This is a genomic window from Stenotrophomonas sp. ZAC14D1_NAIMI4_1 (assembly GCF_003086775.1).
GTDB lineage: Bacteria > Pseudomonadota > Gammaproteobacteria > Xanthomonadales > Xanthomonadaceae > Stenotrophomonas.
This window is the reverse complement of the sequence record NZ_CP026001.1, coordinates 4,579,125-4,636,795: the sequence shown is the minus strand read 5'-3', so window position 1 is coordinate 4,636,795 and position 57,671 is coordinate 4,579,125. Positions and strand designations below refer to the sequence as shown.

General features: G+C 68.3%; 45 protein-coding genes and 1 riboswitch (1 of these 46 only partly in view). Of the genes, 26 read left to right on the top strand and 19 right to left on the bottom strand.

From position 1 onward, the window contains the following. Window positions 1–34 precede the first annotated feature (34 nt). From C1927_RS20990 to hemH, 3 genes are all read right to left on the bottom strand, one after another. Window positions 35–2,137 carry a methyl-accepting chemotaxis protein gene (locus C1927_RS20990; RefSeq protein ID WP_079224374.1) on the bottom strand — a complete coding sequence of 701 codons (2,103 nt, stop codon included), beginning with the start codon at window positions 2,135–2,137 and terminating at the stop codon, window positions 35–37. A gap of 310 nt (window positions 2,138–2,447) precedes the next feature. Beyond that, window positions 2,448–3,293 carry an alpha/beta hydrolase gene (locus C1927_RS20985; protein WP_108747708.1) on the bottom strand — a complete coding sequence of 282 codons (846 nt, stop codon included), beginning with the start codon at window positions 3,291–3,293 and terminating at the stop codon, window positions 2,448–2,450. Continuing rightward, window positions 3,290–4,252 carry a ferrochelatase gene (gene hemH, locus C1927_RS20980; protein ID WP_108747707.1) on the bottom strand — a complete coding sequence of 321 codons (963 nt, stop codon included), beginning with the start codon at window positions 4,250–4,252 and terminating at the stop codon, window positions 3,290–3,292. Before hemH ends, C1927_RS20985 begins: the two co-directional genes overlap by 4 nt. Window positions 4,253–4,417: 165 nt before the next feature. Between hemH and C1927_RS20975 the strand changes: the two genes are divergently transcribed. The 4 genes from C1927_RS20975 (at window position 4,418) to tatC (ending at window position 6,839) form a co-directional block, all read left to right on the top strand. Next, on the top strand, window positions 4,418–5,302 hold the full coding sequence (locus tag C1927_RS20975; RefSeq protein WP_079224369.1) for a YSC84-related protein: 885 nt from the start codon (window positions 4,418–4,420) through the stop codon (window positions 5,300–5,302). Between the two features lie 74 nt (window positions 5,303–5,376). Next, window positions 5,377–5,604 (top strand): Sec-independent protein translocase subunit TatA, encoded by a 228-nt coding sequence (tatA, locus tag C1927_RS20970; RefSeq protein ID WP_079224368.1) that lies wholly within the window; start codon window positions 5,377–5,379, stop codon window positions 5,602–5,604. A gap of 15 nt (window positions 5,605–5,619) precedes the next feature. Beyond that, window positions 5,620–6,093 (top strand): Sec-independent protein translocase protein TatB, encoded by a 474-nt coding sequence (tatB, locus tag C1927_RS20965; protein WP_079224366.1) that lies wholly within the window; start codon window positions 5,620–5,622, stop codon window positions 6,091–6,093. After that, the gene (gene tatC, locus C1927_RS20960) at window positions 6,090–6,839 is read left to right on the top strand and encodes a twin-arginine translocase subunit TatC (protein WP_079224364.1); all 750 of its coding nucleotides are present in this window, start codon (window positions 6,090–6,092) and stop codon (window positions 6,837–6,839) included. Before tatB ends, tatC begins: the two co-directional genes overlap by 4 nt. An 80-nt stretch (window positions 6,840–6,919) precedes the next feature. Here the strand turns inward: tatC and C1927_RS20955 are convergent, their stop codons facing one another. Genes C1927_RS20955 through C1927_RS20945 form a run of 3 tightly spaced genes read right to left on the bottom strand, consistent with a single transcriptional unit; the run spans window position 6,920 to window position 10,413 of the window. Next, window positions 6,920–7,819: a BPSS1780 family membrane protein gene (locus tag C1927_RS20955; RefSeq protein ID WP_079225434.1), complete on the bottom strand. Its 900-nt coding sequence runs from the start codon at window positions 7,817–7,819 to the stop codon at window positions 6,920–6,922. A gap of 49 nt (window positions 7,820–7,868) precedes the next feature. Then, window positions 7,869–8,612 (bottom strand): glutamine amidotransferase, encoded by a 744-nt coding sequence (locus C1927_RS20950; RefSeq protein WP_079224362.1) that lies wholly within the window; start codon window positions 8,610–8,612, stop codon window positions 7,869–7,871. Continuing rightward, the gene (locus C1927_RS20945; protein ID WP_108747706.1) at window positions 8,584–10,413 is read right to left on the bottom strand and encodes a GspE/PulE family protein; all 1,830 of its coding nucleotides are present in this window, start codon (window positions 10,411–10,413) and stop codon (window positions 8,584–8,586) included. Before C1927_RS20945 ends, C1927_RS20950 begins: the two co-directional genes overlap by 29 nt. Window positions 10,414–10,496: 83 nt before the next feature. Between C1927_RS20945 and glyQ the strand changes: the two genes are divergently transcribed. The 4 genes from glyQ (at window position 10,497) to C1927_RS20925 (ending at window position 19,423) form a co-directional block, all read left to right on the top strand. After that, a complete protein-coding gene (glyQ, locus tag C1927_RS20940) occupies window positions 10,497–11,408 on the top strand; it encodes a glycine--tRNA ligase subunit alpha (RefSeq protein ID WP_079224358.1) in 912 nt (303 codons plus the stop codon). Window positions 11,409–11,490: 82 nt separating this feature from the next. Then, window positions 11,491–13,566: a glycine--tRNA ligase subunit beta gene (gene glyS, locus C1927_RS20935; RefSeq protein WP_108747705.1), complete on the top strand. Its 2,076-nt coding sequence runs from the start codon at window positions 11,491–11,493 to the stop codon at window positions 13,564–13,566. Window positions 13,567–13,769: 203 nt separating this feature from the next. Further along, a complete protein-coding gene (locus tag C1927_RS20930) occupies window positions 13,770–15,566 on the top strand; it encodes an autotransporter assembly complex family protein (RefSeq protein ID WP_079224355.1) in 1,797 nt (598 codons plus the stop codon). Next, the gene (locus C1927_RS20925) at window positions 15,563–19,423 is read left to right on the top strand and encodes a translocation/assembly module TamB domain-containing protein (RefSeq protein WP_079224353.1); all 3,861 of its coding nucleotides are present in this window, start codon (window positions 15,563–15,565) and stop codon (window positions 19,421–19,423) included. The genes C1927_RS20930 and C1927_RS20925 overlap by 4 nt, the downstream gene beginning before the upstream one ends. A gap of 18 nt (window positions 19,424–19,441) precedes the next feature. Here C1927_RS20925 and C1927_RS21625 read toward each other — a convergent pair whose 3' ends face one another. From C1927_RS21625 to C1927_RS20910, 3 genes are read right to left on the bottom strand one after another with little or no spacing between them, the layout of a single operon-like run. Beyond that, on the bottom strand, window positions 19,442–20,761 hold the full coding sequence (locus C1927_RS21625; protein ID WP_216821161.1) for a hypothetical protein: 1,320 nt from the start codon (window positions 20,759–20,761) through the stop codon (window positions 19,442–19,444). Further along, on the bottom strand, window positions 20,758–22,158 hold the full coding sequence (locus C1927_RS20915) for a hypothetical protein (protein ID WP_108747704.1): 1,401 nt from the start codon (window positions 22,156–22,158) through the stop codon (window positions 20,758–20,760). The genes C1927_RS21625 and C1927_RS20915 overlap by 4 nt, the downstream gene beginning before the upstream one ends. Next, the gene (locus tag C1927_RS20910; RefSeq protein WP_108747703.1) at window positions 22,155–23,843 is read right to left on the bottom strand and encodes a molecular chaperone HscC; all 1,689 of its coding nucleotides are present in this window, start codon (window positions 23,841–23,843) and stop codon (window positions 22,155–22,157) included. The genes C1927_RS20915 and C1927_RS20910 overlap by 4 nt, the downstream gene beginning before the upstream one ends. A 145-nt stretch (window positions 23,844–23,988) precedes the next feature. On the opposite strand from C1927_RS20910, the gene C1927_RS20905 reads away from it, so the two are divergent. After that, entirely contained in the window at window positions 23,989–26,136 is a 2,148-nt protein-coding gene (locus C1927_RS20905) for a S46 family peptidase (RefSeq protein WP_079224345.1), read from the top strand. A 192-nt stretch (window positions 26,137–26,328) separates the two neighbouring features. Then, a complete protein-coding gene (locus C1927_RS20900) occupies window positions 26,329–29,775 on the top strand; it encodes a PAS domain-containing hybrid sensor histidine kinase/response regulator (RefSeq protein WP_079224344.1) in 3,447 nt (1,148 codons plus the stop codon). A gap of 39 nt (window positions 29,776–29,814) precedes the next feature. On the opposite strand, the gene C1927_RS20895 is transcribed toward C1927_RS20900, so the two are convergent. From C1927_RS20895 to acs, 3 genes are all read right to left on the bottom strand, one after another. Further along, window positions 29,815–30,390: a manganese efflux pump MntP family protein gene (locus tag C1927_RS20895; protein ID WP_079224342.1), complete on the bottom strand. Its 576-nt coding sequence runs from the start codon at window positions 30,388–30,390 to the stop codon at window positions 29,815–29,817. Between the two features lie 10 nt (window positions 30,391–30,400). Beyond that, a riboswitch (yybP-ykoY riboswitch) is annotated at window positions 30,401–30,569 on the bottom strand. Between the two features lie 223 nt (window positions 30,570–30,792). Then, window positions 30,793–31,458, bottom strand: a complete 666-nt coding sequence (locus tag C1927_RS20890; RefSeq protein ID WP_006477308.1) for a response regulator transcription factor — start codon at window positions 31,456–31,458, stop codon at window positions 30,793–30,795. Between the two features lie 81 nt (window positions 31,459–31,539). Beyond that, the gene (gene acs / locus C1927_RS20885) at window positions 31,540–33,483 is read right to left on the bottom strand and encodes an acetate--CoA ligase (protein ID WP_108747702.1); all 1,944 of its coding nucleotides are present in this window, start codon (window positions 33,481–33,483) and stop codon (window positions 31,540–31,542) included. Window positions 33,484–33,727: 244 nt separating this feature from the next. On the opposite strand from acs, the gene C1927_RS20880 reads away from it, so the two are divergent. The 4 genes from C1927_RS20880 to xth all read left to right on the top strand — a co-directional run bounded on the left by C1927_RS20880 (window position 33,728) and on the right by xth (window position 39,452). Then, window positions 33,728–35,155, top strand: coding sequence for a DcaP family trimeric outer membrane transporter (locus tag C1927_RS20880; protein ID WP_108747701.1), 1,428 nt, complete (start codon window positions 33,728–33,730; stop codon window positions 35,153–35,155). A 113-nt stretch (window positions 35,156–35,268) separates the two neighbouring features. Then, window positions 35,269–36,924, top strand: coding sequence for an MFS transporter (locus C1927_RS20875; RefSeq protein ID WP_079224336.1), 1,656 nt, complete (start codon window positions 35,269–35,271; stop codon window positions 36,922–36,924). 247 nt (window positions 36,925–37,171) lie between these two features. Then, complete coding sequence (locus C1927_RS20870; RefSeq protein WP_108747700.1) at window positions 37,172–38,581, top strand: coniferyl aldehyde dehydrogenase; 1,410 nt, start codon at window positions 37,172–37,174, stop codon at window positions 38,579–38,581. A 103-nt stretch (window positions 38,582–38,684) separates the two neighbouring features. Next, window positions 38,685–39,452 carry an exodeoxyribonuclease III gene (gene xth, locus C1927_RS20865; RefSeq protein WP_108747699.1) on the top strand — a complete coding sequence of 256 codons (768 nt, stop codon included), beginning with the start codon at window positions 38,685–38,687 and terminating at the stop codon, window positions 39,450–39,452. A gap of 79 nt (window positions 39,453–39,531) precedes the next feature. On the opposite strand, the gene C1927_RS20860 is transcribed toward xth, so the two are convergent. Next, on the bottom strand, window positions 39,532–39,783 hold the full coding sequence (locus C1927_RS20860; protein ID WP_079224325.1) for a GlsB/YeaQ/YmgE family stress response membrane protein: 252 nt from the start codon (window positions 39,781–39,783) through the stop codon (window positions 39,532–39,534). A 90-nt stretch (window positions 39,784–39,873) separates the two neighbouring features. Here C1927_RS20860 and C1927_RS20855 point away from each other — a divergent pair, with 90 nt between their 5' ends. From C1927_RS20855 to C1927_RS20815, 9 genes are all read left to right on the top strand, one after another. Then, window positions 39,874–40,473 (top strand): 4'-phosphopantetheinyl transferase superfamily protein, encoded by a 600-nt coding sequence (locus C1927_RS20855; RefSeq protein WP_079224323.1) that lies wholly within the window; start codon window positions 39,874–39,876, stop codon window positions 40,471–40,473. Window positions 40,474–40,512: 39 nt separating this feature from the next. Beyond that, window positions 40,513–41,151 (top strand): 16S rRNA (guanine(527)-N(7))-methyltransferase RsmG, encoded by a 639-nt coding sequence (gene rsmG / locus C1927_RS20850; RefSeq protein WP_079224321.1) that lies wholly within the window; start codon window positions 40,513–40,515, stop codon window positions 41,149–41,151. 112 nt (window positions 41,152–41,263) lie between these two features. Next, window positions 41,264–42,061 (top strand): ParA family protein, encoded by a 798-nt coding sequence (locus tag C1927_RS20845; protein WP_079224320.1) that lies wholly within the window; start codon window positions 41,264–41,266, stop codon window positions 42,059–42,061. Beyond that, window positions 42,061–42,981: a ParB/RepB/Spo0J family partition protein gene (locus tag C1927_RS20840; protein ID WP_079224318.1), complete on the top strand. Its 921-nt coding sequence runs from the start codon at window positions 42,061–42,063 to the stop codon at window positions 42,979–42,981. The genes C1927_RS20845 and C1927_RS20840 overlap by 1 nt, the downstream gene beginning before the upstream one ends. 84 nt (window positions 42,982–43,065) lie before the next feature. Next, window positions 43,066–43,791: a suppressor of fused domain protein gene (locus tag C1927_RS20835; RefSeq protein WP_108747698.1), complete on the top strand. Its 726-nt coding sequence runs from the start codon at window positions 43,066–43,068 to the stop codon at window positions 43,789–43,791. Between the two features lie 45 nt (window positions 43,792–43,836). Continuing rightward, entirely contained in the window at window positions 43,837–44,802 is a 966-nt protein-coding gene (locus C1927_RS20830) for an NAD-dependent epimerase/dehydratase family protein (protein ID WP_079224314.1), read from the top strand. Between the two features lie 90 nt (window positions 44,803–44,892). Then, a complete protein-coding gene (locus C1927_RS20825; RefSeq protein WP_079224313.1) occupies window positions 44,893–45,615 on the top strand; it encodes a glycosyltransferase family 2 protein in 723 nt (240 codons plus the stop codon). Next, window positions 45,615–45,962 carry a lipid-A-disaccharide synthase N-terminal domain-containing protein gene (locus C1927_RS20820; protein WP_079224311.1) on the top strand — a complete coding sequence of 116 codons (348 nt, stop codon included), beginning with the start codon at window positions 45,615–45,617 and terminating at the stop codon, window positions 45,960–45,962. Before C1927_RS20825 ends, C1927_RS20820 begins: the two co-directional genes overlap by 1 nt. Before the next feature lie 313 nt (window positions 45,963–46,275). Further along, window positions 46,276–48,045, top strand: coding sequence for a DUF885 family protein (locus C1927_RS20815; protein WP_108747697.1), 1,770 nt, complete (start codon window positions 46,276–46,278; stop codon window positions 48,043–48,045). Window positions 48,046–48,168: 123 nt separating this feature from the next. Here C1927_RS20815 and C1927_RS20810 read toward each other — a convergent pair whose 3' ends face one another. From C1927_RS20810 to C1927_RS20795, 4 genes are read right to left on the bottom strand one after another with little or no spacing between them, the layout of a single operon-like run. After that, window positions 48,169–51,378: a CusA/CzcA family heavy metal efflux RND transporter gene (locus C1927_RS20810; protein WP_108747696.1), complete on the bottom strand. Its 3,210-nt coding sequence runs from the start codon at window positions 51,376–51,378 to the stop codon at window positions 48,169–48,171. A gap of 10 nt (window positions 51,379–51,388) precedes the next feature. Further along, the gene (locus tag C1927_RS20805; protein ID WP_108747695.1) at window positions 51,389–52,561 is read right to left on the bottom strand and encodes an efflux RND transporter periplasmic adaptor subunit; all 1,173 of its coding nucleotides are present in this window, start codon (window positions 52,559–52,561) and stop codon (window positions 51,389–51,391) included. Continuing rightward, window positions 52,558–53,811: a TolC family protein gene (locus C1927_RS20800; RefSeq protein WP_108747694.1), complete on the bottom strand. Its 1,254-nt coding sequence runs from the start codon at window positions 53,809–53,811 to the stop codon at window positions 52,558–52,560. The genes C1927_RS20805 and C1927_RS20800 overlap by 4 nt, the downstream gene beginning before the upstream one ends. Before the next feature lie 56 nt (window positions 53,812–53,867). Next, entirely contained in the window at window positions 53,868–54,206 is a 339-nt protein-coding gene (locus tag C1927_RS20795; protein WP_108747693.1) for a hypothetical protein, read from the bottom strand. A gap of 150 nt (window positions 54,207–54,356) precedes the next feature. Here C1927_RS20795 and C1927_RS21790 point away from each other — a divergent pair, with 150 nt between their 5' ends. Then, window positions 54,357–55,043: a hypothetical protein gene (locus tag C1927_RS21790; RefSeq protein WP_237771988.1), complete on the top strand. Its 687-nt coding sequence runs from the start codon at window positions 54,357–54,359 to the stop codon at window positions 55,041–55,043. Between the two features lie 44 nt (window positions 55,044–55,087). Here C1927_RS21790 and C1927_RS20785 read toward each other — a convergent pair whose 3' ends face one another. After that, complete coding sequence (locus tag C1927_RS20785) at window positions 55,088–55,477, bottom strand: RidA family protein (RefSeq protein WP_108747692.1); 390 nt, start codon at window positions 55,475–55,477, stop codon at window positions 55,088–55,090. A gap of 107 nt (window positions 55,478–55,584) precedes the next feature. Between C1927_RS20785 and C1927_RS20780 the strand changes: the two genes are divergently transcribed. Beyond that, on the top strand, window positions 55,585–56,478 hold the full coding sequence (locus C1927_RS20780; RefSeq protein WP_079224297.1) for a LysR family transcriptional regulator: 894 nt from the start codon (window positions 55,585–55,587) through the stop codon (window positions 56,476–56,478). Window positions 56,479–56,533: 55 nt separating this feature from the next. Beyond that, on the top strand, window positions 56,534–57,043 hold the full coding sequence (dnaQ, locus tag C1927_RS20775; RefSeq protein ID WP_079224295.1) for a DNA polymerase III subunit epsilon: 510 nt from the start codon (window positions 56,534–56,536) through the stop codon (window positions 57,041–57,043). Between the two features lie 20 nt (window positions 57,044–57,063). Here dnaQ and C1927_RS20770 read toward each other — a convergent pair whose 3' ends face one another. After that, window positions 57,064–57,671: the 3' portion of a hypothetical protein gene (locus C1927_RS20770; protein WP_152027148.1), read on the bottom strand. The gene runs 241 nt beyond the window's last position; only the last 608 of its 849 coding nucleotides appear in the window; its start codon lies off the right edge, out of view; the stop codon is at window positions 57,064–57,066.

Genomic DNA, 57,671 nt, shown 5'->3' with positions numbered 1-57,671 from the left:
AGGGTTGGCACCCGCCCATCGCAACTGCCCGGCCTCAGGCCAGCGCCACGTCCCGCGTTTCCTGCTGGCGGAACACCGCCACCGCTTCACTCAACGTGCCCGCCTGTACCTGCAGTTCGCGTGCGGCGGCAGTGGCTTCCTCCACCAGGGCCGCGTTCTGCTGCGTCGCCTGGTCCATCTGCACGACCGTCTGGTTGATCTGCTCGATGCCGCTGGACTGCTCCTGCGAAGCAGCGGAAATCTCCTGCATCAACGCACTCACGCTCTGCACGCCGCCGACGATGCCCTGCATGCGCTGCCCGGCATCGGCCACCAGCTGCGCGCCGGCTCCCACTTCACGGCCGGCTTCGTCGATCAGTTTCTTGATCTCCTGCGCGGCCGCCGCCGAGCGCTGGGCCAGCACGCGGACCTCACTGGCCACCACGGCGAAGCCACGTCCCTGCTCCCCTGCGCGGGCAGCTTCGACGGCGGCGTTGAGGGCCAGGATGTTCGTCTGGAAGGCGATGCCATCAATCACGCCGGTGATGTCACCGATGCGCCGCGACGCCGCCTCGATGGCCTGCATGGTGTCGACCACCCGCTGCATCGCCTGGTTGCCGTCGTTCGCCGCGTCCTGTGTGGTCGCGGCCAGATCACTGGCCTGGCGCGCATGGCTGGCGTTCTGCCGCACGGTGGCAGTCAATTCCTCCATCGACGCCGCGGTTTCCTGCAGGTGCGCGGCCTGGCGCTCGCTGCGCTCGGACAGGGCATCGTTGCCGGCCGCGATCTCGCTGGCGGCGCCGCGGATGGCACCGGCACTGCGCTGGATGCGACCGACCATGCGCGCCAGCTGGGTCGCGGTGGCGTTGGCATCGCGCTGGATGGCGGCGAAGGCGCCGTGGTACTCGCCTTCCATGCGGCGGTCCAGCTCACCGCGGGCCAGTGCGGCCAGCATCTGTCGAACCTCTTCGACCGTGCCACCCACCGTGGCCATCAACTGGTTGATGCCACCGGTCAGGCCATCCAGGAAGCTGGCCCCCTCGCTGGCCTGCAGGCGCTGTTCGAGGTCGCCGGCGGCCGCGGCCGCAACGATGCCGGCCACGGCGTTTTCCAGCGTCAGCTCATGGGTGCGGTCATGCCATTCCACGGCAAAGCCGAGCCGGGTGCCCTGGACATCGAACACCGGGGTGACGACCTGGGCGAAATGCACCGGCCCGATCTGGATCTTGCCGTTGTGGGTGACCTGCAGGCCGTTGAGGATGGCGCGGATGCGCTCGGGGTTGGCGTGGAAACGATGGATGCTGCTGCCGACCAGCTGCTCGGCATCGAAATCGGGGAAGGCCTGGCGCAGCGTCGCCTGCTGGTTGCGCAGCAGGGCCACCACCGAACGGTTCACGTAGCGGATCACGTGGTCGTTGTCGGCGATCATCATCGCCGTGCGCGAGACATCCAGTGCCTGGCGGATCTGCGCGTTGTCCGCATGCGCCTGTGCCTGCCGCTCCCGCTGCGCCTGCACGTGGCGGGCGGTGTCGGCCAGTGCATGGGCGAGCGAACCTGCGGCGTAATCCTGCACGTTGCTGTGCGCGGACAGATCGGCGCCGGTGGCGATGGCGCGCGCCAGCGCAGCCAGTCGCTTCGGGCCATGGCCGAGCGCTTCGCTCTGCTGGCGCAGGCGTGCTGCGGTCTGCCCGAGCACGATGGCCAGCGCGGCCAGCGCTGTGGCGTGCAGCACGGCCGGCAGTATCGCCGCGCCCTGCAGCAGCGGCAGCAGCAGGACGATCACCCCGACCGCGCCGGCGAGCCACAGCGGCGGGCGATCACGATGGGCGAGCAGCGCGGCCAGCAGCAGGCCGATCGGCAAGGCCGGGTTGAGACCACCGAGGTGGCAGAGCAAGGCCAGCTGCGTGGCAACGATGACGGCCAGCCCATTGCGGGCCAGCGCCCTGCCTGCGTGCGGGCCGCCCAGCCACGCGGCGGGCGCCACCACGGTCGCCGCCAGCACGCCGGCCAGGCCGCCGTGGCCACTCAATGCAGCGCCAAGCCCAAGCAGGGCCATGGCAGCGCTGCCCAGCAGCAGGCGGCGGTCACCACGCCGTGCCAGTTGCTGCAGGTAGGGAAGGCGGCCCTGGTCGGGCGGGCGGGGGGATGCAACGGACATCGACGACTCCTGGATCAACGAACGGCAACGGCCCCGCGTACCGGCACGCACGAGGGCGTGGCGATGGCAGGGCCAGGATTGCGCAGGGGGAAAAGGTGCGGATGGCAGGCGCCGGGGCCACGTCCTGTGGGCGGCGGTGCGGACAGACAGGCATGCGGGCTTCCTTGCAGGACCACGAACAGCCGCAGGCCCGACCGGGCCCGCGTACAGCGGGCGCAGGGGCCCGCAACTGTTCTATCGGCCGTGCGCGCGTGGAGTGAAGCGCGCGCGGCCGTCCCCGCTCAGCCGCCGTTGCGTTGGAGCATCGCCATCAACTGGCGAGGAAGCCGTTGATGACCTCGGCGATCTGCGCCGGCTGTTCCATGTGCAGGTGGTGGTTGCCCGGGAACACGGCCAGGCGGCCATCGCGCAGGTGCTGCAGGCGCTGGCTGCGACCCGGCTCGGGATAGTAGGACTGTGCCGGCGTGGCGTAGATGACCTGGGTGGGGCAGGCGATGGCCTGCAGCAGGTTGTCGATCTGCCCTTCGCTGAGGCGGATGGCGGTGGGCAGCATCAGCCGCGGGTCGCTGCACCAGCGATAGCCGCCTTCGACCGGCTCGACGCCGCGCTCGACCAGCAGGCGGGCACAGCCCTCGCTGAGCTGGTTGGTCATCATCCGCGCGCGGATCGGCGCGGCCAGTTCGGGGAATACCCGCAGCTGCTTCCGGGCCAGGGCGCGGGTGGCCGTCACATGCTCGCGCAGGCGGTCGGCGGTTTCTTCTTCCGGCCCGCGCAGGCCGCCCAGTGCTTCGATGGCGATCAGCCGCTCAACCCGGTCACTGACCGCTGCGGTGAGGCTGGCGATGCCGGCACCCATCGAATGGCCCATCAAGGTGAAGCGGTCCCAGCCCAGCGCGTCGGCGACATCGAGCACGTGGGTGATCGCTGCCGGCGTGGTGTAGACCGCGCCCGCCGGCAGGTGTGCGCTGTGGCCGTGGCCAGGCAGGTCGATGGCCACCAGGTCCAGATCGGGCAGGCGCGGGGCCAGCGGCACGAAGCTGGCGGCGTTGTCCAACCAGCCATGCAAGGCCAGCACGCGGGTACCGCCGGCGTGGCCACCGCGCAGGCCGGCCACGCGCGCACCGGCGATGTCCATCGCGAACGGTTGCAGGCTCATGCCAGCGATGCCACGGCCAGGCGTGCCAGGGCGCGGGCGTGTTCGGGCTCGGCATTCAGGCACGGGATATAGCGCATCTGCGCGCCGCGCTCGGCCAGCGTCTCGGTGAAGCCCATCGCCACTTCTTCCAGTGTTTCCAGGCAGTCGGTGGCAAAACCGGGGCAGACCACGTCGATCTTTTTCACCCCGGCCTCGGCCAGTGCCCACAGGCTGGGCTCGGCGTAGGGCTGCAACCAGCGTTCGCGGCCGAAGCGCGACTGGTAACCGAGCTGCCATTCGTCGGCGGCCAGGCCCAGTGCCTTGGCGATGGCCTGCGCGCTGGCTTCGCAGCGCTGCGGGTATGGATCGCCGGCATCGGCCAACCGCTGGGGGATGCCGTGGAAGGAGAACACCAGCTTCTGGCCACGGCCGTGCTGCTGCCAGTAGCGCTGGATGGAGCCGGCGACGGCGGCGACCCAGTCCGGGTCGATCGAGTAATCCTGCACCAGGCTGATGGTGATGCCGGGATGGCGGCGCTGCCACGCATCGACGCGGTCTTCGATCGACGCGGTGGTGGTGGTCGAATACTGCGGGTACAGCGGCAGCACGACGATGCGGCGCACGCCTTCGGTGGCCAGGCGGTCGAGCTCGGCGGTGAGCGCGGGCGCGCCGTAGCGCATGGCATGGCGCACCCGCAGATTGGGCAGCAGCGCCTGCATGGCTTCGGCCAGGCGGCGGGTATGCACCATCAGCGGCGAGCCTTCCGGCAGCCACACCAGGGCGTACTTCGCCGCTGAACGGCCGCTGCGCAACGGCAGGATCAGCCCGCGCAGCAACGGCTGCCAGAGCAGCGCCGGAATCGAGACCACGCGGGGGTCGGACAGGAATTCAGCCAGGTAACGGCGTACGGCGGGAGCCGTCGGCGTCTCGGGCGTGCCTAGGTTGACCGCCAGCACGGCGGTATCGGGTGCGTCGAGCATGGTCGATATTGTCGCCGATCCGACGCCGCGCCGGGATGCAGGGTTTGGATCGTATCGATGCAGGGGGTTTATCCGAATGGGCCGCGCTCATTGGATATTCATGACAACGCTACTAATTTCAGTCACTTGCTATATCTTCCTATGGACTGACTTCTGGAGCCCGCCATGCGTCGCCCGATCCAAGCCCTGCTGATCGCCGCCAGCCTGCTGTCCAGCCAGGCCATGGCCGGACCGCAGGAAGACCAGCGCGCCCGCAACGCGGTGCGTGTGCTGGCTGAAATCCAGGAAATTCCCGAGCAGGGCATTCCGGACAAATTGCTCGACGAAGGCCGCGCGGTCATCGTCATTCCCGACACGATCAAGGCTGGTCTGGTCATCGGCGGTCGCCGCGGCCACGGCCTGATGTCGGTTCGCATGCCCAATGGCGCGTGGTCGAACCCGGTGTTCATCAAGCTCACCGGCGGCAGCATCGGCTTCCAGGCCGGCGTGCAGTCCTCCGACGTGGTGCTGGTGTTCCGCAACGACCGCAGCCTGGACAATCTGGTCAACGGCAAGTTCACCCTGGGCGCCGATGCCGGCGTGGCCGCCGGTCCGGTGGGCCGCAACGCCGCCGCCGCCACCGATGGCCAGCTGAAGGCCGAGATCTGGTCGTGGTCGCGTGCCCGCGGCCTGTTCGCCGGCGTCGCCCTGGATGGCGCGGTCCTGCAGATCGACGATGCCGCCAACCTCGATGCCTACGGCAGCAATACCACGCCGCGGATGATCTTCGAAGGGCGAGCCGCCGGTGCGCCGTCGATGGACGTGGTCGCCTTCCGTGACCGCCTGGAAGAGGCGACCTACGCCGCCCGCAACAACCGCACCGGCAACGGCAGCACGGCCAGCGCCCCGCCGCCGCCGGTCCAGGCGCCTGTTCAGGCACCGGTCCCGGCCCCGGCCGAAGCGACCACCGCGCCGCTGCAGAACATGCCGCAGACCCCGCCGCCGCAGCAGCAGGGTTTCCAGCCGGTCGGCGACGGTGAGATCCGTACCGAGACGCTGGGCGGCAACTGACTTTCGTCACGCGCGCCGGCTTACAGCCGGTGCGCTATGCTCGACAGCCTGATCACTACGTAACGAGCGTCTTTATGGGCGGTTTGAGCATCTGGCATTGGTTGATTGTCCTGGCCGTGGTTCTGTTGGTGTTCGGCACCAAGCGGCTGACCAGTGGCGCCAAGGATCTCGGCTCGGCGGTGAAGGAATTCAAGAAGGGCATGCGCGACGACGACAAGCCGTCGGCGCAGCTGGGCGACGAGTCGCGCAGCCAGGACGCCTCGCGCACCGCGCAGGACGAGCACGACCGCAACTCGCGTTGATCCGGAGCGGTTGCGGTGTTTGATATTGGTTTCAGCGAACTGCTGGTGATTGCAGTGGTCGCCCTGGTGGTGCTCGGTCCCGAGCGCCTGCCCAAGGCGGCCCGCTTCGCCGGCCTGTGGGTGCGTCGCGCCCGCAACCAGTGGGATTCAGTGAAGCAGGAACTGGAGCGCGAACTGCAGGCCGAGGAGATCAAGCGGCACATGCAGGACGTGCGGCAGGGCATGCAGGACACCGAAAACCAGCTGCGTGCCAGCGGCGAAGCGGTGCGCCGCGAGGCGAGCGAAGCACAGCAGCAGGGCGATGACCTGGCCCGGGAAGTGCGCGCGCCGGCCCCGGCGCAGACGCCGCCGCACCTGGCAGAAGACCCCGCGGTGCCCGCAGCGGCGCAGGACGGCGGTTCGATGCCGCCCACCTCTACCGACGTTTCCGCGGATGCGCCCGCCAACCACATGGCCGATGCGCCCGTTCCGCCGGAGCGCCAGCCATGAGCGAACATGATTTCGGCGAAAGCTCGCTGGTCGAGCACCTGGTTGAACTGCGCGCGCGCCTGATCCGCGCACTGCTGGGCTTTGGCGTGGTGCTGCTGGGCCTGCTGCCGTTCACCCAGAAGCTTTACAACACGCTGGCCGAACCGCTGGTGTCGCAGCTGCCGAACGGGCAGACGATGATCGCCACCAACCCGGCCGGTGCCTTCTTCGCGCCGCTGAAGCTGACCTGCTTCGTCGCCCTGTTCGTGGCCGTGCCGTGGCTGCTGTACCAGCTGTGGGCCTTCGTCGCACCGGGCCTGTACGCGCGCGAGAAGCGCCTGGCGGTGCCGCTGCTGGTGTCGTCGGTGCTGCTGTTCTACACCGGCTGTGCGTTCGCCTACTTCCTGGTGCTGCCGGCGGTGTTCCACTTCCTCACCACCTTCAGCCCGGAAGTGATCGCGATCACCCCGGACGCGAACGCCTACCTGGACTTCGTGCTGGCGATCTTCTTCGCCTTCGGTGGCAGCTTCGAGCTGCCGGTGGCGATGGTGATCCTGGTGCTGCTGGGCTGGGTGACGCCGCAGCAGTTCAAGGAAGGCCGTGGCTACGCGATCGTCGGCATCTTCGTGCTGGCGGCGGTGCTGACCCCGCCGGACGTGGTGTCGCAGCTGATGCTGGCGATCCCGATGTGCCTGCTGTACGAGCTGGGCATCCACGCCGCGCGCTGGCTGGTGCCGTCTTCAGTGGTGAAGAAGCCCGCAGCCTGATAGGGGAACGCCGGGCATGGCCCGGCGTTGCGCGTTGGTCCGTTTCATCCACGCATGGCGTGGATCTACCCAGGTGCAGGTCAGGCGTGGAAGACGTCGCTGCCGGTGTCGGCTGTTTCCTGCACGCGGCCGCGGTGCGCGAACATCTGCTTCCAGGCCGCGTAGATCGCGCCCATGTACAGCGGCAGGAACACCGTATAGGTGATGACCTGGCCGACGAATGCAGCGAACATCGGCCCAGCCACGTATATCGCGATGGCGGTGAGGATGGTGAGGCCGAGGTAGGCGAAGAACAGGGTGATCAGGCCCAGCACGCTGAACACCAGCACCGCGCCGATGTTCTCGATGCAGCCCTGCAGGCTCAGGCGCAGCGCGTGCATGCCGCTCTGCCGGTCGAACACCACCAGTGCCGGCTGGGTGAACATGGCCATCACCAGCGCCACCAGCGCGACGGTCACCAGCACCAGCCACAGCAGGATGCGCTTGACTGGCAGGTCGGCCATCAGCGCCATGGTCTGCTGTTCGCTCATGGGCTGGCCACTCCTGGCCACTTCCTGCATCTGTCCCCAGACATCACCAAAGGCCTTGAAGCCCTCAGCGCCGATCATGAAGTACAGCAGCGCGCCCAGCAGGATGATGGCCAGCGCGTAGATCGCCATCGGCACCAGCAGGTGGCTGACGCGGTGGTTGCGGATCGGCTGCAGCAGGTGCGACGCCGTTGCCTCGCGACCATGGTCGATCTCGCCCACGGCGTACAGCATTCCGCCGATCAGCAGGGGTGCGATGGCCAGTGACAGGACCTGTACCACCAGGCCGATGACGCTGGGCAACAGCACCGCCAGCAGGGTTGCCAGCCAGGTGACAGCCATTCCGAGGAGGCCGAGCCGTGCCAGCTGCAGCGGCGCGCGACCGTACATGGTGAAAGTGTCCAGCAACCATTGGGCGCCCGATGAAGCTGGCAGTTTGCGAATCTCTTTCATGGACATCCGAAGGGATCAGGTGGAGGGCACGCGGCCCTACTGTCGCGGATTATCCCTGTTTTGCGCCGGCCGCACCTGAAGACCGGGCCTGGCGGACGAAGCGGCGCAACAGCTGGCGGGCCAGGGGCGCGGCGCTGACCGCGCGCTCGATGCTGCGTGCGCAGCCGCCGTGGCGGCCGATGCAGTCGGCGCGGGCGCGGATGTAGCCACGCATGTGGTGGGTGGCGAACTCGGGGTGGAACTGCACGCCCCAGGCCTGGCGGCCCCAGCGGAAGGCATGGCAGCCATCCAGCGGCGAGCGCGCCAGCACGGCGGCGCCCTCGGGCGCGCGCAGCACGGTCTGCAGGTGGGTGGCGTGGGCCGGGAAGTGGCTGGGCAGGCCGCCGAACAGGGGATCCTCGGCGGCGGCCGGGTCCAGCGCCAGTTCGATCGTGCCCGACTCGCGCCCGGCCGGGTTGTAGGCCACTTCGCCGCCGAGCGCATGCGCCAGCAGCTGGTGGCCGTAGCAGATGCCAAACACCGGCAGGCCATCGTGGGCCACCTGGCGCAGCCAGGCGGCGCTGCGCTCGCTCCACTCGGCATGGTCGGTGACGTAGGCGGCCGAGCCGGTCACCAGCACGCCGGCAAAGGCGCGGGCGTCGGGCAGGTGGTCGCCGTGCTCGACGTCGACCACCACCGTTTCGTGTTCTTCCAGCCCGGCGGCGACGCGGATCCAGTGCGGAAAGCGACCGTAGCGCCGCAGGGACGGCACCGGGCGGCCGGTTTCAAGGATCAGGAACGGGGCTGGATTCATCCGGGGGCGGCAGGACTGACAGGACTTCCTCGATTGTAGTCAGCCCCTGCGCCACCTTTTCAAGCCCCGCCTGGCGCAGGGTTCGCAGTCCTTCAGCCTGTGCGGCACGGCCGAACGTGGCCAGATCCATGTCCGCGCGGATCAGCCTGCGCAGCCGCGAACCCAATGGCAGCAACTCATACAGGCCGATGCGGCCGAGGAAACCGGTGCGCCGGCACTCCAGGCAACCGACCGGCCGACAGGGCGTGGCGGCATCTGGATATGCAGCATGGCTATCAGCCAGCACCGCCCAATCGGAGGGCCCGAGGGTGTGCGGCTGCTTGCAGTGCGGGCACAGGGTGCGCACCAGGCGCTGGGCCAGGATGCCGTTGATGGTGCTGGCCAGCAGGTAATGCGGCACGCCGATGTCGAGCAGTCGGGTGATGGCCGAAGCCGCATCGTTGGTGTGCAGGGTGGACAGCACCAGATGGCCGGTCAGCGAGGCCTGCACCGCCATCTGCGCGGTCTCCAGGTCGCGGATCTCGCCGATCATGATGATGTCCGGGTCCTGCCGCAGCAGGGTGCGCACGCCGCTGGCGAAGTCCAGGTCGATGTTGGCCTGCACCTGCATCTGGTTGAACTCCGGCGAGATCATCTCGATCGGGTCCTCCACCGTGCACACGTTCACGTCCGGCGTGGCCAGCCGCTTCAGGGTGGAATACAGGGTGGTGGTCTTGCCCGAACCGGTGGGGCCGGTGACCAGCACGATGCCGTGCGGGCGCTCGACCAGGGCGCTCCAGCCGGCCGCCTCCTGCGGGCTGAAGCCGAGCTGGTCGATGCTCTTGAAGGCCGCGTCCGGGTCGAAGATGCGCATCACGCACTTCTCGCCGAAGGCGGTGGGCATGGTCGACAGGCGCATTTCGACTTCGCGGCCACCCGGCGAACGGGTCTTGATGCGGCCGTCCTGCGGGCGCCGGCGCTCGGCCAGGTCCATGCGGCCGAGCACCTTGATGCGGCTGACCACGGCGGTCATCACCGCCGCTGGCACCTCGAACACCTTGTGCAGCACGCCATCGATGCGGAAGCGCATGCGCCCCATCTCGCGGCGCGGCTCCAGGTGGATGTCCGAGGCGCGTTGTTCGTAGGCGTACTGCAGCAGCCAGTCGACGATGTGGACGATGTGCTGGTCATCGGCGTTGACATCACCGGCCCGGCCGAGCTCGACCAGCTGCTCGAAGCTGGGCAGGGTGGTGTTGGCTTCGCCGCGCACGTCGCCGCGGGCCCCGCGCACCGAGCGCGTGACCCCGAAGAACTCCATCGTGTAGCGGTGCAGGTCGAGCGGATTGACCATCGCCAGCTCGATCTGGCGCCGGGTCAGGTGCTGCAGGTCGCGGCGCCATTCCTGGGCCAGCGGCTCGCTGGTGGCCACCAGCACGCGCTCGGCATCCACCGCCAGCGGCAGGAAACGGTGGCGGCGGGCATAGGCGTGCGAGGCCACGGCGGTGACCGAGGCGACGTCGACGCGGGTCGGGTCGATGCGCAGGTAGCGGCAGCCGGTGCGCCGGGCCAGCCATTCGGTCAGGCGTTCCAGGTTCAGCTCGCCGCCCTCGCTGGCGGTCAGCTTGAGGTTGGACAGCAGCACCAGCGGGTGTACTTCGCTGGCGTTGCGCGCGCCCTGTGCCGAAAAGCGCACGCGGTCGCGGTCACGCTCGGCGATCAGGCCATCGGCCAGTGCGGCAGCGGCCACCTGCTCGAACTGCAGGCGCCCTGGCGGCAACGGGGGCGGTGCCCCGGGCGTGCCTGCCGGCAGCCGGTGTTCCATCTGCCTGCTCCTCCCGGGTACGGAATGCCCCGCAGGTCGGCCGTTATACTAGCGCACCCCTCTGCCGGCCAAGAATCGTCCGCATGTCCGCGACCCCGACCGTTCCGATCACCTTCCAGGGCCTGATCCAGACCCTGAACCAGTTCTGGGCCCAGCAGGGCTGCGTGCTCATCCAGCCGCTCGACCTGGAGGTGGGCGCCGGGACGTTCCACCCGGCCACCTTCCTGCGTGCGATCGGTCCGGAAGGCTGGAACGCGGCCTACGTGCAGCCTTCGCGCCGCCCCACCGACGGCCGCTATGGCGAGAACCCGAACCGCCTGCAGCGCTACTACCAGTACCAGGTGGCGATGAAGCCGGCGCCGGACAACATCCAGCAGCTGTACCTGGATTCGCTGAAGGCGCTGGGCATCGACCCGCTGGTGCACGACCTGCGCTTCGTCGAGGACAACTGGGAATCGCCGACGCTGGGCGCCTGGGGCCTGGGCTGGGAAGTCTGGCTCAACGGCATGGAAGTGACCCAGTTCACCTACTTCCAGCAGGCCGGTGGCCTGGAGTGCCGCCCGGTGCTGGGCGAGATCACCTACGGTCTCGAGCGCCTGTGCATGTACCTGCAGAACTGCGACAACGTCTATGACCTGGTCTGGACCTACGGCCCGGACGGCCAGCCGGTGACCTACGGCGACGTGTACCACCAGAACGAGGTGGAGCAGAGCACCTACAACTTCGAACACGCCGACGTGGAAGAAATGTTCCACCGCTTCGACGCATGCGAGCGCGAGGCGCAGAAGCTGGTGGAAGTGAACCTGCCGCTGCCGGCCTACGAACAGGTGATGAAGGCCAGCCACACCTTCAACCTGCTCGATGCGCGCCGCGCGATCAGCGTGACCGAACGCCAGCGCTACATCCTGCGCGTGCGCGCGCTGGCCCAGGCGGTGGCCAAGGCCTACTACGAGCAGCGCGAAAAGCTGGGTTTCCCGGGCGCGAAGAAGGCCTGACGGCCGCGCTGCTTTCCAACACCCCATTGCCCCGGGGCGCCGGCCGCGTCGCGCGCTGCGCCCCCACCACAGGATTGAAACGATGAGCCAACTGTCCCCCCTGCTGATCGAACTGGGCACCGAGGAGCTGCCGGTCAAGGCGCTGCCGGGCCTGGCCCAGGCCTTCTTCGATGGCGTTGTCGACGGCCTGCGCAAGCGTGGCGTTGAACTGGAACTGGGCGATGCCCGCCCGCTGTCGACCCCGCGCCGCCTGGCCGTGCTGCTGCCCGGCGTCGGCCTGGAACAGCCCGAACAGCGCAGCGAAGTGCTGGGCCCGTACCTGAACATCGCGCTGGACGCCGAAGGCCAGCCGACCAAGGCCCTGCAGGGCTTCGCGGCCAAGGCCGGGATCGACTGGACTGCGCTGGAAAAGACCAGCGACAACAAGGGTGAGCGCTTCGTCCACCGTGCGGTGAGCCCGGGTGCGCGCACCGCTGCGCTGCTGCCGGAGATCCTGCGCGAGGCCATCGCCGCGATGCCGATTCCCAAGCCGATGCGCTGGGGCGACCACGACTGGGGCTTCGCCCGCCCGGCGCACTGGCTGGTGCTGCTGCACGGCAACGACGTGGTGGACGCCGAGCTGTTCGGCCTGAAGGCCGACCGCATGAGCCGCGGCCACCGCTTCCACCATGACAAGACCGTGTGGCTGAGCCAGCCGCAGGATTACGTGGAATCGCTGCGCGCGGCCAAGGTGCTGGTCGGCCCGGCCGAGCGCCGTGAGCGCATCGTGGCCGAGGTCGAGGCCGCTGCCGGCCAGGCCGGTGGCAGCGCCCGCATCACCGAGGACAACCTGGAGCAGGTGGTGAACCTGGTCGAATGGCCGGCGGCGGTGCTGTGCAGCTTCGAGCGCGCGTTCCTGGCCGTGCCGCAGGAAGCGCTGATCGAGACGATGGAGATCAACCAGAAGTTCTTCCCGGTGCTGGATGACAGCGGCAAGCTGACCGAGAAGTTCATCGGCATCGCCAATATCGAATCGAAGGACGTGGCCGAAGTGGCCAAGGGCTACGAGCGCGTGATCCGCCCGCGCTTCGCCGATGCCAAGTTCTTCTTCGACGAAGACCTGAAGCAGGGCCTGGAGTCGATGGGCGAGGGCCTGAAGACGGTGACCTACCAGGCCAAGCTGGGCAGCGTGGCCGACAAGGTGGCGCGCGTGTCGGCGCTGGCCGAAGTGATCGCGGCGCAGGTCGGTGCCGACCCGGTGCTGGCCAAGCGTGCCGCCCAGCTGGCCAAGAACGACCTGCAGTCGCGCATGGTCAATGAGTTCCCGGAACTGCAGGGCATCGCCGGCCGCCACTACGCCGTGGCCGGTGGTGAATCGCCCGAGGTGGCGCTGGCCATCGACGAGGCCTACCAGCCGCGCTTCGGTGGCGATGACATCGCCCTGTCGGTGCTGGGCAAGGTGCTGGCGATTGCTGAACGCGTCGATACGCTGGCCGGCGGTTTTGCCGCGGGCCTGAAGCCGACCGGCAACAAGGACCCGTTCGCCCTGCGCCGCAACGCGCTGGGCCTGGCCCGCACGATCATCGAGAGCGGCTTCGAGCTGGACCTGCGCGCACTGCTGGCCAGCGCCAACGCCGGCCTGGCCGCGCGCAACGTGCAGGCCGACGTGGCTGAGCTGTACGACTTCATCCTCGACCGCCTGAAGGGCTACTACAGCGACAAGGGCGTGCCGGCCACGCACTTCAACGCGGTGGCCGAGCTGAAGCCGGCCTCGCTGTATGACTTCGACCGCCGCCTCGACGCAATCGGCACCTTCGCCGCGTTGCCGGAAGCCGAGGCGCTGGCCGCGGCCAACAAGCGCATCCGCAACATCCTGCGCAAGGCGGAGGGCGACATTCCGGGCCAGATCGACGCATCGCTGCTGCAGGAAGACGCCGAGCGCGCGCTGGCCGAAGCGGTCACCGCGGCCATCGACGACACCGGCGCCAGCCTGCACCAGAAGGACTACGTGGCCGTGCTGGCGCGCCTGGCCCGCCTGCGCCCGCAGGTCGATGCGTTCTTCGATGGCGTGATGGTCAATGCCGAAGACCCGGCCCTGCGTGGCAACCGCCTGGCGCTGTTGACGATGCTGGGCGAGCGCCTGGGCAAGGTGGCGGCGATCGAGCACCTGTCGAGCTGATCGGGGTGCGCCTATCCACGCATGGCGTGGATGGATGGGTGGGTAGCGCCGGCCGCTGGCCGGCATGTCCCACGGTTGCCGGCCAGCGGCCGGCACTACCGTTTTTCGTGCAGATGAGGCGCATAAAGACGCGCATTTTGACTGCCACTTAACAACCGATCCCCATTCGTGCGCTGCATTTCGCATCGTCACGCGCGGTCGGTATGCTGTGCCGCATGCAGCCAAAGAAATACGCCCTCCCGCTGATGGTCCTGACCCTGGCCACCACGTCCGTGGCCCATGCGCGCGGCACCATCGACAAGGTGGACATCAAGGGATTGGACAAGGGCGACGACGCCGCGATCATCGAGAACATCCAGGAATCGCTGACGCTGTACGACACCATCGGCAAGGAACAGGGCGAGTCGCGGCTGGAATACCTGCTGTCGCAGGCCGAGCGGCAGACCCGCGAGGCGCTGGAGCCGTTTGGCTACTACAACCCGGTGATCACCGTGGAAGCGCCCCGCCAGGACGAGCGCGTGCAGGTGCATATCCGGGTGGAGAAGGGCGAGCCGGTGCGCGTGCGCCGCGAGCACATCGACATCACCGGCCCTGCCATGTACGACCAGTACCTGCAGGATGACCTGGCCGCATTCAAGCCGCGCAAGGGCCAGCGCTTCGAACACACCCAGTACGAAGCCAGCAAGATCACCATCACCCGGCGCCTGGCCGAGCGTGGCTACTTCGATGCCGACTACACCCAGCGCCAGGTGCAGGTCACCCGCGCGGAAAACGCTGCCGACATCGACCTGACCTGGGACAGCGGCCGCCGCTACAACATGGGCCCGGTGACGTTCGAACAGGACTACTTCGTCGACAAGCTGTTCGACCCGCTGGTGTACTGGGAACAGGGCAGCTACTTCCACGAAGGCAAGCTGGACCGCCTGCGCGAGTCGCTGACCAAGCTCGATTACTTCAGCGTGATCGACATCCAGCCGCGGCCCGACCAGGCCGATGAGAACGGCGAAGTGCCGGTGGACGTGAAGCTGACCCGGGCCAAGCGCACCATCTACACCTCGGGCCTGAGCTACGGCAGCGAGAGTGGCGCGGGTGTGCGCGGCGGCATCGAGCGGCGCTACGTGAACAGCCGCGGCCACAAGATGAACACCCAGCTGGACTATGCGCAGAAGCGCAAGAGCCTGACCAGCACCTACCGCGTGCCGGCGTTCAAGTGGCTCGATGGCTGGTACGGGTTCACCGCAAGTGCCTACGACGAGCAGACCGACTACATCGACCTGCGCAACTTCAAGCTGATCGCCAGCCGCAGCGGGCAGATCAACGAGTACTGGACCGCCATCGCCTCGATGAACGCCCTGCGCGAGCGCTGGCGCTACGCCTCGGGCACCGAGTTCACCAATGCGGTCTACAACACCTCGACCCTGGTGTACCCGCAGCTGGTCGCCGACTACGTCAACGTCGACGATCCGCTGTTCCCGCGCAGCGGCATCAGCGGCACCGCCACCCTGCGCGGCGGCATCGAGGGCGCCGGTTCGGATACCAGCTTCGTGCAGGCCAACGCGGTGCTGCGCTGGTACATCCCGGTGGGCCAGAGCGATCGCCTGATCCTGCGTGGTGAAGGCGGTACCACCTGGACCAGTGACCTGGTGGCGATGCCGCCGAGCCTGCGATACTTCGCCGGTGGCGACCGCAGCATCCGCGGCTATGCCTTCCGTGAAGTGGGCCCGCGCACGCCGGCCCCGGACAAGTACGCGCTCGGCGCGAAGAACCTGGTGGTCGGCTCGGCCGAGTACGAGCATTACTTCAAGGGTGGCCCGTGGGGCGCGGCGGTGTTCGTCGACACCGGCAGCGCGTTCGACAACACCATCGACCTGCATACCGGCGTGGGCTTCGGCGTGCGCTGGAAATCGCCGGTGGGGCCGGTGCGCGTGGACATCGCGCACGGCCTGAACAACCCTGATTCGCAGTTCCAGCTGTACCTGAACATCGGAGCGGACCTGTGAGCGCGCAGACCCCGGACACCCGCACTCCGCCGCCGCCGCGCGTGCGTTTCTACCGCCGCCGCCGTTTCTGGGCATGGTCGGGCGTGGGCGTGATCGGCCTGGTGCTGCTGGCACTGCTGGCCGTGTACTGGCTGCTGCAGACCGTGGCCGGCCGCGATGTGCTGCTGGCCCAGGTGGTGGCGCGCCTGCCGGTGGGCGCCAGCTTCACCTGGGACAAAGCGGACGGCCCGGTGGCCGGGCCGCTGACCATGTACAACGTCGATTTCCGCTACGACGACATCCACTTCCACGCCGAACGCGCGCACCTGGAGCCGGACCTGCGCCCGCTGCTGGGCCGCAAGCTGCAGCTGGACAAGCTGGAACTGACCAACGCCACGCTCAACCTGGCCAAGAGCGATGAGCCGTTCAAGCTGCCGTCGTGGCCCGATTCGCTGCCGCAGATCGAGATGCCGCTGGCGATCCAGGCCGATGTCATCGCCATCGATGGGTTCCGCATCAGCCAGGCCAACGAACCGGTGATCGACATCAGCCGCGTGCGCGGCGGCATCGAGATCGCCAATGGTGAATTCCAGGCCCGGCAGCTGGTCGTGGCCAGCGACATGGGCGATTTCACCGCGCAGGGCCGCTACATCCCGGCCAAGGATTACGACACCGACGTGACCGTGACGGCCGTGCTGCCGGCACCGCGTGGACGCACCGCCGCGACCCTGGGCCTGGTGGCGCGTGGCGACCTGGCGCACATGGAAGTGGCCGTGGCCGGCCGTGCACCGCAGCCGCTGAAGGCGATGCTGGTGTTCGACGGCCGCACCGACCCGACCTGGAATGCCACGGTCCGCAGCGACGAGCTGGACCTGGCACTGCTGTCGCCGGCGCTGGCGACCTCGGGCATCGCGCCGCTGGCGCTGGATTTCACCGCCTCAGGCAAGGGCGGCAACGCCAACCTGCACGGCCGGGTGAAGCAGGGCGAGCAGGAACTGGAGCTGGCACCGTCGGTGGTTTCGCTGCAGGACCAGGTGCTGAAGGTCTCGCCGTTGGTGGTGAAGGGCCTGGGCGGCGAAGCACGCCTGCAAGGCACTGCTGATTTCAGCCAGGAAGACCAGCAGAAACTCAATTTCTCGGTGATCGCGCAGAACCTGACCTGGGTGCCGGCGCCGGACCCGAACACCGCCGGCAGCGCACCGGTGCCGGTGACGCTGAAAGAAGCGCGCTTCGGCCTGGCCGGCACGCTGCAGGCCTGGGCCGCGATCGGCCGTGCCGACGTGCAGCGCGAGGAACAGAAGGCACAGCTGCGCTTCGACGTGCGTGGCAACGACAAGGCCGCACAGATCCACCAGCTGCAGGCACAGACCCCGGGCGGGCAGCTGCAGGTGGAAGGCCAGGTGGCCTGGTCGCCGCAGCTGGACTGGGATGCCAAGGCGACGCTGAAGGACTTCGACCCGGGCTATTTCGTGCCGGGCTGGAATGGGCGGCTGTCCGGCAACTTTGCCTCCAAGGGCCAGCAGCTGCCGCCGCCGGCCAATGCACCGGCCGGTACCACCGGCACGCTGCAGGCGACGGTGGACCTGCCGTCGCTGAAGGGCACGCTGCGCCAGCGCAACGTCGACGCGCAGGGCAAGTTCGCCCTGCAGGGCGAACAGGGCCAGGGCGAGCTGAAGCTGACCGTGGGCAGCAGCCGGGTGACCGCGTCGGGCAAGGTGGGTGACCGCCTGGACATCGACGCACGCTTCGAGCCGCTGCAGCTGAGCGATCTGCTGCCCGGCGCCGATGGCGGCCTGCGCGGCCAAGTGCAGGTGAAGGGCCCGCGCGATGCGCCGGACATCACCGCCGACCTGGTCGGCAACAACCTCAACTGGGATGGCTACGGCGCCGAAAGCCTGAGCATCAAGGGCCACCTGCCGTGGCGTGGCGACAGCGGCACGCTGGCCGTGCAGGGCCAGCAGGTCAACGCGGGCATGCTGCTGGAGCGCTTGAACGTGGATGCGCAGGGCAGTGTTTCCAACCTGCGCCTGGCCGCACAGACGCGCAACGAGATGGGCGCGATCGACCTGCAGGGCAGCGTGCGCCAGCAGGGCACGCAGTGGCGCGGGGAACTGGCCGCGCTGCGCATCGCACCGATGAAGGGCGATGCGTGGTCGCTGCGGGCGCCGGCGACCTTCGCCATCAACGGCGGCACCTACACGCTGTCCGAAGCCTGCCTGGCCACCACCGGCGGTGGTGCGCTGTGCGCGCAGGCCAACTGGCCGCGCGAGGGCGTGGTGGTGCGCAGTGACGCGCTGCCGCTGTCGCTGGTGCAGCCGTGGCTGCCGCCGCAGTCCGGCCGCCGCATCTACCTGCGTGGCGATGTCAGCCTGGACGCGCAGATCCGCCCGCGCGCCAATGCGTGGGAAGGCCACGTGGAAGTGCGCTCGAAGGAAGGCGGCGTGCGCCTGGGCGAGATCCGCAACGCCGGCACCGACAGCACCCGCGGCGAACTGGTGCGCTATGACCAGTTCTCGCTGAAGCTGGACATGACCCCGGCCAGCATCAAGGGCTACCTCGGCCTGGGCTTCCAGGGCAACGGCTTCGTCGATGCGAAGATGCAGACCGGCTGGGAGGCCAGCGCGCCGTTGAACGGCGAGCTCTACCTCAACATGTCGCGGCTGTACTGGCTGGAGCTGTTCTCGCCGGACATCGTGCGCCCCACCGGCCTGATCGAAGGCCACGTGAGCCTGCGCGGCACGCGCGGCCAGCCTTCGCTGGGGGGCGATGCCACGCTGAGCAACTTCAAGGGCGAGTTCCCGGCGCTGGGCCTGACCTTCGACCAGGGCAAGGGCAGCTTCGTGGCCCAGCCCGATGGCTCGGCCAAGATCACCGCGCAGGCCAATTCGGGCCAGGGCACGCTGTACGTCGACGGTGGCCTGTCCTGGTTCGGCGATGCGCAGCCGCTGCAGCTGAAGATCCACGGCGAGAACGTGCTGGTGTCCAATACCAGCGAACTGCGCATCGTCGCCAACCCCGATCTCGACTTCACCCTGGCCAAGGCGGCGATGGAGCTGCGCGGCACCGTCAACGTGCCCGAGGCCGATATCGACCTGGAGCGCCTGGACCGTGGCACCTCGGTGTCCGAGGACGTGGTGGTGCTGGACCCGGCCGACCCGGAGGAGTCGCGCACCTCGCCGCTGGACATGGACCTGACGGTGAGCCTGGGCGACAAGGTGAAGATGACCGGCTTCGGCCTGAAGGGCGGGCTGACCGGCAAGATGCAGGTGTGGGCCAAGCCCGGCCGCGAGATGACCGCCAACGGCGGGCTTGAGGTGAGCGGCCGCTACAAGGCCTATGGCCAGGACCTGACCATCACCCGCGGCAACCTCAACTGGAACTACAACGCCGTCTCCGATCCGCGCATCAACATCCGCGCCGAACGCCGCATCGGTGATGTCACCGCCGGCATCGACGTGACCGGGCGCGCGCAGCAGCCGCGCGCGGACGTGTGGTCGGACCCGGCGATGTCGCAGTCCGAAGCGCTGGCCTACCTGGTGCTGGGCCGCAGCCTGACCAACGCCAGTACCGACCAGACCCAGCAGGTCACCGCGGCCTCGGCGGCGCTGTCGGCCGGCAGCGGCCTGCTGGCCTCGCAGCTGGGCGCGAAACTGGGCCTGGACGATGCCGGCGTGAGCCAGTCGCGCGCGCTGGGCGGTTCGGTGATCGGTTTTGGCAAGTACATCTCGCCCAAGCTGTACGTCGGCTACGGCGTGTCGATGGTGGGCGCCGGTTCGGTGCTGACCCTGAAGTACCTGCTGCGCCGCGGCTTCGACGTGGAAGTGGAGTCGAGCACGGTGGAAAACCGCGGCTCGCTGAACTGGCGCCGCGAGAAATGACCCTGTCGCCGGCTGCGATCAACGGTTGAACCAGCGCAGTTGGTCGCGGTGGGCGTGCAGGTCCTTGGCCCAGTAGACCAGGGCCACCACCAGCGCGGGCACGATCAGCAGGATGGCGATCATCATGCCTGCGCCGCCGGCCTCCTCTCCGGCCGGCGCGCAGCGCTTCACGAAGCGCTGGCGGGCCATGCGCAGCACCACGGCGCTGTCCACCAGCAGCACGAGCAGCGCGGTGAAGGGAACCTCGGTGGTGCTGCGCAGTGCGAGGTGGAACGCACCCATCACCGCCGCGACCGCCAGCGGAATGGCCAGTATGCGCAGCCCCGGCAGGACCGTTGCAGCGTGCTCCGGCAGGGACTGCCAGCGCACGATCGCACGCAGCACCATGGAGCTGAGCCACAGCACCGGGGCCAGCAGCACCGCAACCGCGATGAGCAGCGCCGCGCGCTGGCCTCCGTCCAGCAGGCCATCGGACGAGGCGGGCAGCGGCCAGCTGGCGACCACGCCCCAGGTACAGAGCAGCCCCAGGGCCAGTGCCACCAGCAACGTGCGCAGGCCGCCGGCCTGCCAATGGATGGCGTCGCCCTCGCGCCCGAAGCGTGACCAGAACGCCACCTGCCCGGCATCCAGGCCCGGTGGCAGGCGCAGGTCGTGCCAGTAGCCCAGCGCCGCCAGCAGGTTGATCGCCTGGTGCGCGCGCGACGGCTGCAGGGTGCTCAGCAGGTTGCGCCAGGCCGGGCGCGGTTCGCGCAGGCTGGGCAGCACATCGCTGCCGGGCACCAGCAGGGTGTCGCTGATGCCTGAGTAGCGGACCGCCAGCGCACCCGCACCGTCCGGTGACAGCAGCCAGCGCTGTTCGCAGCGGCGCGCCACGGCATCGAGCCAGTGCATGTCCCAGCCCCGTACCGGGTCATCCCAGCCGAAGCACTCACCGAGCACGTCGAAGCGCGTGCGTGGCAGGGCGGGTTCGTTGCTCACCAGGTGCTGCAGCACGGCCTGGCCAATGAGACGCTTGCCGTGCAGCGACCACAGCTCCGGTTGCTGCTGCAGGGTCTGCCGCAGGAGCGCGTCATCGCCCTGTGCGGCCACCTCGACCAGCTGCGCGGCAACGGCATCGTGGTCCACCTCGTGCGTCGACGCCTGCGGCGCGCTGTGCCTGGGCGGTTCCACATCGCCGGCCAGCTGCGCCAACGCGGCCTGGTAGGCCTCGTGCAGCTGCTGGAACGCCACCGGATCATCTTCGGGCCGGGTGACCCGCAGCTGCCTGGCATAGGCGCGCTTGATGGCGCGCTCGTCAGCGTCGGCGTCCAGCCCCAGCCGTTGCATCCAATCACTCATGCCCACTGGCCTCGCACATTGCGCCAGCCATCCCACAGCCAGAGTACGAGCGTGGCGACCAGGGCCAGTTCGGCCACCACCACCATCATGACTGTCAGCTTCAGCAGCGGCAGCGCGGCCAGCAGCAGCCAGCCGTTGAAATGCACTTCCAGGCGGCTGCGCTTCCAGAAGCGCACCAGGGCCAGTACCAGCGCCGACCCCGCCAGTGCCGTGCCGGCCATGCGCAGATCCATGACGTGGATCAGCACCACGGCCATCACCGCCAGCAGCGGAATCAGCAGCAGGCGCGGGTAGCGCCCGCGTGGTGTGGCGGGTTCATCGCAGCTCTGCCAGCGCAGCAGCGTGTGCAGGGGCGGTGCCAGCGCGCCCAACACCGTCAGCGCGAGCAGCGCCCACAGTGCAAGCTCGGCGAAACGCTGCATGGGCCATGCGTCGGGCTCGCTGCTCTTCAGCACGCCATACCCCAGGATCAGGGCCGACAGGACGAGGCCACTGGCGATGCCGCGCAGCAGGCCCTGCAGGCCGCGCACCACGCTCATGCGGTCGCGCTGGCCGATGCGCAGCCAGAAGTCGACCTGCTGCGCGCGCAACGGTGCGGGTGCATCGGTGGCATCGTCGATGCACAGCACGTCCAGCGTGCGATTGAGGTCGCGCCCCCGCATCGGCGGCAGCGACGTCAGCAGGGCCTGCCAGGCCTTCCAGGGGCGTGACAACCAGGACAGGTGGTCGCGCGCGCCGGTGACGGTGGAAGGCAGCCCGTTCTGCCGCAGCAGCTCGGCCAGTCGCCCATGGTTGCGCGGCTGCACCACCCAGCTGCGATGCATCTGCAGGCGGTGCGCGTGCAGCGCATAGGGGTCGATGCCGCTGTGCAGATCATTCCAGCCGAAGGTCTCGACAAGCACTTCGCTGATGCCCATCGACAGCGGCGGGACGTGGTTGCACAGCTGGGCCAGCACCACCTCGCCGATCGCAGGCTTGCTGTACAGCGACCACAGCTCGGGCTGCTGCGCCAGCCAGTCGCGCAGCGGGCCAGGCTCCAGCTGCAAGGCCCGGGCCAGGATGCCGTGTCCGCTGGCGGCCACGTCCACGGTCTGTGGGGGCGGGGGTGGGGCATCGGCGAACGCCCTGTCCGCAGGTGCGGGTGCAGCTGCAGGCGCAGGTTCGAGCGCGGGTTCGGGTCCGCTGGCTACGTGGGCGCTGGCGGCGCTCGCTGCTTCCACTGGCACCGGCCGCTGCTGCACCCATGCAAGCGCGGCCTGGTAGGCCTCATGCAGGCGCTGGAACGCGGCCGGGTCATCGTCGGGGCGGGTCACCCTCAGGCGCTGCGCGTAGGCGCGCTTGATCGTGCGCTCGTCGGCGTCCTCGCCCAGCGCCAGCACCTCCAGGCCCCAGCTCATGCATCGCGCTCCAGCATGTCCAGCGCCTGGGACAGCTCGCGGCGCTGCTGCTCGATGTGGTGCAGGTCCTGGCCGTCCAGGGCATGGCGGAACTGCATCAGCCAGCCCTGCAGCGTGTCGCGGTCGTGGATGAATTCCTCGTACAGGCGCTCGGCGCGGGCCACCACGGCCAGGTTCTGCTGGGTGTCGCGCGGGTGGATCTTCAGGCCCTGCAGGGCCGCCAGGCGCTGCTGGATCTCGGTGGGCGACAGCAGGCCCGGGTTCTGCTCCAGGATCAGCTCATGGCGCAGGCCGCTGGCGTCCTCGGTGACTTCCACCTGCAGCAGGCCGTTGATGTCGTAGGTGAAGCGGGTGGTGACGCCGCGTTCCTCCAGCGGCCCGCGATGGGTGAGCGGCACGCGCAGTTCGCCCAGCTTGATGTTGCGGTCCACGGTCGGGCTTTCGCCCTGGTAGATGTCGATCACCACTTCGCGCTGCTGCTCCTGGATGGGGAAGAAGCGATCCTCGCGGCTGACCGGCACCACGCTGTTGCGCTGGATGATCGGGTGGAAATAGCCTCCGCGCGACTGCCCATCGGCGGTGCGGCGCGACACCTGGGTGCCCAGCGTGTAGGGGCAGACATCGGTCAGCACCACTTCGCGCAGGGCCTCGTCGCGACCCTTCAGGCCGGCGGCGACGGTGGCACCCAGGGCGATGGCGTGGTCGGGGTGGATATGGCGCAGCGGCAGCCGGCCGAACATGCGGGTGACCAGGCGGCTGACCATCGGCATGCGTACCGCGCCGCCGACCAGCACGATGTCGTCCAGTGCGTCCGGCTGCAGCCGCGCATCGCGGATGGCGCGCTCGATCGGGCCGCGCATGCGCTGCAGCAGGGGATCGCACAGCCGGGCGAATGCCGCCTCGTCCAGCGACCAGTGCAGCTTGCGCTCGCCCAGCGCCAGTTCCAGCGTGCTGCTGCCGCTGTGGCTCAGTTCGCGCTTGAACAGTTCCAGATGCCGCAGCAGCTGCGCCTTCTCGCTGGCGGCCAGCGTGGCCAGGTCCAGCCGCTGGTCGGCCAGCAGGGCGTCCAGCAGCACGCGCGAGAAATCCTCGCCGCCCAGGAAATTGTCACCGGCACTGGCATGGACTTCGACCACCCCGTCGAACAGCTCCAGGATCGAGACATCGAAGGTGCCGCCGCCCAGGTCCAGCACCAGCACGCGGCCTTCGCCCTCGCGCTGCTGCAGGCCATAGGCCAGCGCTGCTGCCGTGGGCTCGTTGATCAGGCGCTCGACGCGGATGCCGGCCAGTTCGCCGGCGCTGCGCGTTGCCTTGCGCTGCGCATCGGAGAAGTACGCCGGCACGCTGATCACCGCCTCTTCCACCTTCTGCCCGAGCGCGGCCTCGGCGTCGGCCAGCAGCGAGCGCAGCACCAGCGCCGACAGTTCCTCGGGCCGGAAGCTGCGGTCGCCCAGGCGGGTCTGCCGGTCGGTCCCCATCCAGCGCTTGAAGTTCGCCACGCTGTGCGCCGGATGGCTGACCAGGCGGTCGCGCGCCGGTTGCCCGACCAGCACCGCGCCATCGGCCAGGCTGACCACCGAGGGCGTCAGCAGCTCGCCGTGTGCATTGGGGAACAGCCGCCCGCCGCCTGCCTCGTAGATGCCCACCAGCGAATGGGTGGTGCCCAGGTCGATACCGACGATCATGCTGCTTCCCTGACTGCATGTGATGGAGCGCCGATTGTAGGCTGGTCGAGCGGCCGATGAACGCGCCGCCCCCAACCATCGGCCGTTGCCCCATCCGCCCCCAGCGGCTATGGTCCCGGGCTGTTCTGTACTGCCGGAAATGCCGATGCCTGCCCGTAAAACCCTTCCTGCCGCCCTGGCCCTGGGCCTGACCCTCGCTGCAGGCGCCCACGCCGATGAAGGCATGTGGATGCCAACCCAGCTGCCGGAGCTGGCCAAGCCGCTGCAGGCGGCCGGTTTCAAGGGCAACCCGGCCGAGCTGGCCAACGTCACCGCGCCGCCGCTGAGCGCGGTGGTGCGTGCCGGCGGTGGCACCGCCTCGTTCGTTTCCGCCGATGGCCTGCTGCTGACCAACCACCACGTGGCGATGGGCGTGATCCAGTACAACAGCTCGCCCGAGCACGACCTCATCAACGGCGGCTTCATCGCCCAGGGCCGTGCCGACGAGCGCCCGGCCAACCCGGACTTCCGCGTGCTGGTCACCGTCGGCTTCGACAAGGTGACCGACCAGGTGCTGGCCCAGGCCCGCGGCAAGACCGGCCGTGCCTACTTCGACGCCGTCGATGCGGCCAGCAAGCAGATCGTGGCCGAGTGCGAAAAGGACGGCAGCGTGCGCTGCTCGGTGGCCAACATGTACTACGGCACCGATTTCTACCGTATTGCCCAGCTGGAGCTGAGCGACGTGCGCCTGGTGTACGCACCGCCGCGCGCCATCGGCAACTACGGCGACGAGATCGACAACTTCATGTGGCCGCGCCACACCGGCGATTTCACCCTGCTGCGCGCCTACGTCGGCAAGGACGGCAAGCCGGCCGCCTACAGCAAGGACAACGTGCCCTACCAGGCGCCGGCGCACCTGCAGATGTCGGTGGAAGGCCCGAAGGAAGGCGATTACGCGATGCTGGCCGGTTACCCGGGCATCACCTACCGCCACCGCACCGCGGCTGAATTCGCCGGCCAGATCGACACCGTGCTGCCGCGCCGCGTCTCGGTGTTCCAGCAGATGATCGACACCATCGAGGCGGCCAGCGCCAACGATGTGCAGGCACGCACCCGCTACGCCTCGCAGCTGCAGTCGCTGAAGAACAACCGCAAGCGCGCCGCCGGCGAGCTGGAAGGCCTGCTGCGCAGCGATGCCAAGGCCCAGCGCGCTGCCGACGAAACCGCCATGCTGGCCGCCACCGACCGCAAGTACCAGGCCGACATCAAGGCGCTGCTGGCCAACCTGTCGCAGGGCGCGGCGGTGGGCGAGCGTGACCTGCTGCTGGACCAGATGGCCGCGCAGACCCAGCTGCTGCGCTCGGCCCTGCTGCTGGAACGCCTGCGCATCGAATCGGCCAAGCCGGACGCGCAGCGCGAAACCGGCTACCAGCAGCGCGACCAGGCGATGATCGAGGGCGTGCTCAAGCAGGTGCAGCGCCGCTACGCACCGGAGGTCGAGAAGGCCCTGCTGACCCGCCTGCTGACCCGCTACCAGCAGCTGCCGGACGCGCAGCGCGTGGCCGAGTTCGACGCCGCCTTCGGCCGCACCCCGGCCGAGCTGGCCAAGGCCCTGGATGGCCTGTACGCCGGCACCCAGCTGGGTGACGAGGCCCAGCGCCTGTCCCGCTTCGCCGCCGCCCGCGAAGGCAAGGCCCTGGCCGCCGATCCGCTGGTGGCCGTGGCCGGCCCGCTGGTGGCCGCGCAGCTGCGCATCGAGAACGAGAGCAAGACCCGCGAAGGCGAGCAGCTGCGCCTGCGCCCGGCCTACATGCAGGCGCTGTTCGCCTGGCGTGCCAAGCAGGGCCGCGCGGTGTACCCCGATGCCAACCGCACCCTGCGTATCAGCTACGGCAAGGTGGAGGCGCTGCATCCGCGTGACGGCGTGACCTATTCGCCGGTGACCACCGTGGCCGGCATCGTCGAAAAGAACACCAACGCCTACCCGTTCGATGCACCGAAGCCGCTGCTGGCCGCCATCGCCAAGGGCGATTTCGGCAGCACCGCCGACCCGGCGCTGAAGACCCAGACGGTCAACTTCCTGACCAACCTGGACACCACCGGCGGCAACTCCGGCTCGCCGGTGCTCAACGCCAAGGGTGAGCTGATCGGCCTGAACTTCGACAGCAACTGGGAATCGGTCAGCGCCAGCTGGTGGTTCGACCCGCGCTTCAAGCGTGCCGTGCACGTGGACATGCGCTACCTGCGCTGGCTGCTGGCCAAGGTCTACCCGGCGCCCGAGCTGCTGAAGGAAATGGGCGTGCCGGCCGAATAAGGCCGGTTGCCGGTGGGTGCCCATTGATTCCCGGTAGGTGCCCACCGTTGGTGGGCACGGACACCGTCCACCTCTTCTGGTGGGTGCCCACTGTTAGTGGGCACGGATGCCCCGTCACGACCAACGGTCGTGACCTACCAGAATGGCCAACGGTCGTGATCTACTGGCCCCTGTCCTGACGGAAACGCGCGCGTGGTCTCCAGCTGGATCCTGCTGCTGGTCTCGGTTGCCTATGCCGCGCTGCTGTTCGGCGTGGCGTGGTGGGGCGACCGCCGGCCGATGTACCCCGACCGTCCGTGGCTGCGGCCGGTCGTCTACAGCCTGGCGCTGGCCGTGTACTGCTCGTCGTGGACCTTCTACGGCGCGGTCGGTACCGCAGTGCGCCACGGCGTGGGCTACCTGCCCATCTACATCGGCCCGCTGCTGATGCTGCTGTTCGGCTGGCGCATCATCGAGCGCCTGGCGCTGGTGGCGCGCAGCCAGAACGTGGTGTCCATCGCCGATTTCATCTCCTCGCGATTCGGCCGCTCGCGGCGGCTGGCCGCGCTGGTGGCGATCATTGCCCTGATCGGCATCGTTCCGTACCTGGCCCTGCAGTACAAAGCAGTGGCGATGAGCCTGCAGGTGCTGACCGGCAACGCCGGCCCGACCGGCTACTTCACCGATCCGGCGCTGTACGTGGCCCTGCTGATGGCCCTGTTCGCGACCCTGTTCGGTACCCGCCAGGTCGATGCCACCGAGCACCACCACGGCATGATGCTGGCCATCGCCTTCGAATCGGTCATCAAGCTGCTGGCGATGCTCGCGGTGGGCGTGTTCGCCTACCTGTGGCTGAGCAACCGCACCGATGCGGTGGTGCAGTCGGTGCATACGCTGTTCACCGGCCTGCCGCCGGTGGGCTTCATCTCGCAGACGCTGCTCAGCTTCCTGGCCATCATCTGCCTGCCACGCCAGTTCCACGTGGCCGTGGTCGAGTGTGGCGATGTGCGCGACGTACGCCGCGCGCGCTGGATGTTCGGCAGCTACCTGGTGCTGATTTCGGCGATGGTGCTGCCGATCGCCACCGCCGGCGTGACCCTGTTCGGTACCGGCGGTACCGTGGCCGACGATTCGATGGTGCTGGCCCTGCCGCTGGCCGAAGGCCGCAACGCGCTGGCGCTGATCGCCTACGTGGGCGGTTTCTCGGCCGCCACAGGCATGGTCATCGTGGCCTCCATCGCGCTGGCCACCATGGTCAGCAACGACCTGGTGATGCCGGTGCTGCTGCGCCGCAGTGGCGACCACCAGGAGGCGGCCGACATGGCCTCGCGCGTGCTGTGGATCCGCCGCCTGGCCATCCTGCTGCTGGCCCTGATGGCCTACAGCTACTACCGCAGCAGCAGCAACGACAGCAGCCTCGCTTCGTACGGGCTGATGGCCTTCGCCGCCGTGGCGCAGTTTGCGCCGGGCCTGATCGGCGGCCTGTACTGGCGCGGCGCCAGCCGCCGGGGCGTCGAAGCGGGCATGGTGCTGGGCTTTGCCACCTGGATGTACACCCTGCTGCTGCCGGCGATGACCATGGCCGGCTGGGTGGATGCGACCTGGGTGCAGCACGGTCCGTTCGGCGTGGAATGGCTGCGCCCGCAGCAACTGTTCGGCATGACCGGCTGGGACCCGCTGACCCATGGCACGTTCTGGTCGCTGCTGGTCAACGCGGCCACGATGATGCTGGTGTCCGCGCGCTGGCGCCCCGGGGTGGACGAGCGCCTGCGCGCCGCGCCCTTCCTCGACCCCTACGCCGAACGCCCCTCGGTGGCGGGCGGCTGGCCCGGCCACGTGCACGTGGGCGACCTGCTGGCCCTGGCTTCGCGCGTGGTGGGTGAGCGCCACGCGCGGCGTTCGTTCTTCGAACAGGCACAGTCGCTGGGCCGCGAGCTGCAGTCCTCGGCACCGGCCGACCGGCCCTGGGTGCAGTTCACCGAGCGCCTGCTGGCCGCGTCGATCGGCGCCGCCTCCGCGCGCCTGCTGCTGACCAGCCTGCTGCGTGGCTCGGGCATGGACCTGGGCGAAGTGGTGGCGGTGCTGGACGAAGCGGGGCAGGAGCTGCGCTTCAACCGCGAGATCCTGTCCACCACGCTGGAAAACATCAGCGCCGGCGTCAGCGTGGTCGACCCGGACATGCGCCTGACGGCGTGGAACCGGCGCTACCAGGACATGTTCGGCTACCCCGACGGCATGCTCTACGTGGGCCGGCCGGTGGCCGACCTGATCCGCTACAACGCCGAACGCGGCGAGCTCGGCGAAGGCGACATCGAAGTGCAGATCAACCGCCGCATCGGTTACATGCGCGCCGGTTCACCACACGTGTTCGAACGCACGCGCAGCGATGGCAAGGTGATCGAGATGCGCGGCCAGGCGCTGCCCGGCGGCGGTTACGTGACCAGCTACAACGACATCACCGACTACAAGCACGCGGAAAAAGCACTGCTGGAAGCCAACGAAACGCTGGAACAACGCGTGGCCGAGCGCTCGCACGAAGCCGAGGTCGCGCAACAGTCGAAGACCCGCTTCCTCGCGGCGATCAGCCATGACGTGCTGCAGCCGCTGAATGCCGCGCGCCTGTTCGCTTCGGCATTGCGTGACAGCGACCATGTGAGCGACGAACAGAAGCACCTGGCCGAGCGTGTGGATGCCTCGCTGCGTGCGGCTGAGGAACTGCTGGATGGCCTGCTGGACGTGTCGCGGCTGGATGCCGGCGGCCTGCACCCGGTCATCGGCGAATTCGATGTGAGTGCGCTGATGCGCGAACTGGCCGCCCAGTACACGCCGGTGGCGGCCGGTCGTGGCCTGCGCCTGGACCTGTTCGCGCGTACCACCTGGGTACGCAGCGACCGCCGCCTGCTGCGCCGCGTGCTGCAGAACTTCCTTGCCAACGCGCTGCGCTACACGCGCCAGGGCCGCATCGTGCTGGCCGTGCGCCAGCGTGGCGACGAAGTGGAACTGCAGGTGTGGGATACCGGTCCGGGCATCCCCGAGCATCACATGCGCCAGATCTTCGAGGAGTTCCACCGCTACCAGCAGCCCTTCGACTGGGGCGAGCAGGGGCTGGGCCTGGGCCTGTCGATCTGCCAGCGCATCTCGCGCCTGCTCGATCACCGCCTCAACGCGCGCAGCCGGGTCGGCAGTGGTTCGATGTTCTCGATCATCCTGCCGCGCGTGGCGCCGTTGCCGGGCTACAGCGAGCCGCTGCTGCCCGCGCAGGCCGCCGCACCGCCGGTGCGCAGCGACTCGCTGGCCGGGCTGCGCGTGCTGTGCGTGGACAACGACGAGGAGATCCTCGATGGCATGCGTGCGCTGCTGGGCCGCTGGCAGGTGCAGGTGATCACCGCATCGACCGTGGACCAGGCGCTGGAGAAGGTGGCCGAACAACCGCAGGTGATGCTGGTGGACTACCACCTGCATGACCGCATGGATGGCCTGGACGCACTGGTGGCGCTACGCGAAGCGGCCGGCTACCCGTTGCCGGGCGCGCTGCTGACCGCCGATGGCCGCGATGAACTGAAGCGGATGGCACGCGAGCGTGGCTACCGCGTGCTGACCAAGCCGATCAAGCCGGCCTCGCTGCGCGCCTTCCTCGGCGCGCTGCGCGATGCGAGGTAGTGCCGGCCGCTGGCCGGCAACCACGCAATCCTCAACGTGTTACGCCACGCCGTGCAGGTGTTCGTACAGGATCGTCGAACCGATGATCACCAGGATCACGCCGCCGATGATCTCGGCACGCTTGCCGACCATGCCGCCCAGCACGCGGCCCAGCATGATGCCGGCGGTGACCATGGTCAGCGTGCACAGGCCGATGACCGCAGCCATCACGCCGATATGCACGTCCATGAACGCCAGGCCGATACCCACGGCCATGGCATCGATGCTGGTGGCGAAACCGGTCAGCGCCAGCTTCCAGAAACCGTGGTGCTGTGAGGGATCCTCATCCTCTTCGCCGCTGTCCGGGCGCACGCCGTTGATGATCATGTGCACGCCCAGCGCGACCAGCAGGCCGAAGGCGATCCAATGGTCGAACGCTTCGACGTACTGCAGGGCGGCGCGGCCGAGCAGCCAGCCGATGATGGGCGTGATCGCCTCGATGACGCCGAAGATGATGCCGGCACGGAGTGCATCGCGGAACACCGGCTTGCGCATGGCCGCACCCTTGCCGATCGCGGCAGCGAAGGCATCGGTGGACATGGCGAAACCGATCAGGAGGATCGAAACAGGAGACATTGGCGGCTGCTGAAGGTCGGGCAAGGACGGACGCACGGCTCGCGCTCGCGCCCAACCTGTCGTTGCGCGCGCGGGCCGCTGGTCTCGCCAACCATCATGGTTGTCCACGCCACGGCGCACTGGCCGAGTATGTTGACGTGGACGATTCCTGCGTAGGAATCCGGCTACTCCCCAAGGGGACGCGAAGCTTAGCACCGCGATCCGCGCGTGGCGCATTTGCGGGCAAACGCGCAGGCAGGGCTGGTTTGTATAGCGAAGGCTATACCGCGAGCACAGCGGCGCCTGGTAGTGCCGGCCGCTGGCCGGCAGGTGCGTCGGTAGAAGCGTGCCAAGCAAGCTTGGCAGCTACCAGAGCAGTTCCAGTGGTTCCAGGTGAATGCCGGCCAGCGGCCGGCACTACCGTCAGTCTTCTTCCGGCGGCAGCACGATGGCGTCGTCGTCGATCGCCAGCTTGCCGGCCATCAGCACGGCCTGGGTGCGGTTGGTCACGCCGAGCTTGCGCAGGATGGCGGTGACGTGGGCCTTGATCGTGGCTTCGGAGACGTTGAGGTCGTAGGCGATCTGCTTGTTCAAGCGGCCGGCGCCGAGCATCTGCAGCACGCGGAACTGCTGCGGGGTGAGCTCGCGCAGGCGCTGGCCGACCTCGCGTTCCTCGCTGCCGGTGGGCGGCACGTTGTGCGCTTCCGGCGGCGCCCACGTCTCGCCATCGAGGATGGTGCCCAGGGCATGCCCGATCGTGTCCGAGTCGGCCGACTTGGGAATGAAGCCGAGCGCGCCGTGGTCGAGCGCGCGGCGCATCACCGTGGCTTCTTCGCGTGCGGACACCACCACCACCGGCAGGTGCGGGTGCAGCGAGCGCATGTGCACCAGCGCGTTGAATCCCTGCGCGCCGGGCATGTTGAGGTCCATCAGGACCAGGTCGGCGTCGTTGTGCTGGTCGGCCAGGGCGTACAGCGCTTCCACGCTGTCGGCCTCGAACAGCTGCACGCCCGGGATGACCCGCTGCACGGCCCCTCGCAGGGCTTCACGGAACAACGGGTGGTCATCGGCAATCAGGAGGGTGGTCATGGTCGGGGGGGAACCGTGGGGAAAGCTGCATGGGGTCAGAGCCCTTTCCTGCCGGAAAAGGATCTGACCCCGGGTGATGCATCAGCGGACCTTGCGTTCGTCCACCAGCGACGCCACCACCGACGGATCGGCCAGGGTCGAGGTGTCGCCGAGCTGGTCCGGCGCGTTCTCGGCGATCTTGCGCAGGATGCGGCGCATGATCTTGCCCGAGCGGGTCTTGGGCAGGCCCGGCGCCCACTGCAGGTGGTCCGGCGTGGCGATGGGGCCGATCTCCTTGCGCACCCAAGCCACCAGCTCCTTGTGCAGCTCGTCGCTGGGGGTTTCATCGGCCACCAGGGTCACGTAGGCGTAGATGCCCTGGCCCTTGACGTCGTGCGGGAAGCCGACGACGGCCGCTTCGGCCACCTTCGGGTGCGAAACCAGTGCGCTCTCCACTTCGGCGGTGCCGATGCGGTGGCCGGACACGTTGATCACATCGTCCACGCGGCCGGTGATCCAGTAGTAGCCGTCTTCATCGCGGCGGCAACCGTCGCCGGTGAAGTAGCTGCCCGGGTAGGTGCGGAAATAGGTGTCGATGAAGCGCTGGTGGTCGCCGTAGACCGTGCGCATCTGGCCCGGCCAGGAATCACGGATGATCAGGTTGCCCTCGGTCGGGCCGTCCTGGATCTCGCCATCGGCATTGACCAGCGCCGGCTGCACGCCGAAGAAGGGCAGGGTGGCCGAACCCGGCTTGAGGTCCATCGCGCCGGCCAGCGGCGAGATCAGGATGCCGCCGGTCTCGGTCTGCCACCAGGTATCGACGATCGGGCAGCGGCTGTCGCCGACCACCTCGTAGTACCAGCGCCAGGCTTCGGGATTGATCGGCTCGCCGACGCTGCCGAGCAGGCGCAGCGACGCGCGCGACGTCTTCTTCACCGGCTCCTCGCCTTCGCGCATCAGTGCACGGATGGCGGTCGGGGCGGTGTAGAAGATGGTTACCTGGTGCTTGTCGATGACATTCCAGAAACGCGAGGTGTCCGGGTAGTTCGGCACGCCTTCGAACATCAGCGAGGTCGCGCCGTTGGCCAGCGGGCCGTACACGATGTAGCTGTGGCCGGTGACCCAGCCGACATCGGCGGTGCACCAGTAGATGTCGTCCTCGCGCAGGTCGAACACCGCTTCATGGGTGTAGGCCGCGTACAGCAGGTAGCCACCGGTGGTGTGCAGCACGCCCTTCGGCTTGCCGGTGGAACCGGAGGTGTAGAGGATGAACAACGGGTCTTCCGCGTTCATGCGTTCCGGCTCGCAGGTGGACGGCTGGCTGTCCACCACGTCGTGGAACCAGCGGTCGCGCGGGGCCTGCATGTCCACAGCGCCGCCGGTGTGGCGCACCACCAGCACGGTTTCGACGGTATTGGTGCCCGGCAGCTTCAGCGCGGCATCAACGTTGGCCTTCAGCGGGATCCTGCGGCCACCGCGCAGGCCCTCGTCGGCGGTGATGATCAGCTTGCTCTGGCAATCGCTGACACGGTCGGCGATCGAGTTCGGCGCGAAGCCACCGAACACCACCGAGTGGATGGCACCGATGCGCGCGCAGGCCAGCATGGCCACGGCGGCGTCGACGATCATCGGCAGGTAGATGGTGACCCGGTCGCCCTTCTTGACGCCCAGGTTGCGCAGCGCGTTGCCGAGGCGGCAGGTGCGCTCGTACAGCTCGCGATAGGTCACGTGCTGGGCCGGTGCGTCCGGACCGTCCGGTTCGAACAGCAGGGCGGTCTTGTCGCCGCGCTTCTCGAGCTGGCGGTCCAGGCAGTTCACGCTGGCGTTGAGCTCGCCGTCCTCGAACCACTTGATGCGGAAGTCGGCCAGGTCGTAGCTGACGTTCCTGATCGTGGTCGGCTTGCGCATCCAGTCCAGCCGTTCGGCGGCCTTGCCCCAGAACGCATCCGGGTCGGACACCGAAGCCTGGTACTGCTGCTGGTAAGACGTCTTGTCGATGCGTGCCTTGGCGGCGAACTGCGGATCGACGGGGTAGATATCAGCCATGGCACCCTCACTTGCACGTTGACTTTGTATGTGCGGTCGCAGCATCGCAGCGACCCTCCGCCACCAGTTTGCCCCATCCACCCCCGGTCGCGTCACCACGGCGCTTAGACCATGGTCGAAAGGCGGCGCTCTGCAGGCCCGGGTTCGACCAATGGCGAATACCGCTATACATAAACGCCCCGCAGTCTCGGCTCGACCGTGCCCCACGCGCGGCATCACCTTGCCACTTGGGAGAGAGGGCAACATGAGCCACCGTACGTTGAAAGCCGTGCGCAAACCTTTGGCGGCCTGCTTGCTGGTCGCCCTGGTCGCACCGGGCATGGCGTTTGCAGAGACCGCCAAAGAGAAAGCACTGGAAGCACGCGTCGCCGAACTGGAACGCCAGGTCCAGGCGCTGCTGTCCTCGCAGCAGCAACAGCAGACCCAGATCGTCCAGACCCAGCAGGCCGTGACCGATGTCCGCGCCGTGCAGGCCGAGCAGAAGCCGGTCGCACAGGTGCCGGCCGGCAAGCAGCCGATCCAGGTCACCACCATCACCCCGGGCGCCGCGCCGGGCACCACGGTCAAGATCGGCGGCTTCATCAAGGCCGATTTCCTGGCCACCCAGACCAGCGATGGCCAGCTGGCCGACGATGCCACCGGCCGCGCGCTGTACCTGCCGGGCCAGACCCCGGTGGCCGGCGCCGGCGGCTCGGGCAAGCGCTCGGACGTGGACTACAACGCCCACGCCAAGTTCTCGCGCTTCAACATCGGCATCGACAACGTCAGCGAGTCGGGCAACAAGTCCGGCGCGATGTTCGAGATGGACTTCTTCGGCAATTCGCTGGGCAACCAGACCGCCACCAACACCTACGGCGTGACCCTGCGCCATGCCTACATGTACTGGAACAACTGGCTGGCTGGCCAGACCTGGTCCAACTTCATGGATGCGGCGGCGCTGCCGGAAGCGGTCGACTTCGTCGGCCCGACCGATGGCGTGATCTTCGTCCGCCAGGCCCAGGTGCGTTACACGCAGGGCGGTTTCAGCGTCGCCCTGGAAAACCCGGAAACCACCACCCTCACCGGCATCCGCAACCCGGTCACCGGCGCGTGGACCAACGCCAGCGCCAACTCCGACCGTGGCAGCCTGCCCGACCTGACGATGCGTTACGGCTGGAAGGGTGACTGGGGCACCTTCGGCGTCGGCGGCATCGTCCGCCAGCTGAAGGTCGACAACCAGGCCACCAACGCGAAGGCCGACAAGGTGGCCGGCGGCCTGACCCTCGGCGGCAAGTGGGTAATGGGCGGCAATGATTCGCTGCACTACCAGCTGACCGGTGGCGAAGGCATCGCCCGTTACATCGGCCTGGGCGTTACTGCGGACACTGCCTACGACATTGCCCGCGACGAGCTCAACCCGACCGGCGTGCTGGCCGGCTACGTCGGCTGGCGCCATGCATTCACCCCGAAGCTGCGCACCAACCTGATCTACGCCCGCAGCGACTACGACAACGATGGCAGCCTGGGGCCGCTGGTCACCAAGAGCGTGCAGAGCATCCGCGGCAACATCTTCTACACGCCGATGCCCAAGGTCGATATCGGTGCCGAGTACATGTACGGCGTGCGTGAGATCGAGGACGGCCGCAAGGGCGACATCAACCGCGTGCAGTTCACCACGAAGTACAGCTTCTAAATAAGTGCCGACCAACGGTCGGCACCTACCAGAACACGGAGTCGACCAACGGTCGGCACCTACCGGGATTGCATGCCGACCAACGGTCGGCATCTACAGAGGGAAAACGTCTCATGTCCAGCACACCTGCACCGGCGAAAGCCGAACTCACCCAGGGACACAAGAAGGTCATCTTCGCGTCCAGCCTGGGTACTGTTTTCGAGTGGTATGACTTCTTCCTGTATGGCTCGCTCGCGGCCATCATCGCCAAGCAGTTCTTCAGTGGCGTCAACGAAACCACGGGCATGATCTTCGCCCTGCTGGCCTTCGCCGCCGGCTTCTTCGTGCGTCCGTTCGGCGCGGCCTTCTTCGGCAGCCTCGGCGATCGCATCGGCCGCAAGTACACCTTCCTGGTCACCATCCTCATCATGGGCATCTCGACCTTCCTGGTCGGCGTGCTGCCCAACTACGCCTCGATCGGTTTCGCCGCACCGGTGATCCTGATCGTGCTGCGCCTGGCCCAGGGCCTGGCGATGGGCGGTGAGTACGGTGGCGCGGCGACCTACGTGGCCGAACATGCCCCGGTAGACAAGCGCGGCCTGTACACCAGCTTCATCCAGTGCACTGCCACGCTCGGCCTGTTCATGTCGCTGCTGATCATCCTGGCCTGCCGTTACTTCCTGGGCAACGAAGCCTTCGAAGCCTGGGGCTGGCGCATTCCGTTCCTGGTCTCGATCGTGCTGCTGGGCATTTCGGTGTGGATCCGCCTGCAGCTGAGCGAATCGCCGCTGTTCCAGCAGATGAAGGCCGAAGGCAAGGGTTCCAAGACCCCGTTCCGTGACAGCCTGAAGGGCGGCAACCTGAAGCTGATGCTGCTGGTTCTGCTGGGTGCTGCGGCCGGCCAGGCCGTGGTGTGGTACGGCGGCCAGTTCTACGCGCTGTTCTTCCTGAGCAGCATGCTGAAGGTCGATGCCACCACCTCCTACCTGCTGATCGCCGCCGCGCTGGCGCTGGGCGTGCCGTTCTTCATCTTCTTCGGCTGGCTGTCCGACCGTATCGGCCGCAAGAAGATCATCCTGGCCGGCTGCCTGCTGGCTGCCGTCACCTACATCCCGATCTTCAAGGGCCTGACCCACTTCGCCAACCCGGCCATCGAAGAAGCCCGCAGCAGCTCGCCGGCCCTGGTCGTGGCTGATCCGAGCACCTGCTCGTTCCAGTTCGATCCGGTCGGCCTGCGCAAGTTCACCAGCTCCTGCGACGTGGCTACTGCCGCGCTGACCAAGGCGGGCGTGCCGTACGACGTGCAGCCGGCCGCTGCCGGTTCGCTGGCCATGGTGAACGTGGGCAGCGCCAGCGTCACCTCGTACGAGGCCGCCGGCCTGACCAAGGAAGAAGGCAAGGCCAAGGCCGATGCCTTCGGTGCCGAACTGAAGGGTGCACTGACCACGGCGGGCTATCCGGCCAAGGCCGATGGTTCGCGCATCAACATCGCCGGCACGATCTTCATGCTGTGGCTGCTGGTGCTGTACGTGACCATGGTCTACGGCCCGATCGCCGCCTACCTGGTTGAACTGTTCCCGACCCGCATCCGCTACACCTCGATGTCGCTGCCGTACCACATCGGCAACGGCTGGTTCGGCGGCTTCCTACCGGCGATCTCCTTTGCGCTGGTGGCCGGTACCGGCAACCTGTACTACGGCCTGTGGTACCCCATCATCATCGCGCTGATGTCGGTGGTGATTGGCGGCCTGTTCCTGCGTGAAACGAAGAACGTGGACATCACCAAGTAACCGGCGTGCCGACCAACGGTCGGCACCCACCGGAGTTTCAAGGGCCGCGGTGCAGACCGCGGCCTTTCTGTTTGTGGGGCGCCGGATCGCCTGACGGGAGGGTAGAGTCGACCGTTGGTCGACTATCGCGCGCAGCGCGGGGTTCATGCGTTCTGCGCCGACGGCAGTCGACTGACAGTCGACTCTACCCAGTCGATTCCACTCCCTGTCATGCGGTCATGACCGCCGTAGCTCGTATAGTCGGCCCATGACCACCACCGCCCCGGCCGACCTCCCCGCCATCCTGCACACCCTGCGCAGCGCCTGGCAGGCCCAGCGCCCCACGCTCGACCAGCGCGAAGCCGACCTGCGCCGCCTGCGCGAGGCGCTGAAGCCGCGCCTGGATGAAATGGCCCAGGCCATCGCCGAGGACTTCGGCCACCGTGCCCACGTTGAATCGAAGCTGGCCGATGGCATGAGCGTGCTGTCGGCCATCGACCACCTGCGCCGCCACCTGCGGCGCTGGTCGAAGCCGCAGCGCGTATCGGCCGGCTGGAAGCTGTGGCCGGCGCGCGCGCAGCTGCGGCCGACGCCGCTGGGCGTGGTCGGGGTGATTTCGCCCTGGAACTACCCAGTCACGCTGGCACTGGTACCGCTGGCCACGGCCATCGCCGCCGGCAACCACGTGCTGCTGAAACCCTCCGAGCACACCCCGCGCACCAGCGCGTTCCTGGCTGATCTGCTGGCCAGCGTGTTCCCGCGCGACCGCGTGGCGGTGGTGCAGGGCGGGGCGGACGTGGCTGCGGCGGTGTCCTCGCTGCCGCTGGACCATCTGTTGTTTACCGGCTCGACGGCAGTGGGGCGCAAGGTGATGGCCGCTGCTGCCGAGCATCTGGTGCCGGTCACGCTCGAGCTGGGCGGCAAGTCGCCGGCCATCGTCTGCCGTGATTTCCCGCTGGACAGTGCCGCCGCGCGGCTGGCCACCGGCAAGTGGTTCAACGCGGGCCAGACCTGCATCGCGCCGGACTACGTGCTGATCGACACCGCACGCCAGCGCGAGTTCGTGCAGGCGCTGCAGCAGCAGGTGCGCGAGCGCTACGGCGATTTCAGCGATGCCGGCGATTACACCCGCATCATCAACGAAGACCAGTACCAGCGACTGCAGGGTTATCTGGCACAGGCGCGCGAGCGTGGCGTGCCGGTGATTCCGCTGGCGCAGGTGGATGATGCGCGTGCCGACCGTGAGCGCCTGCTGGTGCCGACCGTGGTGCTGGATCCGCCGGACGACCTGGACCTGATGCGCGAGGAGATCTTCGGGCCGATCCTGCCGGTGCGCGCCTACCCGGATCTGCAGGCCGCGCTGGGCGACGTGCTGTCCCGCGACCGGCCGCTGGCGCTGTATCCCTTCAGCCATGACACGGCCACGGTGGAGCGCATCCTCGGCCAGGTGGTGGCCGGCGGGGTGACAGTCAACGACACGCTGCTGCACTTCGCCGCCGATGGCCTGCCGTTTGGCGGGGTGGGGGCCAGCGGCATGGGCGCGTACCACGGCCGGGCCGGGTTCGATGCGATGAGCAAGCGGCTGCCGGTGCTGTGGCAGTCGCGCTGGGCGGCCAGCGACCGGCTGCGGCCGCCGTATTCGAAGATTGCCGGGTTGTTGAAGCTGCTGGTGCGGTAGTGCCGGCAGCTGGCCGGCAGATGCAGGGTCTCGCCGAACGTTCATGGGGTTGCCGGCCAGCGGCCGGCACTACCGGGCCAGCCCACCCGGGTAGAATGGCCCCATGAAAATCGCCTCGTGGAACGTCAATTCGCTCAATGTCCGCCTGCCGCACCTGGAGCAGTGGCTCAAGGAGTTCGGCCCGGACATCGTCGGTATCCAGGAAACCAAGCTGGAGGACCACAAGTTCCCCGATTCGGCGCTGATCGCCGCCGGTTACCGCAGCGTGTTCGCCGGGCAGAAGACCTACAACGGCGTGGCCCTGCTGTCGCGTGAGCCGGCGCAGGACGTGCAGATCGGCATCCCCGGCTTCGAGGACGAGCAGAAGCGCGTCATCGCCGGTACCTTCGGCGACCTGCGGGTGATCAACCTGTACGTGGTCAACGGCCAGGACATCGGCACCGACAAGTACGACTACAAGCTGCGCTGGCTGGAAGCGGTGCATGCCTGGATCGCGCAGGAACTGCAGCGCCATCCGAAGCTGATCGTGATGGGCGACTTCAACATCGCCCCGGATGCGCGCGACGTGCACGACCCGGAGGTCTGGAACGAGAACCACATCCTGACCTCCACCGCCGAGCGCGGCGCGCTGGAAAAGCTGCTGCAGCTGGGCCTGCACGATGGTTTCCGCCTGCACAACGACGAGGCCGGGGTGTTCAGCTGGTGGGACTACCGCGCGGCCGGCTTCCGCCGCAACCTGGGCCTGCGCATCGACCTGACGCTGGTCTCCGACGCACTGAAGGCCAGTGCCGTGGCATCGGGCATCGACCGCGAGCCGCGCACCTGGGAGCGCCCGAGCGACCATGCGCCGGCGTGGGTGGAGATCGGTTGATGCGGTAGCGCCGGGCCATGCCCGGCGAGCGCAGCGGCGGCCGGGAGACGCCGGGCATGGCCCGGCGCTACCGTTCAGATCAGCGGATGCTCTTGCGGGTGAACAGGTTGACGATGGCCAGCAGGATCACCGCACCGATCAGCGAGAACAGGAACGTGCGCAGGGTGATGGCCTCGTTGATGCCGCCGCCGAACAGCCAGCCGCTGATCAGCGCGCCGACGATGCCCACCACGACGTTGAGGATGATGCCCTGCTGGGCGTCGCGGCGCATGATGATGCTGGCCAGCCAGCCAACGATGCCGCCAACGATCAGCCAGATGATGATGCCCATGAACGTGACCTCGGGAAGGGGAAGGGACGAGCGCCAGTTGACGCGCAGCGCTGTGAACCCGTCGTGCAATCCCGTGACGGGCGCGTGCGGATGAGCCTGCCTGCCACCTTGGACGGCCCCTGGCGCTTCGGCCCGGTGACGGTCTGGCGCTGCCCGCACGTGCCCGGCCAGCGCGGTGAGCCGCAGGCCCGGCAGGTGCTGGCACAGGCCCTGGGCGGTGAACCGGGTGACCTGCCGCTGGTGCGCGACGACAAGGGCCGGCCAGAGCTGGCCGGCGCGCTGGCCCACTACGGCACCGGCTGGAGCCACAGCGGCGAGGTGCTGCTGGTGGCACTGGGCGAGGGCGTGCGGCTGGGCGTGGACCTGGAACTGCTGCGGCCGCGCCCGCGCCTGCTGGAAATCATCCAGCGCTTCTTCCACCCCGATGAGGTGGCATGGCTGCAGGGGCTGCCGGCCGACGCGCGCGAACACTGGTTCTTCCGCGTGTGGTGCGCCAAGGAAGCGCTGCTCAAGGCGCATGGCCAGGGCATCTCCTTCGGCCTGCACCGGCTGCAGCTGGCGCCCGGTGCCGATGGTGCCCTGCACCTGCGCTGGTGCGACGCCGAACTGGGCCAGGCCGAGCGCTGGCACCTGCACGAATGGCAGGCCAGCGGCCAGTTCCGCGCGGCATTGGCCTGGTATCCGCATTGAAGCGGCGAACCGGCGGGCAAAACCGGCGATAATGACGGCATGAGCGAACACGATCTTCCCGCCGGCGTGGTCTCCACGCTGGAACAGGGCCTGGCCAGCATGGGCCTGGCGGCCGCATTGGCGCCGCCGCTGCTGCGCTACCTGGCGCTGCTGCACCGCTGGAACGGCACCTACAACCTCACCGCCATCCGCGATCCGCAGGAAATGGTCACCCGCCATCTGCTCGATTCGCTGGCGATGCAGCCGTTCGTGGCCGATGGCAGCCTTGCCGATCTTGGTACCGGCCCCGGGCTGCCAGGCATCCCGCTGGCCATTGCCTGCCCGGGCCTGCAGGTCACCCTGGTGGAGAGCAACGGCAAGAAGGCGCGCTTCATGCGCGAAGCCGTGCGCCAGCTGGGCCTGGCCAATGCACGCGTGGCCGAATCGCGCGCCGAGGCGCTGGACGAAGCCGGCCGCTACGACCAGCTGACCGCGCGCGCGATGGATACCCTGGCCGGCATCGTCCGCGTCGGTGGCCATCTGCTGCGGCCCGGTGGCGTGCTGCTGGCCATGAAGGGCGTCTACCCGCATGACGAGATCGCGGCCCTGCCGGCAGGCTGGCAGGTGCGCGAGGTGACCCCGCTGAGCGTGCCCGGCCTGGCCGGCGAACGCCATCTGGTCACTGTTGCAGGCCCCTGAACCCCGCCGCCGGCCCTTTGCGAAACAAGGGGTTGGCGATCCATGATTTCCGCACGGGGCCGGTTGTACGCATAATGACCGGTCCCAGCACACGTCGACGAGGCACACCCGCATGGCCCGCATCATCGCCATCGCCAACCAGAAGGGTGGCGTCGGCAAGACCACGACCGCCGTCAACCTGGCCGCTTCCCTGGCCAACGCACCCAAGCGCGTGCTGTTGGTCGACCTGGATTCGCAGGGCAACGCGACCATGGGCAGTGGCGTGGACAAGCGCGAGCTGGTCTCCTCCACCTACGATCTGCTGCTGGGCGAAGCCAAGGCAGCCGACGTGCGCGTGGCCACCGCTGAGGGCTACGACCTGCTGCCGGGCAACATCGACCTGACCGCGGCCGAGATCCAGCTGATGGCGCAGGAAGAGCGCGAGCAGCGCCTGAAGCGCGCGCTGGCGCCGATCCGCGAAGAGTACGACTACATCCTGATCGACTGCCCGCCGGCGCTGTCGCTGCTGACGCTCAACGCGCTGGCCGCCGCCGATTCGGTGCTGGTGCCCATGCAGTGCGAGTACTACGCGCTGGAAGGCCTGAGCGCGCTGGTGGAAACCATCGAAGCGCTGCGCACCAACCTCAACCCGGTGCTGGAGATCGAGGGCGTGCTGCGCACCATGTTCGACGTGCGCAACAACCTCGCCAATGCCGTGTCGGCGGAGCTGACCGAGCACTTCGGTGACCGCGTGTTCCGCACCATCGTGCCGCGCAACGTGCGCCTGGCCGAGGCCCCCAGCCACGGCCAGAGCATCGTCGGCTACGACCGCGCCTCGCGCGGTGGCGTGGCCTACCTGGGCCTGGCCGGCGAGATCATCCGCCGCAACAACGAACGCAACAAGGCCGGCAAGGCCGTGGAGACCGCCTGATGACCAGCAAGCCTGCCGCCAAGAAGCGAGGCCTCGGCCGCGGACTGGACGCCCTGCTGGGCCCCAAGGGCGCAGCCAGCCAGGTGCAGGCCACCACTGCGGTCATCGAACCCCTGCCGGGTGAAGTGCTGCGCAAGCTGGCCGTGGGCCAGCTGCAGCCGGGCAAGTACCAGCCGCGCCGCGAGATGGACGAAGGCAAGCTCTCCGAGCTGGCCGATTCGATCAAGTCGCAGGGCGTGATCCAGCCGATCCTGGTGCGCCAGCTGCCGGCGGGCAACTACGAAATCGTCGCCGGTGAGCGCCGCTGGCGTGCATCGCAGCTGGCCGGGCTGGACGAAGTGCCGGTGGTGGTGCGCGAGCTGGAAGACCGCACCGTCATCGCGATGGCGCTGATCGAGAACATCCAGCGCGAAGACCTCAATCCGCTGGAAGAAGCCGAAGCGCTGCAGCGCCTCATCAGCGAATTCACCCTGACCCACGCCGAGGCCGCCGAGGCCGTCGGCCGCTCGCGCGCGGCGGTGTCCAACCTGCTGCGCCTGCTGGAGCTGCCGGTGGCCATCCGCCTGCTGCTGGAAACCCGCCGCCTGGAAATGGGCCACGCCCGTGCACTGCTGACCCTGGCCCCGGAACTGGCGGGCAAGCTGGCGCAGGAAGCGGCCGATGAAGGCTGGTCGGTGCGTGAGGTCGAGCGCCGTGCGCAGGCCTTCGCTGCCGGCAAGGTGCCGAGCAACCGCCCGGTGGCCACGCCGAAGGTGCAGCAGGCCGACATCGCCTCGCTGGAAACCGAGCTGTCCGAATCGCTGGGCACCAAGGTGGCCATCAACCACGGCCGCGGCGGCAAGGGCAAGCTGATCATCCACTACACCGATCTGGACACGCTGGACGGCGTGCTGGAAAAGCTGCGCACCCGCCAGGGCTGAGCGCGGCATCGCTGCAACCGCGCGCGGCAGGAAGCGCGCACGCCGCGGGACGGCCCTGTGCCGCGGCTCATCCAGGGAGCAGGAATGAGCACTGAGATCGACGACGTCAGCCCGGGTGGCAGCCCGATCCTGCGCCACCGCCGGGAGAAGGACTTCACCCCGGCCCGGGGCGACTCGCACATCGAGGCCATCAGCGCGCACATCGAGTGCCATCTGGGCCCGATTTCCTGCGTATTCCACGAAATCATCTCCGACCTCGTGCACATCGACGTGCATGTGGTGCCGGCCAGCGAACGCTTCCCTTACCTGCGCCTGGTAACGTCGGGCATGAGCGACCTGCCCATGGCCACGCCCGAAGAGGTGGAGGTGCCGCGGTACATGGAACTGATGGTGACACTGCCGGCCGACTGGCCGATCACCCAGGATGCCTTCGGGGACGAGCGCCATTACTGGCCGGTGCGCCTGCTGAAGACGCTGGCGCGCCTGCCGCACGAGTACGACACCTGGCTCGGCTTCGGCCACACCATTCCCAACGGCCACCCGGCCGAGCCGTACGCCCCCGGCGTGGGCTTCGACGGCGCGATCGTGCTGCCGCCGGTGACCACCCCCGAGGGCTTCGACACGCTGCAGCTGGACGACGGCAGGACCATCGTGTTCATGTCCATCGTCCCGCTGTACCCGGAAGAGATGGACCTGAAGCTGCGGAAGGACACCGAGACCCTGTTGGACCGTTTCGATGCGAAGAACATCCAGGATGTGATCGTGCCGGGCCGGGTCAACGTCGCCAGGAAGCGCTTCGGTTTCTTCTGAGACCGGTAACATCCACCGTCTGAACTTCGTTGCAGAGCCTTTGCCATGACCATCCTGCTTACCGGCGCTGCCGGCTTCATCGGTGCCTACACCGCCCGCGCGCTGCTGGAGGCCGGCCAGGCCGTGGTCGGCCTGGACAATTTCAACGACTACTACGACCCGCAGATCAAGCGCGACCGCGTGGCCGCGCTGTGCCCGGGCCTGGACCTGCGCACCCTGGACCTGACCGACCAGCAGGGCCTGGCCGCGCTGTTCGATGAAGTGAAGCCGACCGCGGTGATCCACCTGGCCGCGCAGGCCGGCGTGCGCTATTCGCTGGAAAACCCGCACGCCTACGTCGACAGCAACCTGGTCGGCTTCGTCAACATGCTCGAGCTGTGCCGCCATCGCGGCGTGCAGCACCTGGTCTACGCGTCCAGCAGTTCGGTGTATGGCGACTCGGCCACGCCCCCGTTCTCCGAGGACCAGCGCGTGGACCAGCCGCGCTCGCTGTATGCGGCCACCAAGGCCGCCAACGAGCTGATGGCCTACACCTACGCGCAGCTGTACGGCCTGCACTCCACCGGCCTGCGCTTCTTCACCGTGTATGGCCCGTGGGGCCGTCCGGACATGGCGCCGCTGCTGTTCTCGCGCGCGGTGCTGGCCGGGCGGCCGATCGATGTGTTCAACGAAGGGCGCATGCAGCGTGATTTCACACATGTTTCCGACATTGTTTCGGGCATCCTCGGCGCCCTCGCGAACCCCAGCACCGAAACCGTGCCGCACCGGGTGTTCAACCTCGGCAACCATACGCCGGTCGAGCTGGAGCGCTTCATCAGCGTGATCGAGCAGGCCGCCGGCCGCCCCGCGCAGAAGGTCTACAAGCCGATGCAGCCGGGCGACATGGTGCGCACGATGGCGGACACCCGTCGCGCCCATGACGCCTTCGGCTTCGACGCGGTCACCCCGATCGAGCAGGGCCTGCCGCCGGTGGTGCAGTGGTGCCGCGAGTATTTTGGTGATCGTGCCTGAGGACGGACCCTCACACAGCCGGATTCATCTTCGGATAACCTCGGCTTCGGAGAATGCGCGGTCTTTGTATCCCTGCTGGCCGAGTGACCCATGAGCCAACCCGAGCTTTCCGTTGTCGTCCCGGTGTTCAACGAGCGCGACAATGTCGCGCCCCTCGTCGGGGAGATCGTGGCCGCACTGCGCGGCCAGGTGCCGTTTGAGATCGTCTACGTGGACGACCATTCGCGCGACGACAGCCTGGCTGTGCTGCAGGGCCTGAAAGCCAGCACGCCCGAGCTGCGCGTGCTGCACCATGTCAGCCAGAGCGGGCAGAGCACCGCCGTACGCACCGGCGTGCGCAACGCCCGCGCCCCCTGGATCGCGACCCTTGATGGCGACGGCCAGAACGATCCGGCCGATATTCCCAAGCTGCTGGCCGCACGGCAGAGCGCCGATGCGCAGGTGAAGCTGTTCGCCGGCTGGCGCGTCAACCGCCAGGACAGCGGCAGCAAGCGCTGGGCCAGCAAGTGGGCCAACGCGATCCGCGCGCGCATGCTGCGCGACGATACGCCCGACACCGGTTGCGGCATCAAGCTGTTCGAGCGCGAGGCCTTCCTCGACCTGCCGTACTTCGACCACATGCACCGCTACCTGCCGGCGCTGATGCAGCGTGCCGGCTGGAAGACCACCAGCGTGCCGGTCAACCACCGCCACCGCACTGCCGGCGTATCCAAGTACAACAACCTTGGCCGCGCCCTGGTCGGCATCCGCGACCTGCGCGGCGTGGCATGGCTGATCACCCGCAGCAAGCGCACGGCGGTGGAGGAGCGTTGATGGACCTGGAACTGCACTGGCTCGACCAGCCGCTGACCTGGTTGTACTGGACCGGCCTGCACGTGACCGGCTGGAAGCTGATCGGCTATACCGGCGCGCTGATGTTCGGCGGCCGCTGGCTGGTGCAGTTCGTGGCCTCCAAGCGCGCCGGCAAGCCGGTCATCCCGCGCCTGTTCTGGTACATGAGCGTGGTCGGCAGCCTGATGACGCTGAGCTATTTCCTGTTCTCGGCCAAGCAGGATTCGGTGGGCGTGCTGCAGAACCTGTTCCCCGCGTTCACGGCGTTGTACAGCCTGCACCTGGACATCCAGCACCGCGGCTGGAAGCGGGACAAGGCCGGCCACTGAGAGGCCGGTAGCGCCGGGCCATGCCCGGCGGATGCATCCGTTTCCGCGCTGCCCGCCACCACGCGCCTGCGGCGCGTGCGCGCTGTGGGTAGAGTCGACTGTCAGTCGACTTCCGCGCGGAGCGCGAGGTTTGCCGGACCTGGTGGAAAGAGCAGCCGACTAACAGTCGGCTCTACCGCGCGCCTGCGGCGCTGGGGTCCCGGCCTGCGGCCGGTCCCCGGTCCTGCCTGCGTAGCAGGCAGGACCTTCGTCCCATGCCACAGGCGGTGCGCGGTGCGATGATCGGGATCTGCCTTCCCGGGAACCTGTGCTCGTGAAAACCCGCCTTGCCGTTGCTCTGCTGATTGCCCTGTCCGCCCCTGCGGTCGCCCTCGCTGCCCCGCCTGCCGTCGCTCCGGCCAGCATGGCCACCGGATCGGCAGCCGATGCCGCCTTCCGTGCCCTGTACGAGAAGGAGTGGACGTGGCGCCAGGACGGCGGCGGCGAAGCCAGCGAGGACGAGGATGCACCGGCCAACGCCACCCGCATGCCCGATGTCGGTCCGGCCGCCCAGCAGGCCCGCCTGAAGGTCTGGGACGAAACCCTGGCCGCGCTGAAGAAGATCGACCCGAAGGCCCTGTCGGCCGACAACCAGGTCAACTACGCGATCTACCGCGACCAGGTCTTCAACCTGGCCGAAGCGACGCGCCTGCGCACCTACGAGATGCCGTTCAATTCGGATTCCTCGTTCTGGTCCAACCTGTCCTTCATGGCCCGGCGCGAGATGAAGACCGCGCAGGACTACCGCAACTACATCGCCCGCCTGAACGATGTGCCGCGCTACTTCGGCCAGCAGACCGACAACATGCGCGCTGGCCTCAAGCGCGGTTTCAGCGTGCCGCGCGCGGTGCTGGACGGCCGCGAGGTCTCCATCGCCACCGTCGCCGAACTGAAGGACCCGACCACATCGCCGCTGTATGCGCCGTTCAAGAAGCTGCCGGCGAGCATTCCCGCCGCCGAACAGGCCACCCTGCGCGAACAGGCTGCGGCGGCCATCAGCGGCAAGGTGGTGCCGGCCTTCCAGCAGCTGCGCACCTTCTTCGTCAGCGAATACGTGCCGCAGGCGCGCACCACGCTGGCGGCCGAGGCCATGCCCGGTGGCAAGGCCTTCTACAAGCAGCAGATCCACGAATACACCACGCTGGACCTGTCGCCCGAGGAGATCCACCGCATCGGCCTGGGCGAAGTGGCGCGCATCCAGAAGGAGATGAACGACATCATCCAGCAGGTGCAGTTCAAGGGCAGCTTCGCCGAATTCCTGACCTTCCTGCGCACCGATCCGCAGTTCTACGCCAAGACCCCGGAAGAGCTGCTGTCGCGCGCCGCGTGGATCTCCAAGCGCGCCGATGGCCAGCTCGGCCGGTTCATGACCCTGCCGCGTGCCCGCTTCACCATCGTGCCGGTGCCGCCGGACATCGCCCCGTTCTGGACCGCCGGCCGCGGCGGCATGGGCACCTATTGGGTCAATACCTACGACCTGCCGTCGCGCCCGCTGTACAACCTGCCGGCGCTGACCCTGCATGAGTCCGATCCGGGCCATGCGCTGCAGGGTGCGATCGCCTCCGAGCAGAAGGACCTGCCCGAGTTCCGCCGCAACGCCTACATCTCCGCCTATGGCGAAGGCTGGGCGCTGTACTGCGAGAAGCTGGGCGTGGAAATGGGCATCTACGAAACCCCGTACGAGGATTTCGGCCGCCTGACCTACGAAATGTGGCGCGCCGCGCGCCTGGTCATCGACACCGGCGTGCACAGCAAGGGCTGGACCCGCGCGCAGGCCATCGCCTACCTGCGCGACCACACTGCGCTGAGCGAGCATGAAGTGACCACCGAAGTGGACCGCTACATCTCCTGGCCGGGTCAGGCGCTGAGCTACAAGCTGGGCGAGATCGCCATCGTGCGCCTGCGCGCGCAGGCCGAGAAGGAACTGGGCGACAGGTTCGACATCAAGGCCTTCCACGACGTGATCCTGAAGCAGGGCTCGGTGCCGCTGCCGGTGCTGGAACAGCAGATCCAGGCGTACATCGCCGAGCGGAAGAAGGCCTGAGACGACGCGTCGCCGGGCATGGCCCGGCGCTACCGTAACGCGCGGTGGTAGCGCCGGGCCATGCCCGGCGAGCGCGAAGCGCGGCAGACGGGGTCGGATCGCAGGATCCGACCCCGTCGTCTTTCAGCCCACCACCCGCGGCTTCACCACCCGCGCAGCAAACGTCGGCAGCACCAGCAGGGTCAGCACGGTGGCGGTGATCAGGCCGCCGATCACCACCGTCGCCAGCGGCTTCTGCACCTCCGCACCGGAACCGCTGGCGATGGCCATCGGAATGAAGCCGACGATGGCCACCAGCGCCGTGGTCAGCACCGCGCGGATGCGGCTGGCGGCACCATTGATGGCCGCCTGCATCGGCAGGTCACCACCCTCCAGCCGCTCGCGGATCGCCTGCATCAGCACCAGGCCGTTCAAGGTGGCCACGCCGGAGACGGCGATGAAGCCCACTGCCGCCGACACCGAGAACGGCATGCCACGCAGCAGCAGGGCGAGGATGCCGCCGACCAGTGCCAGCGGCACGCAGCTGAACACCAGAAGAGCTTCCTTGCCGCTGCGCAGGGACATGAACAGCAGGCTGCCGATCAGCAGGAACACCACCGGCACCACCGTCGCCAGCCGCTTCTCCGCGCGCTGCAGGTTCTCGAACTGGCCGCCCCAGCTCAGGTACGCACCCGGCGGCAGCGCAACGTCGGCCACCGCCGCCTGCGCTTCGCCGACGAAGCCACCCAGGTCGCGGCCGCGCACGTTGGCCTGCACCACCACGCGGCGGCTGCCATTGTTGCGGCTGATCTGGTTGGGTCCCTCGCTGACGCTGATGCGTGCCAGCGAGGACAACGGCACCACCAGGCCTGCAGGCGTGGCGATCGGCAGCGAGGCCAGCTGGTCAGGATCATTGCGTGCAGCATCGTCCAGGCGCACCACCACATCGAAGCGGCGGTCGCCTTCGAAGATCCGGCCGGCCGCGGTGCCGCCGATGCCGGTGGACAGCGCGTCACTCACGTCCGCCGCAGTCAGCCCGTATTGCGCGGCCGCGGCGTGGTCGATCTTGACGTTGAGCGTCGGCAGGCCGGAAATCTGCTCGACCCGCACATCGGCCGCACCCTGCACCGCACGCAGCTTGAGTGCGACCTGGTCGGCTACCTTCTGCAGTTCTGCGAAATCATCGCCGTAGATCATCACCGCCAGATCGGTACGCACGCCGGAAATCAGTTCGTTGAAGCGCAGTTCGATCGGCTGGCTGAACTCGAAGCTGTTACCCAGCTGCTGTCCGGCCAGTTTCTCGAAGCGCGCCACCAGTGCGTCTTTGCCCAGCTTCGGATCGGGCCAGTCCTTGCGCGGCTTCAGCACGATCACGCTGTCGGAGATGTTGGTCGGCATCGGGTCGATGGCCGCCTCGGCGGTACCGGTACGCGAGAACACGGTTTCCACTTCCGGTTGCTGGGCAATCGCCTTTTCCAGCGCCAGTTGCATGGCCAGTGACTGCTCCAGCGAGGCGGACGGTACGCGCAGGGCCTGCATCGCCACGTTGCCTTCGTCCAGGGTCGGCATGAATTCGCGGCCCAGCAGCGAGAACGAACCGATGCCCACCACCACCATCATCACCGCACCGGCCAGCACCGTGCGCGGATGCGCGACAGCCTTGCGCACCACCGGTTCGATGCGCGCACGCAGCACGCGGATCAGCCTGGTTTCGTGCTCGCCGTCGTCCGCATGCGCATCGCTGTCCTTCGCCTTCGGCTCGCGCACCAGCAGCGCGGCCATCGCCGGCACGAAGGTGAAGGAGAAGATGAAGGCACCGACCAGGGCCAGCATGAAGGTCGCTGCCATCGGGTGGAACGTCTTGCCCTCCACGCCTTCCAGGGTGAGGATCGGTGCGAACACCAGCAGGATGATCAACTGGCCGAACGCCGCCGGCCGCGCCATCTTTATTGCCGAATCGGCGGCCACGCGCAGGCGCTCCATCGCGGTCAGCGCACGCCCCAGCTCAGCGCGGCGCTGGCCCAGCATCAGCAGCGTGGACTCGATCACGATCACCGCGCCGTCCACCAGGATGCCGAAATCCAGCGCGCCCAGGCTCATCAGGTTGCCGCTGATGCCGAAGCGGTTCATGCCGATCACCGCGAACAGGAACGATAGCGGAATCACCAGCGCCGTGATCGCCGCCGCGCGCAGGTTGCCCAGCAGCAGGAACAGCACCACCACCACCAGCAGCGCGCCCTCGGTGAGGTTCTTGGCCACGGTCCTGATGGTGGCATTGACCAGTTCGCTGCGGTCCAGCACCGGCACTGCGACGATGGACGGCGGCAATGAGGCATTCACCTGTTCCAGGCGCGCGGCGGCCGCCTGCGCCACGGTGCGGCTGTTGCCACCGGCGATCATCAGCGCGGTACCGAGCACGGCTTCGTGGCCGTTGCGGCTGGCCGCACCCAGGCGTGGCGCACGGCTCAGGGCCACCTCGGCCACATCCGCCACGCGCACGACCATGCCGTTGCGCGTGGCCACCGGTGCCTGCGCCAGATCGTCGGTGGTCAGCGCCAGGCCATCGGCACGCACCACCAGGCCCTCGCCTGCACGCTGTACGAAACCCGCACCGGCCTGTACGTTGGCGCGCTGCAGGGCGGTGACCAGGTCCGCCAGGCCGAGGCCGTGCGCGGCCAACCGGGCGCTGTCCGGGTGCACGCCGTACTCCTTGACGTAGCCGCCGACCGTATCGACACCGGCCAGCCCCGGGCTGGAACGCATCTGCGGCGCGATGATCCAGTCCTGCACGGTGCGCAGGTAGGTGGCGCGTTCTTCCGGCGTGCGCAGCAGGGTGCCTTCCGGCGTGCGGTAGACCTCACCGGCCTGCCATCCGGCCTCACCGGGCCTGGCCAGCGTAGCCGGATCGAACGCGGTGAAGTCCACCGTCCACATCAGCACCTCGCCGAGGCCGGTGGTGACCGGCGACAGCATCGGCGACGCGCCATCGGGCAGGTCTTCGGAGGCTTCGCGCATGCGCTCGGCCACCTGTTGGCGGGCGAAGTAGATGTCGGTGGCATCGGTGAAGATCGCGGTGACCTGCGAGAAGCCATTGCGCGACAGCGAACGCGTGGTGGTCAGGCCGGGAATGCCGGCCAGCGCGGTTTCCAGCGGGTAGGTCACCTGCCGCTCGATCTGTTCCGGCGTCAGCGCCGGCGCCACCGTGTTGATCTGCACCTGGCGGTTGGTGATGTCCGGCACCGCGTCGATCGGCAGCTTGCCCAACTGCAGCAGGCCCACGGCCGCCAGCAGCGCGGCGGCGAACACCACCAGCCAGCGGTGGCGCACCGCTGTTTCAATGATCAGCTTGAACATGGTCGCCTCCTCAGTGGCCGTGCTCGGCTTCGCCCTTGGCCAGTTCGGCCTTGAGCAGGAAGGCGTTGGCACCGGCGATGCGCTCGTTGCCGGTCAGGCCGCCGAGGATCTCGATGCGGTTACCGGCACGGCGGCCGGCCAGCACCGGCTGCGCCCTGAAGCCGCCGTCGACGGCGACGAACACCGCGCTGCGGCCATCGACGTTCTGCACCGCATCGGCGGGGACGCTGAGCGAGCCCTCCTGGCCCTCGATGACCACCACCGCCGATACCGGTGAACCGGCCGGCGGCAGCGCAGCGTCCACCGGCATGGCACGGATCACCGCGACGCCGCCCTGCTGGCGCACATCGGCGGCCGAACCGGTGACGGTGGCGGTGAAGCTGCCACCCGGCACGCTCACTTCCATCGTCATGCCGGGCGTGACCTGTGCGGCCAGCGCCGGTGGTGCGGTGAACACCAGTTCGTTCATCGCCGGATCGGCGACATCGGCCACGACGCTGCCGGCAGCGACGACGCCACCCGGGGTGACCTGCACGTTGCCGACGATGCCGGCTACCGGGCTGGTGATGCGCACGCGGCCGCTGCTGTCCGGCGAACCGTTGGCGGCGGCCTGGGCCTGCGCGGCGGCGGCCTGGGCCTGTGCCGCCATGGCCCGTGCATGCGAGGTTTCCAGATCCTGGCGTGCGACCACGCCTTGTTCCACCAGCGCCTTGTCACGACCGTGGGCCAGGCGTGCGGCCTTGGCTTCGGCGGCGGCGGCCAGCGCGTTGGCGCGAAACACGGCCGCCTCACCGCTGACCACGCTGGCCAGGGCTTGGTTCTGCTTCACCGCCGTGCCCGGTGCCACCAGTACGCGTTCGACGCGGCCGGTCACGGTCGAGGCCACCGAGGCGCGCGCACCTATCGATGGCTCGACCCGCCCGGACAGCCGGGTCGAGCCACCGCCGCCACGGCCAATGGCGACCACCTCGATGGCGGACGCCTTGATCTGTTCCGGCGTGAGCTGCACCACGCCCTCATCGGCGTCGGCTGCGGCGGCGGGCGTGGCTTCAGCGCTGCCCGGCGCATGGCCGTGGTCGTCGTCGCCGCCAGCTGGTGGAGCCTGTGCAGTGCCAGTGCAGCCGGCCAGCAGCGCGCTCAACAGCGCCACGGACAGCAACGAAAAAGTGCGGGAAAACATCAGTGAACCTCCACGAACGGGGTGCGCCCTTCCAGGCGGGCAAGATCGATTTCGGCGCCGACGCGCGACAGGCGCGCATCCACGGCGGTGCCGCGGGCGGCGATGAGGGCGCTGCGCGTGCTGCGCAGTTCCAGCTGCGAGATGCGTCCGGCATCGAAGCCGATGCGGGCCAGCCGGTAGGCTTCCTCGGCGGCGGCCACGCTTTCATCCGCGGCGCGTGTGCGGCTGCCGGCGGCCTTCAGCCCGGCCACGGCCGAGAGGCGTTCGGCCTCGCTGTCGCGGCGTTGCTGGTCCAGGCGCGCCTCGGCCGCGCGCTGTTCGGCATTGGCCGCGCGGACGCCGCCGCGGTTGCGGTCGAACAGTGGGATGGAGAGGCTCACCCCCAGCGTGTAGGCCTGTTCGCGATCCTCGCGGAAGCGCGTCTGTGCGGCGGTCACGCTGAGGTCGGGCAGGGCGCGCTTGCGCTCCACCTCGACAAGGCGCGTGCTGGCCTGTGCTTCGGCTTCGGCAATGCGCACCGCCAGCGCGGCATCCCCGCTTCCACGCGGCAGCGGCGGCGTGCGGTCCAGCAGGCTGCTGTCGATCGACTGCACCGGCGCATCCAGCAGCGCGGCACCTGCCAGCCGTGCCAGTGCGGCATCGCGGTAGGCCTGCGCTTCATCCAGCGAGGCGGTGGCGTTGGCCACCTCGCTCTGCGCCTGCACCGCACGCAGCTGCGGTTCGCGGCCCTGCTTGACCATCGCGTTGACGGCGTTGGCGTCAGCACGGGTGAGGGTCAGCGCCTCTTCGGCCAAGGCGTAGCGGCGCAGTGCACTTTCCGCCTGTGCATACACCGCCGCCAGCTGGCTGGCCACATCGCTGCGGCTTTGGGTACCCCGCAGGTTGGCTGCCTGTGCCTCGGCACGCGCGGCACGGACACGCGCGCCACGCTGGCCCCAGATTTCCAGCGGCTGGGACAGGCTGAGCACGGTATCGGCCCTGCCCATGCCGCCGTAGGAGCCGGTGCCCCAGGCGTTTTCGGCGGACCAGGAAAGGGAAGGGTTGGGCAACGCACGGGCCTGGTCGGCACGCGCGTCGGCGGCCTCGGCCAGGGCGGCGCCGACGCGGGCGCCGGGCAGCTGGTCCAGGCGTTCAAGCAGGGTGTCGTAGGAAGGGGCGGCTTGTGCCATTGCCTGCATTGCCGGGGCAAGGCCCAGCAACATGGCAATGACCCGCCCGGCCGCACGCAGCGACCGAGGTGTCAGGTTCGACATGAAAAATATCCGGAGGTGAGGGGAACGGAAGCCCGCGATTGCGGGACGCGCTCAACTCACGCCCGGGGAGGACGCTTCAGTTCATCCTGCGCGACGGCATAGGCCGCGCTGTCACCGGCCGGCATCCAGCGTGCCGGCAGCGGCGTGCCGAAGGCGGCAACGGTGCCGGCCGGCAGGCTCAGGTTGGAATGGTGGCAGTGGTTATGGCTGCAGGCACCGGTGTGCGTGCCGTCACTGTCGCCGTCTGCGTCGTCAGCCGCGGCTTCAACATGGGCCGCGACCGTGTCATGCGGTTCGACTGCACAGGCCAGCACGTCGGCCACCGGCACGACCACGAATGCCGCCATCAGCAGCATCAGCAGGGTCGAACGGAGGTGGCGGGCGATCCAGCGCATGGAGGGCAGGCTAGCAAGCAGTTTCCGGTGGATACAATATCAATGGTGGGGTCGGATCCCTTTCCGCAGGAAAGGGCTCTGACCCTGCTGTCTGGTTGCGCCGCCCCGCACCATCGTTGAGGATCGGGATTCGTCACCAGGGAAGGAACGATGACCGCACGCATTGCCGCAGCAGGCCTGCTGCTGATACTGGCCAGTCCCGTCGCAGTCGCCGCCGAGGATGTCTACGTGGAATTCCTGTGGGCGCCGACGCCGGCAGATGCCCTCGCACGCTCGCAGACCCAGCTGTTCATTGCCGATGGCCACCACGATCACCGCATCTGTGTGGCCGCCAATCTCGTCGATACCGACGTGGCGGGCCTGCACATCGACGTCCGTGATGCCAAGGGCGTGCAGATCTCGCGCACGGCCCACGAGGACTACCGGGGCCGCAAGAAGTGCTATGCCGCTGACCTTGGCAGTACCGGCGCGGCCGGGATGTGGACCATCGATGCCGTGCTGGGGGATGGGCGCCGTGGCAGCGCGCAGATCCGCGTGGATCCGACGCTGGAGGCGTCGCCCCTGTACCTGCGGCATGACCAGCCCTACGTGGCAGGACGGCCGAACTACGACGCCTCCGTTCCGCCAGCCGAGTGGGTGGGCAAGCTGGTCTGGGCGATGGACGTGGATGCCGCAGGTCAGGTTACCCATGTCGAGGTGGAGACCGCCGAAGGCGTCGGCGAGCGCCTGCGTGAGCGCGCGCTGGCGGCCGGGCGGCTGACCCGGTTTGGCCCTGACCCGGCGCGTGCGACGAAACCATTGCGGTGGCGCCGCACACTGGAGTTTGCTCCGGAATGATGGTCGCGTCCGTGGTTGCCGGCCAGCGGCCGGCACTACCCGTGTCAGGGCAGCTTCGCAATCACCTTGATCTCGAACTTGAACCCATACAGCCAGGTCACGCCGATACCGGTCAGCGTCGGGTGCGGTGCCTCGCCCCAGTACTCCGGCACGATCGCCCACGCCTTCTCGAAGTTCGTCTCCGGGTCGACCATGAACACGGTGACGTCGATCACGTCATCAAACGTGCAGCCGGCGGCGGCCAGCACGGCGTTGAGATTCTCGAAGGCGCGGCGCACCTGGGTTTCGAAGTCCGGTTCGGGCGAGCCATCCTCGCGGCTGCCGACCTGGCCGGAGACGAACAGGAAGCCATTGGAACGGATGGCGGGCGAGTAGCGGTTGCGCTCGTACAGGGCCTGTCGGCCGGCGGGAAAAACGACATCACGGTGCGTCATGGGGGTCTCCAAGCGGGAGGTTCCCATCTTCCGTGCCGGATCTGTCTGGATAAACAGTGATGATCGGCCTAGATTGATTGCCAATCCCAAACAATCCCGGCCGGCCCATGGACCGTTTCGAGGCAATGCGCGCCTTCGCCCGCGTGGTGGAAACCGGCAGCTTCACCCGCGCCGCGCAGACCCTGCAGATCAGCCGCACCACGGTCACCCAGCTGGTGCAGCAGCTGGAAGCGCACCTGCGGCTGCGCCTGCTCAACCGCACCACGCGGCGGGTCAGCGTCACCGCCGATGGCGCGGCGTACTACCCGCGCATCGCGCGCCTGCTGGCCGAGCTGGAAGAGGTGGAGGGCGGCCTGGGCGAGGCGGCCAGCCAGCCGCGCGGGCGCCTGCGCATCGACGTGCCCGGCCCGTATGCGCGGCTGCGGCTGGTGCCTGCGCTGCCGGATTTCCATGCGCGCTATCCGGACATCCAGCTGGACATCGGCGTCAGCGACCGCGAGGTCGATGTCATCGCCGACAACGTGGACTGCGTGATCCGCGGTGGTGCGCCCGCCGATCCGGCGCTGGTGGCGCGGCCGCTGGCCAGCCTGTCGATCGGCTTCCACGCCAGCCCCGCTTATCTGCAGCGCTTCGGCGTGCCCACGCACCCGAGCGCACTGGAAGGGCCGGACCATCACATGGTCGGCTTCCTCAGCCCGCGCACCGGCCGTGCACGTGTGTTCATCGCCCAGCGCGGTGATGAGCGCATCGAGGTGCAGGGCCGGCATGCGGTGGGCTTCGACGATGGCAATGCCTACCTCGCCGCTGGCGTGGCGGGCCTGGGCGTGGTCGCGCTGCCCAGCTACATGGCCGACCCGCACGTAGGCAGCGGTGAACTGCGGCCGGTGCTGCAGGACTGGCAGCTGCCGCCGATGCCGATGCACGTGATGTTTCCGCCGAACCGGCACATGAGCCAGCGGCTGCGGGTGTTCATTGATTGGGTGGTGGAGGTGTTGGGGTGACATACGCGGGGCATGCGAAAATCATCACTGCACGCACCAGGAAACCGCCACACGCATGAGCCGCATCGTCGCACTGGATACCGAAACCACCGGCATCTCCCATCGCATGGGCCACCGGGTCATCGAAATCGGCGCGGTGGAACTGATCGATGGCCAGCTCACCGGTCGCCAGTTCCACACCTACCTGCAGCCACAGCGTTCGGTGGATTGGGGCGCGCAGCGCGTGCATGGCATCAGCGATGCGATGCTGGTGGGCAAGCCGCTGTTTTCCAGCAAGGCCGCCGAGCTGCTGGAATTCCTGCGTGGCAGCGAGATGGTCGCGCACAACGCAACCTTCGATGTGGGCTTCCTCGACAACGAACTGCGCCTGGCCGGCATGCCCGGCAGCCTGGCGCAGTACTGCCGCATCACCTGCAGCCTGAAGCTGGCGCGTGGGCGCTGGCCCGGGCAGGGCAACAAGCTGGACGACGTGCTGCAGCGCCTGCGCATTCCCGGCAATCGCGGCCTGCACGGCGCGCTGAAGGATGCGCATCTGCTGGCGCAGGTGATTCCGCACCTGCGGTGATGGCGCCTTGGCGGCCGGCTCTAGGCGTCTGCAGGGGAACGCAAAGACAGGTTGTCGTCATGGACATGATTGAACCTGCAGATCTGTTCAATGTGTTGCCGGGCCTCTGTTGAGAACCAGCCAAGAACTTCCACCAGATGTCTGTGTCTCTCCCGCAGATCCTGATGAAAGGTGATGGGCTCATGGTGGAACACGCGATTTCGCAGGGCACGAGCGCTTTCGACGCGACGTTGAACCTTTGCCCTGGTTCTCCAGGACTTGGGGACGCCAGGCAGAACAGAACCGAGGAGAGCAGGCCAGGCTGTCCTTCTTCCATTCTCGTAGGCGAAGTGAAACATCCCGCACCAGAAGCCGAAGCCGAGCTCTGCAACTACTCGATCCGGATCATGGGGTTTGTTGCGCTTCGAGAGTTTTGCTTTTGCATCCAGGACCATGGCTGCATGGTTCGCATTGAGCCAAGTCTGTTCATACCAATCGGTCGCCCCGAAGTGCTGGCTGAAAGCGTTGTGGATGCTGTTGCGCATCACCACCTCCAGCATATGAAGCACTGGATACATCGCCTCGCACAGCATCATGTTTCTGGCGTGCCTTGCTACGGCCTCGATGCCCGGATTTCCATATGAGCGGG

Excerpts from the sequence above, each read along its gene's own strand:
- tatA (WP_079224368.1), top strand. The coding sequence starts at position 5,377 with ATGGGCGGTTTGAGCATCTGGCATTGGTTGATTGTCCTGGCCGTGGTT.
- C1927_RS20845 (WP_079224320.1), top strand. The coding sequence starts at position 41,264 with ATGGCCCGCATCATCGCCATCGCCAACCAGAAGGGTGGCGTCGGCAAG.
- hemH (WP_108747707.1), bottom strand. The coding sequence starts at position 4,252 with ATGCTCGACGCACCCGATACCGCCGTGCTGGCGGTCAACCTAGGCACG.
- dnaQ (WP_079224295.1), top strand. The coding sequence starts at position 56,534 with ATGAGCCGCATCGTCGCACTGGATACCGAAACCACCGGCATCTCCCAT.
- C1927_RS20830 (WP_079224314.1), top strand. The coding sequence starts at position 43,837 with ATGACCATCCTGCTTACCGGCGCTGCCGGCTTCATCGGTGCCTACACC.
- C1927_RS21625 (WP_216821161.1), bottom strand. The coding sequence starts at position 20,761 with ATGAGTGATTGGATGCAACGGCTGGGGCTGGACGCCGACGCTGACGAG.
- C1927_RS21790 (WP_237771988.1), top strand. The coding sequence starts at position 54,357 with ATGACCGCACGCATTGCCGCAGCAGGCCTGCTGCTGATACTGGCCAGT.
- C1927_RS20895 (WP_079224342.1), bottom strand. The coding sequence starts at position 30,390 with ATGTCTCCTGTTTCGATCCTCCTGATCGGTTTCGCCATGTCCACCGAT.
- C1927_RS20880 (WP_108747701.1), top strand. The coding sequence starts at position 33,728 with ATGAGCCACCGTACGTTGAAAGCCGTGCGCAAACCTTTGGCGGCCTGC.
- C1927_RS20930 (WP_079224355.1), top strand. The coding sequence starts at position 13,770 with ATGCTGTGCCGCATGCAGCCAAAGAAATACGCCCTCCCGCTGATGGTC.
- C1927_RS20905 (WP_079224345.1), top strand. The coding sequence starts at position 23,989 with ATGCCTGCCCGTAAAACCCTTCCTGCCGCCCTGGCCCTGGGCCTGACC.
- C1927_RS20780 (WP_079224297.1), top strand. The coding sequence starts at position 55,585 with ATGGACCGTTTCGAGGCAATGCGCGCCTTCGCCCGCGTGGTGGAAACC.
- C1927_RS20985 (WP_108747708.1), bottom strand. The coding sequence starts at position 3,293 with ATGAGCCTGCAACCGTTCGCGATGGACATCGCCGGTGCGCGCGTGGCC.
- C1927_RS20915 (WP_108747704.1), bottom strand. The coding sequence starts at position 22,158 with ATGAGCTGGGGCCTGGAGGTGCTGGCGCTGGGCGAGGACGCCGACGAG.
- C1927_RS20910 (WP_108747703.1), bottom strand. The coding sequence starts at position 23,843 with ATGATCGTCGGTATCGACCTGGGCACCACCCATTCGCTGGTGGGCATC.
- xth (WP_108747699.1), top strand. The coding sequence starts at position 38,685 with ATGAAAATCGCCTCGTGGAACGTCAATTCGCTCAATGTCCGCCTGCCG.
- C1927_RS20855 (WP_079224323.1), top strand. The coding sequence starts at position 39,874 with ATGAGCCTGCCTGCCACCTTGGACGGCCCCTGGCGCTTCGGCCCGGTG.
- C1927_RS20860 (WP_079224325.1), bottom strand. The coding sequence starts at position 39,783 with ATGGGCATCATCATCTGGCTGATCGTTGGCGGCATCGTTGGCTGGCTG.
- C1927_RS20975 (WP_079224369.1), top strand. The coding sequence starts at position 4,418 with ATGCGTCGCCCGATCCAAGCCCTGCTGATCGCCGCCAGCCTGCTGTCC.
- C1927_RS20870 (WP_108747700.1), top strand. The coding sequence starts at position 37,172 with ATGACCACCACCGCCCCGGCCGACCTCCCCGCCATCCTGCACACCCTG.
- glyQ (WP_079224358.1), top strand. The coding sequence starts at position 10,497 with ATGTCCGCGACCCCGACCGTTCCGATCACCTTCCAGGGCCTGATCCAG.
- C1927_RS20810 (WP_108747696.1), bottom strand. The coding sequence starts at position 51,378 with ATGTTCAAGCTGATCATTGAAACAGCGGTGCGCCACCGCTGGCTGGTG.
- acs (WP_108747702.1), bottom strand. The coding sequence starts at position 33,483 with ATGGCTGATATCTACCCCGTCGATCCGCAGTTCGCCGCCAAGGCACGC.
- rsmG (WP_079224321.1), top strand. The coding sequence starts at position 40,513 with ATGAGCGAACACGATCTTCCCGCCGGCGTGGTCTCCACGCTGGAACAG.
- C1927_RS20950 (WP_079224362.1), bottom strand. The coding sequence starts at position 8,612 with ATGAATCCAGCCCCGTTCCTGATCCTTGAAACCGGCCGCCCGGTGCCG.
- C1927_RS20820 (WP_079224311.1), top strand. The coding sequence starts at position 45,615 with ATGGACCTGGAACTGCACTGGCTCGACCAGCCGCTGACCTGGTTGTAC.
- C1927_RS20875 (WP_079224336.1), top strand. The coding sequence starts at position 35,269 with ATGTCCAGCACACCTGCACCGGCGAAAGCCGAACTCACCCAGGGACAC.
- C1927_RS20800 (WP_108747694.1), bottom strand. The coding sequence starts at position 53,811 with ATGTCGAACCTGACACCTCGGTCGCTGCGTGCGGCCGGGCGGGTCATT.
- C1927_RS20785 (WP_108747692.1), bottom strand. The coding sequence starts at position 55,477 with ATGACGCACCGTGATGTCGTTTTTCCCGCCGGCCGACAGGCCCTGTAC.
- C1927_RS20825 (WP_079224313.1), top strand. The coding sequence starts at position 44,893 with ATGAGCCAACCCGAGCTTTCCGTTGTCGTCCCGGTGTTCAACGAGCGC.
- C1927_RS20835 (WP_108747698.1), top strand. The coding sequence starts at position 43,066 with ATGAGCACTGAGATCGACGACGTCAGCCCGGGTGGCAGCCCGATCCTG.
- tatC (WP_079224364.1), top strand. The coding sequence starts at position 6,090 with ATGAGCGAACATGATTTCGGCGAAAGCTCGCTGGTCGAGCACCTGGTT.
- C1927_RS20840 (WP_079224318.1), top strand. The coding sequence starts at position 42,061 with ATGACCAGCAAGCCTGCCGCCAAGAAGCGAGGCCTCGGCCGCGGACTG.
- glyS (WP_108747705.1), top strand. The coding sequence starts at position 11,491 with ATGAGCCAACTGTCCCCCCTGCTGATCGAACTGGGCACCGAGGAGCTG.
- C1927_RS20955 (WP_079225434.1), bottom strand. The coding sequence starts at position 7,819 with ATGAAAGAGATTCGCAAACTGCCAGCTTCATCGGGCGCCCAATGGTTG.
- C1927_RS20890 (WP_006477308.1), bottom strand. The coding sequence starts at position 31,458 with ATGACCACCCTCCTGATTGCCGATGACCACCCGTTGTTCCGTGAAGCC.
- C1927_RS20990 (WP_079224374.1), bottom strand. The coding sequence starts at position 2,137 with ATGTCCGTTGCATCCCCCCGCCCGCCCGACCAGGGCCGCCTTCCCTAC.
- C1927_RS20795 (WP_108747693.1), bottom strand. The coding sequence starts at position 54,206 with ATGCGCTGGATCGCCCGCCACCTCCGTTCGACCCTGCTGATGCTGCTG.
- C1927_RS20945 (WP_108747706.1), bottom strand. The coding sequence starts at position 10,413 with ATGGAACACCGGCTGCCGGCAGGCACGCCCGGGGCACCGCCCCCGTTG.